Raw genomic sequence first — 41,384 nt, forward strand, 5'->3', positions numbered from 1 at the left:
AGCCAGTCCGAAATCAAACTCACTCTCTCGTCCATAGGTCTCACCTCTCTCCATGGCATCGCAATACCTCCTTGCTCTGCCATTATACTGTTACCCATGTCCGTAGGTTAATCTGTTACCTATGTTAGCAGGTTGCACCCTCCCCTAACCCTCTTTGCTAAAAGGGGGATTACTTCTAAAAATTCCTTGACAGAAAGGAGGCGGCTGCTTAATATAAAATGTAACCTGTCTGCGTGCATCGCACAGGCAGGCCAGAGCCCTTCTTACTTCAACGAAAGGAAGGGACAATATCACTATAAATGGAGAGTCGATGATACGCAAAGGAGTATTTTTAGCATTGAGCATATTGCTTTTCACATCTTGCTCCAGTGAAAAGTTTTCTGGCGGGGAATATAAGAACCGGGATATGGGCTTTTTGGTTCAGTTCCCGGATAGTTGGATTCAAGGGGAAAAATCATCGAGGTTACTCGGAACTGTAGTAACAATATTCAACTTTCATAATCGCAGTTTACCTGCAGATGCTACGGTAAGCATCACTGTCGTAAACCAGATACCAGATTTGCAGTCAGAGGTTGATTTTGAAGATTATTACCGTTCGGTCATTCTCATCGAAGAAACGGGTTTAACATCCGAAACGAAGCCTGAAGAAGTGCTTGAAAAGGTATTGCCATATATGGAGGCGAGAAAAGAAATAAGCTCGGGAAGAACAACGCTTGATACAACATCTGCCTGGTGGTTCAGCATCAATCACGAACGGAACAGGTCGCAATATAAGTCTACCGTATATTATGCGATTAACAATGGACGGTGGTACGCCGTCAGATGTGAGGCATCGGAAGACAATTACCATGCCTTCAAAGACACATTTGAGGAAATCATAAAAAGCTTCAAGTTTCTCGGTAATTAATAAATAAACCCTTTCTAAATTGGCTTGACACCTTCCATAGGTAGCATTGACAAAGGCACTAAAATAATGCTAAGTTTAAAGTCTTAGAGGTGATTTCATGTATGCGATAATACAAACAGGTGGAAAGCAATACAGGGTCTCGGAGGGAGACAGTATTAAAGTAGAGAAGCTCCCCGGGGAGACAGGCTCAGAGATAAGATTAGACAGGGTAGTTGCACTCATAAAAGACTCAGGGAGTGTTTTTGGAAACCCTTATGTCTCAGGTGCTTCTGTGGTTGCAGAGGTGATGGGCTCTGGTAAAAAGGAAAAGGTTATTGTATTCAAGCAGAGGCCAAGAAAGGGCTTTAGAAAATTAACAGGGCACAGACAGCCCTTCACGACCCTGAAGATAAAGGAGATACAGGGAGGCTGATATGGCACATAAAAAAGGCGTTGGCTCTACAAGAAATGGCAGGGATTCGGAATCAAAGCGTCTTGGAGTTAAAAGATTTGGAGGACAGTTTGTCAGAGGAGGCACTATATTAGTAAGACAAAGAGGGACGAGATTTCATCCTGGTCTTAATGTGCAGAAGGGCTCTGATGACACCTTGTTTTCGAGGATAGACGGGGTTGTCTCATTCGAAAGAAAAAATAGGGATAAAATGCAGATAAGCGTTTATCCTGTCGAGGCAACAGTTTAAATTGGCATTGCCCCTGAATGGGGTAAATCTATTTCATCGAGGCGGTTGAAACCGCCTTTTTTGTTTTAAAATAAGGCAAAACGATGCAATTTATAGATTATGTAAAAATATCCGTTAAGGCAGGTAATGGCGGAAGAGGCTGTGTGAGCTTTAGAAGGGAAAAGTATGTCCCCCGCGGAGGCCCTGATGGCGGAAATGGAGGAAGAGGCGGACATGTGCTTTTTATGGCAGACAGTGAGCTAAATACCCTTCTTGATTTAAGATACCAGCAAAGTTATAAGGCAAAAAACGGCATGCACGGAAAAGGCAAAAACATGACGGGTAAAGACGGAGACGACCTTATAATTCATGTGCCTGTTGGAACCATTATAAAAGATGCTGCAACAGATGATGTGCTATTGGACCTCGATGAGGAAGGCAAACAGGAACTTATTGCAAAAGGAGGTAGAGGCGGATTAGGAAATGCCCATTTCAAGGGCCCTGTAAGGCAGGCACCAAGGTTTGCCCAGCCAGGTGAGCAGGGTGAGGAAAAAGACCTTATAGTGGAGCTTAAACTCCTTGCCGATGTCGGGCTCATAGGACTGCCTAATTCAGGGAAATCCACATTAATCTCTGTAATCTCTTCTGCAAGACCAAAGATAGCTGATTATCCGTTTACAACCCTTACGCCAAACTTAGGTGTTGTAAAGCTCAAGGACATGAGGAGCTTCGTTGTTGCAGACATACCCGGTCTTATAAGTGGTGCTCATAAAGGAGCTGGGTTGGGTTTTCAGTTCCTAAGACATGTAGAGAGAACATCTGTATTGGTTCATCTCGTGGATGTCTCATCCATGTCGGAGGCTGACCCTGTGAGTAGCCTCGAGACAGTGGAAAAAGAGCTTTCCCTTTTTAGCCCTATGCTCGTGAAAAAACCACTTGTTGTTATAGGCACAAAGATAGATATCGTGGATAAGAAAAAACTTGACAGGCTTTCAAAATACTGTAAGACTAAAAGAATTGATTTCTTCCCTATATCGGCAGTTAAAGGAGAAGGCGTAAAAGAACTTATCTTATACCTTGCAGGAAAGGTCTTAAAATGACAATAGTCATAAAGATTGGCAGTAATATCATAGCAGACGAAAAAGGACTCGCTGAAAAAGAGATGCAGGCAATCGTAGCGGATATATCCTCTGTCTCTGATATGGGACATGATGTAGTAGTTGTCTCTTCAGGAGCAGTTGCCGCAGGCATGAGGAAATTAGGGCTTAAGAGAAAGCCAATGGACATAAAGCTCAAGCAGGCATCTGCGGCAATAGGACAGTCCTCGCTCATGTGGGCATATGAAAGATGCTTCAATGCTCATGGCAAAAAGGTTGCACAGGTTCTTCTTACCCGTGATGACATATCAGACAGAAAAAGATATATGAATTCGAGGAACACCCTTCTGACCCTGATTTCCTATGGAGTCATACCTGTGATTAACGAAAACGACACAGTTGCAATAGATGAGATTAGGTTTGGCGACAATGACCAGCTTGCGGCAATGGTAGCCTCGCTTGTTTCAGCAGAAAGGCTGATTATACTTTCCGATGTCGAGGGGCTTTACTCAGAAGACCCTAAGAAAAACCCAAGGGCAGAGCTTATAAAAACCGTGAATGAGATTACCGCTCACATGCTAAAGACTGCTAAGGGAGAGGGTGCACTCGGCACAGGCGGAATGCTCTCGAAACTCCTTGCCGCAGATAAGGCAGTTGGCTCAGGGATAACAGTAAACATCATAAACGGAAAAAAGCACGGGCTCCTTCAGAGCCTTCTTAATGGACATTCTCATGGAACGGAATTCTCCTCGAGAAAAGGAAGGCTTTCAGCTAAAAAAGGCTGGATAGCATTTGGCATAAAGCCAAAGGGCTCGATTGTCATAGATGAGGGTGCAAAGAAGGCACTCATCAGTCTCGGCAGAAGCCTTCTTCCATCTGGAATCATAAAGACCGAGGGAAGTTTTGAGGCAGGAGATGCTGTTTATTGTCTTGATTCAGGAGGAGTGCGAATTGCAAAGGGCTTGACTAATTACTCCTCAGAGGAAATCGAAAAGATAAAAGGTAAAAAGACCTCTGACATAGAGAAGGCTCTTGGGTTTAAATACTCCGATGAGATTATTCATAGAGACAATATGGTGATACTACTTAGGGCATCGGGTAATTAGCCCTCTATTTTTACACGAAGCTCTTTTAGCTGTTTTTCATCCACTACATTTGGTGCACCACTTAAGAGGCAGACCGACTTCTGTGTCTTTGGAAATGCAATCACATCCCTTATCGAGTCTGCACCAGCCATAATCATTAGAAGCCTGTCAAGACCTAATGCGATGCCTCCGTGCGGAGGCGCTCCAAAGTCAAGTGCATCTAACAAAAAGCCGAATTTCACCCGTGCCTCATCCTCTCCTATTCCCAAAAGCTCAAACATCTTTCTCTGTATGTCTCTTCTATGGATTCTTATACTTCCGCCTCCTATCTCATAGCCATTAAGAACAATGTCATATGACTTTGCAGAAAGTCTTAAAAGCCCATCCTTATCGTTTATATCCTCTTTCAGCATCATTTCCATGTCCTCATCGGTTGGCGATGTAAATGGATGATGCATTGCAGTGAGCCTTCCTTCTTCTTCATCCCACTCAAAAAGCGGATAATCCGTGACCCAGAGAAATTTGTAGCCTGTGCTAATGAGATTAAGTCTTTTGCCTAATTCGAGCCGAAGTCTGCTTAAGACATCATGGACAACCCTCTCTTTGTCAGCCACAAAGAGCATGAGGTCTCCGGGCTCAGCCTCAAGCCTCTGAGACATTTCTTTCAGCACTTCTTCTGGAAAGAATTTTACGATGGGAGAATCAAACTTCCCATTAGGCTCTATGACCTTTATCCATGCAATGCCCTTTGCACCAAAAGTCTTTGCCTCATCTATGAGGGTGTCTAAGTCTTTTCTCGACAATCCTGCCATACCTTTTCCATTTATAGCCTTAACCCTTTCTCCTTGACCGAGTGCATCTAAGAAGACCTTAAAAGAGCCCTTCCCTACAAGGTCTGCCATATCCTTAAGAGGCATGCCAAATCTTATATCAGGCTTATCGTTTCCAAACCTCTCCATGGAGTCCTTGTAAGTTAATCTCGGAAACGGAACCGAAAGCTCAGTATCGAGCACCTCCTTAAAGACATATTTCATCATGCCCTCTATTATGCCGATTATGTTTTCCCTGTCTATGAATGAGCTTTCTATGTCTACCTGTGTGAATTCAGGCTGTCTGTCTGCCCGTAGGTCTTCGTCCCTGAAGCACTTTACTATCTGGAAATATTTCTCAAATCCAGATACCATAAGAATCTGCTTAAAAAGCTGTGGGGACTGTGGAAGTGCATAGAAATGTCCGGGATTAAGCCTGCTTGGAACAAGATAGTCCCTTGCACCTTCAGGAGTGCTTTTTGTAAGCATTGGGGTCTCTATCTCTAAGAATCCGCATTTATCGAGATAATCCCTTATAGTTTTAACTGCACGATGTCTTAAAATCAGGTTTTTCTGCATCTCGGGTCTTCTAAGGTCAAGGTACCTGTATTTATACCTTAAGGCTTCTCCTACTTCTTCCTCAAGTCCAAATGGAAGAGGCAGGGACTCGTTAAGCACTTTGAGAGAGTCTGCATAAAGCTCAACCATGCCTGTTGGTAGCATGAGGTTCTCTGTGCCTTCGGGTCTTTTTTTGATGGTGCCCTTTACAGAGATGACATACTCTGCCCTTAAGCTGTGTGCAAGCTTATGTAGTTGTTCTGAGACCTCAGGGTTAAAAACAACCTGGATGATACCTGACCTGTCCCTTAAATCGATGAATATCAATCCGCCATGGTCACGCCTTCTGAATACCCAGCCAGAGACAGTAAGGCTCTGCCCTATATCGGATTGTCTTATTTCGCCACAGCCTTTATCTCTGAGCATCATACCTCCATAGAAATGTTATTTCTGAAAAAATCAGAAAGCCAATTATTTTACCATAATGCCTAATGGTTTAATGCCCTTGTTGTTTCTTTTCAAAATCGTTGCCATCTCCTTTTTTTATAGGTTCAAGTTGAATTCCCTAAGTGCTTGAATTATCTTCATTTTGATCGTTTGAGTGTTCAATCTTTTTCATTTTGTTCAAGTTGCAGTCTTTTTCATCAGACTCTATGAGCCTTGCCTTATCCATGAGAATTGCAGAGGCAATAACCTTATCTTTTAAAGAAGCATATATGAGGTTTAGCCATATATCAGGTTTAGCTCACTTATCCTGCTTAGGATATGGTCTGAAAGAAGCCAGTATTTCATGGCTGCCCTTTTTTTAATCTCATCTATAAAAGGGCTTAAATTTTCAGTTGGCTCTTTTACGATGTTATGCAAACTTCCTATACTTATCTCAAGCGTAGAGGCTATTTCCCTGTAGGGCTTACCCTCAGCCAGTAAAATCCTTGCACTTAGTCTTTTTTCCTCTGTGATTTTTTTATTCATAAGTCTTACCTCCAACTATGGTTTTATAAGCTATAATCTATTAAAACTATAGTTAGTAGTATAAGGCATGGTTTTTGATTTGTCAAGCCCTTTTTTGCCTTTCCCCTCTATTAAGAGGGGTCAGGGGTGTGTAATCCCCTCTCCCCTTGCGGGAGAGGGCGAGGGTGAGGGGTGATTGGACTTTTCTGTTCACCCTCCCCCAACCCCTCCCCTCAAGGGAGGGGATTTTTAGAGAGGTCATTCTGAATTCGTTTCAGAATCTCAGCTTCCTTATTTCTGTCTTACTAACCCTTGCAATAATCCTTATTTCTGTCTTACTAACCCTTGCAATAAGTCATTGAAAAGAAATATTATTTAGGGGAATAAATATGGCTATTTTGTTATAATTCGCAGGTATGAAAAACCACAGCTCAATCTTTATGAGAAACCTCCAAAGAGGTATAGAAAAAGGCTATATCTCTTTGTCTTCTGACAATTCCAAGATTACCTACCATTGCCATAGGGACTATACAACGAGTTTTAAGAAGCCAGAGGAAAAAGTAAGGGCATCATATTTTGCCGAGCTTATATTGGATTACGGTTATCCAAATAAAAGAATTGATATAGAGGTTATTGTTCCAAGAAGAAAACCAGAGGACAGAGCAGATATTGTTGTTTATGAAGATGACGAGCTAAAAAAACCTTACTTAGTTGTTGAGTGCAAGAAAGATGGCATTACCGATGCTGAATTTAAGCAGGCTATTGAGCAGGCTTTTGGAAATGCAAATAGTTTAAGGGCAAAATTTGCTTCTGTAATAGCCGGAATAACTAAGACAACCTTTGACATCGCAGGATTTAAGCCAAGTGAAAGAGAAAAGAATGTTATATCAGATATTCCTATAAAATATGGCAAAACCCCAAAATATAGAAATGAAGTAAATAGAGATTTTTTATTCTATGTTTTAAGGACAACCCTATGTTTAAACCAAATGCTTCAAAGAAGTAGTGGCGGTAATTATCCAGCCATAACTCCAGAAGATCTTAAAAAAATTAAAGTTCCTCTCCCTCCTCTTGAAATCCAAAACAAAATCGCAGAGGAAGTTAAAAGACGAATATCTGAGGCTGAAAAGCTAAAGGCAGAAGCAAATAAAATTATAGAGTCAGCCAAAAAGCAGGTTGAAGAAATGATACTAAGCAGTTAATTAAAAGGTAGGAGGTCTCTATGCCATTACCAGTCTTAATAAGAACACTTATTGAAAAGAAAGTTGGTGAATTCTGCAAAAAGGGAGTTCCGCCACATGTGCTTGATCAAGTAAATCTTTCTTATAAAATAAGAGGCAATAGTGTGACTATTTTTGAAAACAGGGCCCCGTGGCATAGGGACATGGAAAAGTGGACTTCTATGGCAATAGCTCAGCTTAGATATGATGAAAAGACACAAAAATGGGCTCTTTACTGTGCTGATAGGAATGATAGATGGCATGAATATTACGATATAAAACCAACAAAAGATATAGATAAAATTTTAACTGAAATAGATGAAGATCCTACAGGGATTTTCTGGGGATAAAAATAAGAGCAGGCAAACTTATCAGGGCAGCTGTATACTGCTATGCTATAATTACACAAAACAGGTAACCATGCCAAAAAACATTAAACACAGCAACCACCTTCTGCTAAAGATTGAGCTACTGAAAGCTCACGGCCTTGAGCTTTCCAAAGAAAAGATTGACGATATCATAAGATTTTCTGATAAAATAGAAAAAGGCCATAAGGGCAGGCTTATTGCCCAGAAAAGGCTTGATGATGAACATGTCCTAAGAGTTGTATACGAGGAACATGAAGATAAGATTTTGGTGATAACAGTTTATCCGGGAAGGAAAATAAGATATGAGAAAGATTAGATATAGCAGGGATGTGGATGCCCTTATGGTGGAGCTTTCGGATAAGCCTATTGATTACGCAGAAGAAGAAGGGCAGGTTATAGTGCATTTCTCACATGATGGCGAGCCTGTGCTTATTGAGATTCTTGATGCAAAGGAATTTATTCTCAGCACCCTTTCAAGTGTTATAATGGAGACAATTGAAAAATTCGTTGAAGGCAAAGAGTTTAAGGGCTGATTTATTTGCATCCCGTAACCCTTTTTATCTCTTCCTCACTAAGGTATCTTATCTCACCTGTCCTCATCCCCCCTAATCTCAGATTTCCAATGCTTATTCTTTTGAGCTTTAGCACAGGATGTCCTACCCTTTCGAGCATCCTTTTTATCTGTCTTTTCCTTCCCTCGTGGATTGTGACTTCGAGCCATGAGTTCTGCTCGGTTACACTGATTTTTCTTACCCTCGCAGGTGCTGTGAGTATGCCCTCAAGTTTGATGCCTGCTCTGAGTTTTTTGATATCTGCATCTTCTATTATGCCTTTTACCTTGACCATATATGTCTTTGGAATTTCCTTTGATGGGTGAAGAAGGCTGTGGCTAAAATCTCCATCGTTTGTAATGATAAGAAGCCCTTCTGAGTCATAGTCAAGCCTTCCAACAGGATAAACCCTTTCCTTTATAGCCTTTAAAAAGTCCTTTACAGTTGGTCTTCCTTCGGGATCATAAAGGGATGTAACAACACCCTTTGGCTTGTTCATCATGAGATACAGTTTTTTTTCAGGCCTTCCGAGGAGCTTTCCGTTAACCTTTATGTGGTCAAAGAAAGGGTCTGCCTTGGTGCCTAATGTGGCAGGCTTTCCATTGACAGTAACCCTGCCTTCGGCTATAAGCTCCTCTGCCTTTCTTCTTGAGGCAATCCCCCTTTCGGAAAGTATCTTCTGAAGCCTCATCTGCATAGTGATAAATGATAACATACAAAGGCAGGAAGTATTAAAGCAGGCTCGAGCCCATAAAGATTCCTGAATACATGCCTGAAGGGAGAGTCTCCTATTTCTTACCGGTCACCTTTTGCAATGCCGCACTTAGCTCTGCAATAGCATAAGGCTTGCTTAGGACGCCTTTAAAGCCAAATTCCCTAAATGAGCTGACAACCGGGTCTTCCGAGTAACCGCTTGACACAATGGCAGTGATATTCGGGTCTATTTCAATAAGCCTTTTTATTGCCTCCTTGCCTCCCATGCCACCTGTAATAATTAAATCTATAATAACTGCATCAAACGGCACTCCTGAGTCTTTGGCTGTAGTATATAAGGCGAGCATCTCATCGCCATCTCTTGCGCATTCTGCCTCAAAACCACACTGCTCAAGCATCTTGCTTACAACTGTCCTTATAATCTCCTCATCGTCCATGGGCATCCTTGAAATATATACAATCAGGAATTACCTGAATGAGGGCTTGAAATTGAGGAGAAAGAGAAACAGCATCTTTTAAGGGCTCAAGCTTATTGGAAGGCTTTTTGTCCATTTGTTAATGAAATTTAATATGAAGTTTCAGAATTAGTCAAGTCCCTATATCCTAATTTGGGATATTCTAAATTAGGATATATTATTTATTATCACAAACATATGGGCAAAAGCATTTATTCAAAAGAATACGAGTCGATTCTCAAGCAGTTGAAAAAGGCTCGCATTGAAGCGGGATTAACACAGAAAGCTGTTGCAGAAAAAATGAAGAGACCACAGTCCTACATATCCAAATGCGAATCAGGTGAAAGACGGCTGGACATTATTGAGCTGATTGAATTGGCAAAGCTTTATAAAAAGCCTCTATCTTTCTTTGTGGGGAATTAATTGTCATTCACTGTACAAAAACTCAAAAAGAGGCTTGAAGAAATAAAAGCCTTAGGGTATGTAAAAACCCACAGGGCACATGATACAGGAGTTGGTAAAACTTTAGAAGACCTTTTGGGCATAAAGGAGAATAATATCCGTTTGCCTGATATTGGGGAAGTCGAAATTAAGGCTAAGCGTATCGATTCAAATAGTATGCTGACATTGGCCACTAAAGCTCCTAAACCCCGCCGGGTAAATCGTTTAATATTTGAGCACTACAAATACTTAGATAAGGAAGGTTCTTCTAATCTTCATTCAACGGTATACGGTTCCAGATATAATTCCCAAGGATTTAGAGTTCGGGTTAAAGAGAATAAATTGTTTTTAGAAAACAGACCACATAATATAGAAGCCTACTGGGATGAAAATATATTTAGTGATGTCTTATTCTCTAAGTCAAATTATATCCTTTTGGTTTTCGCTCAGACAAAAGGAGAAAGAAAAACTATAAATGAGCATTTTCATTATACAGAGGCATATCTATTGCGAGACATGAACGCTGATAAATTTTATGCATCTATTGCAAATGATTTTCTAAAAGTTGACATCAGAATCGGTGTTTATAGAAGCGGTAAAAATAAAGGGAAATATCACGACCATGGCACAGGATTCAGAATGAGTAAGCAGAATTTTCTACAGTTATACGATTCCTATGAAAAAATCCTATAGCTAAATAACCTTTACTCTCCCATGGAGATGGAAATCTAAATCTTCTTAAGTAAAACTATACTTTCTTTCAGCATAGTAGAACAAGTTTTACCGGGCTCATTAGTCGGACTGTTTTTAAGCGGCATTCGTTTGTTGGGAATATTTCGATATAATATCCCCTGAGAAATAAACCCTATTTTTTCTGCAAGCTCACAGATTATTTCATCAGTTTTTAATTGCAATTCCTTAACAGTCCGATTTCCAACGATAAGACAGGAATATTTTTGGGGCTTAAGGATTTTATGTGCTTGCATAAGAGCTTTATACAAATCAATATAAAAGCTCAAAACATCCTTAGCCCGTTCTTTATCTCTTTCAGAAATAATTTTTATGCTCAACCTTAAAGTCTCAGATAAACCATGTATCGGGTCTTTAATATCAACATTGTTTTTGCCACCGAGCAATTCCTTATCTATATCCTTTATGTATGGAGGTAATATTTCTAACCACTGTGCGGGTAGTCTTGAAAATTGACCATATGCTACAGTAGTTCTGCTGTCACCATAAGGAGGCGAGGTAATAATGAAATCTACCGCACTTGCTGGTATGCCGTTATCTTTTGTTGAATCGCCAAGTATAATCTTTGCACTTATATTAGGGCTCACATCATTAAGATATTCCTTCATGCCAAGGATATTGTTTTCAGATATTTTGATGAATTCGCCAATTACATTAGGAGAAAAAGATTTATCTAATTTCTTTTTATCCCTATAGAGCTTGAATTCACCATGTCTTGTAAAAGAAACAATACGGGCAACCTCGCTAAAACATACGGAAAAGAAATTTCTTACATTTTCTTCGGAAATATTCCATATCGCATGTTTAAGCCTTGTCAAGTTTTCAATGACCGATTTACAAAACCAGAAGTCTATGTTTGTGAAAATAGGTGGTGCAATATTTCTTATGGATTTATAGTCAGATAAGATTGATTTAAGTCTATTCGTTAGAGTTTGCGGGTCAATCGGTGTTGTTTTTGCTTTGGCTATCAAAGCAGCTAAAGGATTAAGCTCTATACCAATAGAATTTCTATTGAGCAGACTGCTTTCAACGAGAGTGGTTCCTGAGCCGCAAAAGATGTCACAAACCAATTCGCCTTCAGATGAAAATGTATGAATCAGTTTCCGTGCAATCTGAGGGATAAACATTGCAGGGTAAGTATGAAAACCGTGGGTATAAGTTTTCGTTTGATATGTTTTGAAATCCCATTCATTTATCCATTTAAAGACATCGGTTTCTGCGTCATAGTATTGTTTATGGCTTTTTACATTTTTGGAGGAAATTAATTCTTGCAGCCGTGAAATATTTGCTGATAGCTCAAGTTCTTGTAATGGAAAAAGAGAGAATTCAGCGGCCTGTTCTTTAATAGATAGATGAGTAGGCGGTAAACTGTTTCTGTACCTGCTGGGGTTTTGAGGCGCAATAAATGCTACGCTTGCTTTTAAATATGCAAGGAGATCTTTTTTATTAAATCTGCGTTGTCCTCCAGGCGTCCTAATAGATTGAATAAGACCTTTTTCTTCCATCCTATAAATTGTTTTTGTGCTTACCCCAATTAGTTGAGCAGCTTGTTTTGTGTTGATCATTTCAATATTCTTGTCCATGGTCTTTCCTCGGTAAGAACTATACAACATTAGACAATATTAGTCAACAGGGCATTAGAAAGGGCTTTGTAGGATGTTATTTAAGAAGGGATTTTCTTATATCGCCTACCCTCAGAGTTATCTTATTGGAATCGAGGTATTCGAGGAAGGGCACTGCGTATTTCCTCGTTGTCCCCAGAAGGTCTCTGAATTCAGCCACTGTCATTTCGGGTTTTTCTCTAAAGAACTTTTTGAGGAGGTCAATCATCTTTTGATACGAAGATTGGCTGAGATAAAGGCTATCGTTTATCCGAACTATAACTCCTTGTCTTTCAAGGTGTTTTAGTATGTCGCCTACCTTTTTTTCATCCACTGAAAGCATGGATGCAAGGTCTGCCTTAAAAGGAGGCAGGAATTGTCCTTTATCGAGGGCATCGAGGACAATCTTTTTATCTTCAGGAGAGACCTCGATACTAAAGCCCTTGAGACTTATGGAGTCTTTTTCAGCCTGAATCTCATCGATGAGCGAGATAGATATGTTGAATATCTTTATGTCAAGCCTGAGGAATGCCCTTACCTCTTCTTTTGGCATTCCCTGTTTGAGCGGATTGCTTTTATGAAAATCGGTAAGCCTTTTGATAAGAGAGGTCTTATAAGAATTAAATGCATCCTTATGCATCAAGATGTCTTCGAACCGAATGAGTCGTCCTTGTTCCTTAAGGGAAGAGATGGAGTCGCTTATAGAGGGAATCTCTGCTTTTATCCAGCCTTCAATAGCTGTTTTTTTCATGCCTCCTCCACCTGCCTTTTTAATCTTCAGAGCTATTTTTTCGTGAAGACTGCCATGTTCGAAAACCCTGAGGTCTTCTATGCCTTCCTTTTTTTTCCGTTTCAAAGGAGATGTATCTAAAATCTCGCCACCACCGATTGTTATTTGAGGAGAAGATCTCCTTAAGATATATCTATCTCCTGACTGAACGACTACAGGGTCATCGAGCCTCATCTGGCAGTAGCAGGATTGTCCTGAAGACAGTTCTTCCCTGCCGTATAAAATACATCGGGCAATAGTCTCTGATGTGCCTGTGTGGAAGTGAAAAAGTGCCCTGTTTTTGACTAAAGGTGCATCCTTAAGAAGTTCAAGACTAACATCTATAAGAGTGGTTGGAATAAACCTATTTGGCTCTACGAGGGTATCTCCTCTTTTAAGCTCTGTCTTGTCTATGCCTTGAAGATTGATTGCTACCCTCTGACCTGCATAGGCAGTCTTAACAGGCTTTCCGTGACTTTGAATGCCTCTTGCCTTGGAGTTTAGACAGCTTGGCAGGAGCTCAACAGTATCCTCGATGGATATACTGCCTGAAAGAGCTGTGCCTGTAACAACTGTGCCAAAGCCTTTAAGCGTAAACACCCTGTCTATGGGCAGTCTGAAAAGCCCCTTGGTTGGTTTAGGCTTAACCTTAAGAGCGGATTCCTTTATCTTTTCCTTAAGAAGATTCAGGTTATATCCTGTTTTTGAAGACACAGGCAGAATCTCTGAGGATTCAAGAAATGTGCCCTTTACAAAATCTCTTACCTCGTCTTTGACGAGTTGCAGCCATTCAGGCTGAACGAGGTCTGTCTTCGTAATGGCAATAATACCTGCCTTGATATTAAGGAGGTCGCAGATGTAAAGATGCTCTTTTGTCTGAGGCATGATTCCTTCGTCAGCCGCTATGACAAGCAAAACCATGTCAATACCGCCTGCACCTGCAAGCATATTCCTTACAAGCCTTTCATGCCCGGGAACATCGACGATGCCAACTGTGAGGCTATGTTCCGGGTATTGGAGGTCTGCAAACCCTAAGTCTATGGTTATGCCACGCTCTTTTTCCTCTTTGAGTCTGTCAGGGTCTATTCCAGTGAGTGCCTTGACAAGGGCACTTTTTCCATGGTCTATATGCCCTGCTGTGCCTAAGATTACATAATGCATAGATTAATTATAACTCTATTAGCTTTGGATAGACTACTACAAAGAGATTCAGCTTTTATATAGATTTTACGGGATTTATTTGCTTAAGCAGGGGAGGCGTTTTTTCAGAGTGAAAATTATTATACTGCTATCTCTAAAGCTATACGGTCATAACTAATAACTGCTGTTGTTTTTTTGTCCGTCTCTTTTTTTTCTATCAGCCCCACTTGTTCTAAATATTTAACATCCTCTGCTACATTTTTTATATCCCTCTTAGCCATCTTCGCAAGCTCATTAATTGAAGATGGTTTGTTTGTCTTGATGATATGCAGTAGTTCGAGCCTTTTAGGTGTTAATGCCTTTCTAAAAGCCTCAAAACTGGTAAAGTAAAGCCCTGTCTCTTTTTTAACCTTTTCCCCTCGTTCAATGGCTTCTCCTGTCTTTACAAAATCATCAAGGACAGTCTTTAAATCCTTAATACCTATTTTAATCCTCTTTACCTTCACACCTCACCTCCTTTATATCTTTCAATATCCCTGTAAAAGTCCTGTGCTAATTTTTTAAGACTAATAAACTTATATGTTTCTATAGTCCCTTTTATATGCCTGTGGTCTCCTTTACTTTTTGCATTGTCATAACCAATTACCCTGATTTCATCAACGATGTAAACCAGTGAATATTTATAACCATGTGGTTTATCCTTTGTCGGTCCTGGTAACCTCCACATCTTAATTTCAATAATGTTGCCGAGCTCGTCTATAACTTTTTCATGCCTGACAAGCTCTGTTTTCACCTTATTGGTAGTTTAAACCAATAGAAAGAGCATGTCAATAAAAGATGGTGCCCTTTCCATGGTCTATATGTCCTGCTGTGCCTAAGATTACATAATGCATATCAGTCCTCCCCCCCATCGCAGGACTTTATTATAATATTCTTTTGGAACAAATACCGACATTTCTAAATTGGCAAGACATAATCCCCCATTTTATTGATTTTTCAAAGGTTTTTCGTTATCATTCAATCTATATGGACACAAAAAGGGCAATAGAGGATGCAAGCACTTATTTAATGAACACCTATAACAGGTACCCTATCCTTCTAAGGAAAGGCAGGGGTATGAAGGTGTGGTCTGCGGATGGAAATGAGTATCTGGATTTTGTAGGAGGAATCGCAGTAAATGTGCTTGGGCACTGTCATCCAAAAGTAGTTGTTGCAATACAGAAGCAGGCTCAGAGGCTTTTACATGTATCGAATTTTTATCACATCGAGCCACAGATTGAGCTTGCAAAGCTCCTTGTCGAGCATTCATTTGCAGACAAGGTGTTTTTTTGTAACTCAGGAGCAGAGGCAAACGAGGCAGGAATAAAGCTTGCCCGAAAGTATGCAAAGGAGGCGCTCGGGCCCGATAAATTCGAGTTCATCTCTGCACAGAATTCCTTTCATGGAAGGACACTGGCAACGCTTTCAGCAGGAGGTCAGGAGAAATTCCAGAAAGGCTTTGAGCCCATGATGCCTGGCTTCAGGCATGTCCCTTTCAATGACATCTCTCAGATTGAGAAAGCCATTACACCAAAGACCTGTGGAGTTTTGCTTGAGCCAATACAGGGCGAAGGAGGGGTAAATGTGCCTCACCCCGAGTATTTGAGTCAGGTGCGACAGCTCTGCAACGAGAGAAAATTACTTTTTATCCTCGATGAAGTCCAGACAGGCATGGGAAGGACAGGTAAACTCTTTGCATACGAGCACTATGGCATAACCCCTGACATCATGACACTTGCAAAGGGTCTTGGAGGTGGGGTTCCTATTGGCGCTATGCTGGCATCCAAAGAGGTCTCAGGTGCATTTAAGCCTGCTCTGCACGGAACAACATTTGGAGGAAACCCCCTTGTATGTGCCGCAGGTATTACAGTATTAAACACAATACTTGAGGATGGCTTTATACTTGAGCAGTGCGTAAGAATGGGCGAGTATCTCATCGAAAAGCTCAATTCGCTCAAAAAGGACTTTCCAAGCATTGTGGTGGATGTCAGGGGTAAGGGGCTTTTGGTAGGAATGGAAATCACAAAGGAGGGAGGTCCCATTGTAAATACATGCATGCAAAGAGGTGTTTTGATTAACTTCACGGCTGGGAATATCCTCAGGTTTATGCCTCCACTTATAGTGCAGAAAAAAGACATCGACCAGTTAGCAAATGTGCTCGAGGAGGTTTTTCATAGCCTTCAGCGCGAATAACAGAGGGGGTTTTTAAAAAAAGATGGCTAAAAGGGATTTTTTAACCATATGGGATTTATCCACTGAAGAGATACAGGCTCTTATAAACCGCGCTATGGAGCTAAAAGCAGGCAGGGACAGAAACAAATGCCCTCTTATTGGAAAAAGTATCGGGCTTATGTTCGAAAAGACCTCCACACGGACGAGGGTCTCCTTTGAGGTCGGTATCTACCAGCTTGGCGGCAATGCCATCTATTTGGATTCAAAAGACATACAGATTGGAAGAGGAGAAACTATAAGGGACACTGCAAAATCCCTTTCGAGATACCTCGATGCCCTCGTCATAAGGACATTCGAGCATCAGAGGCTTGTAGAGTTCAAAGAGCACTCAGATGTGCCAGTTATAAATGCCCTTACGAACCTACATCATCCCTGTCAGGCACTTGCAGACCTTATGACGATATTCGAGAAAAAAGGCAAACTAAGGGGCATTAAGTTAGCTTATGTAGGAGATGGAAACAATGTTTCCAATTCCCTTATAGAGGCATCTTCTAAAACAGGGATTAATCTGGTTATAGCCTGTCCAGAGGGTTACGAGCCTGACCCCGATGTGCTCGAAAGAGGAAGAGAAACTGCAAAAAGCGAGATAATCGTTCTGAGGGACCCTAAAGAGGCAGCAGGCAGGGCAGATGTGCTTTACACAGATGTCTGGGTTAGTATGGGCGAGGAGGCTCATGCTCAGGAGAAAATCAGAAGGCTCAGGGACTACCAGATAAACCCAATGCTTTTGTCCTGCGCCAGAAAAGATGTCATTGTCATGCACTGCCTTCCTGCACATAGGGGTGAGGAGATAACGGATGAGATAATCGATGGCCCTCAAAGCGTTGTCTTTGACCAGGCTGAAAACAGACTGCATACCGAGAAGGCACTGCTTGAAGTCTTGTTGAGGTAATAGGTGATATGCTAAAATTAGCAAAATTTCTCTTAAGGGAGACCCTATGAAAAGGAAATATTTTACGCTGATAGCTTCAGTCGTTGCTATATTAGTTTTTGTGACTTATGGCTTTTCGGAAATCTACAGATGGGTTGACGAAAAAGGGCAGGAGCATATAACAGACTATCCCGCCCCCACACAGAAGAAGGAAAAACTAAAGCCGATTGAGCCGCTCCCTGAGGTCAAAGTCAAAGACGAGCCAGTTGCAATAAAAGAACCAATAAAAGAGCCTGTAAAAGAGGCACTAAAGCCCAAACCTCAACCAAAGGTGGAAATTCAAAACAAGCCTCTACCCTCAAAGCAGTTAGTAATTCCTGTTAAAAATGTGCCTGAGACAAAGCCGGTTGAGCCAAAGGCAATCCAGCCTTCTTTAGTGGAAAAAGGAAAGATTTCCGAGGTTATTAATAAAATCGTTGCCGGTGCAAAAGATATTTTTTCTAAATATGGCTTGATTTTAGCCGTTTCCCTTTCTGTATATATATTGTGCTCTTTAGGTCTTTTCCTTATTGCAAGAAAGCTCGGTGTGGCTCTGGCATGGCTTTCATTGATTCCGATTGCCCAGATATGGATATTGGTAAGCTCGATTAAAGAGGCATTCTCAAGGAGAGGCATCACCAAACAGTCAAAAGAGGAGGAAACACTCGAAGGCAGTCCGTTCGATGAGAAATCAGAAGAGGAAGACCTCTTTGGCGAGAAATCGACCGAAAAAGACCTATTTGGCTCCGAGGATAAGCCTAAAGACAGTCCATTTGATGAGAAGTCTATGGAAGAAGACATCTTTGGTGAGGATAAGCCTGAAGATAAAATCTAACTAATGACCAGCCTGCTTTCTGTTATACCCTTAGGTGGCGTTGAGGAGATAGGGCTCAACATGACAGTCATCGAGTATCTCGATGACATGCTCGTCGTCGATGCCGGGCTTATGTTTCCAGAGGAGGATATGCTTGGAGTCGACTTTGTTATCCCGGACTTCTCCTATATCATAAAAAACAAGGAAAAGGTAAGGGCTATAATACTGACCCATGGACATGAAGACCATACAGGCGCACTTCCATTCCTTTTGAGAGAGATAGATGTGCCTGTCTATGGCACAGCCCTTACATTGGGATTAGTCTATGAAAAATTAAAAGAGCATGGATTGGAAAACAGAAGACTTATTCCCGTAAGACCCAGAGACACTGTAAACCTTGGCGTATTCTCGGTAGAATTCATAAGGGTCACCCATAGCATTGTGGATGGAGTTGCACTGGGGATTCAGACCCCGTTTGGAAGGATTGTTCATACAGGAGACTTCAAGATAGACCCAACACCTGTGGACGGAGAACTTCTTGACTTTCATAAATTTTCAGAATACGGAGAGACAGGAACGCTCCTTATGCTTTCAGACAGCACAAATGCAGAAAAGGGTGGATTCACATTCTCCGAAAAAGAAGTCAGGAGGGCTTTTGAGGATATATTCCAGAGTGCCGAGGGAAGGATAATAATCTCCACATTCGCATCGAACATACACAGAATTCAGCAGGCAATAGATGTTGCCCTGATGTTTTCGAAAAAGGTGATTCTTTGCGGGAAAAGCATTGTCTCTAATGCCCAGATTGCACTGGACTTGGGCTATCTTAAGATGCCTGAGGGCACATGGCTCAGGCTCGAGGACCTTAAAAAGCTCAAGGACAATGAGGTCGTGATAATAACGACAGGCTCACAGGGAGAGCCAATGAGCGTTCTTTCGAGGATTGCAACAGGCGAGCACAAACACATAAAAATAAAAGAAGGAGATACGGTTATTCTTTCGGCAAAGATGATACCCGGCAATGAGCGCTCCATTGGCAGGATTATAAATCATCTTTTCAGAAGAGGCGCAAATGTCATCTATGAGAAGGTCTCTGAAATCCATGTATCGGGCCATGCCTCGAAAGAAGAACTGAAGCTCATGCTTAACCTCGTAAAACCAAGATACTTTATGCCTGTTCATGGCGAATACCGTCATCTTGTTTATCACTGCCATCTTGCCCTTAAACAGGGGATTCCAAAAGAAAATATCTTTGTAGTTGAAAACGGAGATATACTTGAGATATCCAAAGAAGGTGCAGTAAAAAACGGAAAGGTGGACTCAGGCAGGGTCTACATAGATGGAAAAGGCTTAGGCGATGTAAGGGAGATGGTACTAAGGGATAGGCTAAGACTTGCTCATGACGGCATCGTCCTTATACTTATAGCAGTAGAGAAACTCACAGGCAGGATAGTCTCCGGGCCCGACATAATCTCAAGGGGCTTTATATTCGAGGATGTCTCTGAGGAGATAATAAACAATGTGAAAGAGGCAGTCTTAATTACGATTAAAGAGCTCGATAAAGAGGTAATATCGGATTCCACATTGCTAAAGGCAAAACTAAGAAGCATGCTAAAAAAATACATTCGCAACACCATGGAAAGAAGCCCCATGATTCTGCCGATTATATTTGAGGTGTAGTAGAGGAACTGCTTGAATGAAAGAAAAAAATAAAGAGCCTGAAAAACCATTATTTAAACAGCTCCTTAAGGCAAGCACAGTTGGGCTTACCCTTGTCATATCCACATTCGTTGGTCTTGCGATTGGCTGGTTACTGGACTATAAGCTCTTCAAGGGTAAGACAGCACCTTATCTTACGATAATATTTCTTATCTTAGGCATAATCACAGGCTTCAAAGACCTTATAAGAATGGCAAGGGAAGGAAATGGAGATAATAAAAAGAATCCATAAGCAGGTAGTCATTGTGGTTTTTTTCGTTGCAATAGGCTCTTTACTGATAGAGCCAAAGAAACTTCCTTTAAGCATAATCTTAGGAGGGCTTTTAGGGATTTTAAACCTCAAGGTGCTTTCGTGGGGTATAGAAAGCCTTCTACATACTCAAAAGGCAACAACAAAGCTCATATTCCTGACTATCATCAGGCTGAGTATCCTTGCCTCTGTTATCACTTCGCTTGCAATATTAAGGCTCATAAACCTTTTTGGAATACTTATCGGATTTAGCATCGTGTTTGCAATTCTTCTTAAAGAGGGACTTAGAATCTCAAAAGAGCAATAAAGCTTCCTGACCCACAAACCCCAGTTACTTTTCTTCATGCCCATTTCTGCCTCTAAAAGTTAGTGCCCTTAAAAATGTACCTGTCCCTATTGTTCTTTTATTTGTTCTTTCAATCTACAAGCATCTCTCTTATAATGTCTTTAATCTGAAGAATCGCCTTTCCGCTTAAAACTCCAAGTTTCTTAACCAGCCTCTGTTTGTCAACCGTTCTAATCTGGTCAAGCACTACCCAGCTTTCCTTGCCCTGAAATGTAGTTTTCACCCTTGAAGGGTATGTATGGGATTTTGTTGTCATTGGCGCTATGATGACTGTCTGGATATGTTTGTTCATCTCATCAGGAGATATCACAACGCAGGGACGGGTTTTCTTTATTTCATGTCCGATAGTTGGCTCAAGACAGATGAGATAAACCTCATACTGCCTTATTTCCACTCAAGGGCCTCCAGCTCCTCAACCCCTTCATCAAGCAAAAGGGCATCTTCCCTTTTTTTGTGCATCCTACTGAAAGCCTTCTCCCATCCCTGACGCGGATAGGACCTTACAGGCATTATTATAAGCCTTCTCCCCTCTCTTTCCATCTCCACTTTGTCTTCAATATTGCATTCCTTAAGCATTACCTTGGGTATCCTTATGCCCCTTGAATTTCCTACAGGCACGATATTTGTCTTCATGTTTAAACCTCCAAAAAGATATATGTAATTATAATGTAATTACTGAGATGAAAGCAATACAGACATTTCAAGGGGAAATATGGGAAGTAGGGATTACATCACTCCGTTAAAAAAGTTACCTAATTACTGAGCATGTACAACCGTCCCCTTTTTTTCTTTTTCTAAAATAGTATTTGAGATATTTTTCTAAATTGTCCATAGATTTTATTCCAAATTGCTTTTACCGATATTACATCTTGAACAAAGCGTTTCCAAATTTTCAAGTACTGTTTCGCCACCATTTGCCCAAGCTGTTTTATGGTCAACCTGAAGAACTATTTTCGGGTCGGTCGCCGGTGACCCTCCGCATTTCTTACATCTAAAATTATCCCGCCTCATCACAATAAAACGTAGACGCCAATTTATTTTTCGTTTAGTTTTGTGCTTTGTAGATGGTTCTATTTCTAATTTTTGAATTGCTTCTTCAGATGAAATATTTTCTTCGTTATTAATATAAGCGACGAACTTTTCTAATGCTTCTCGCCAGGTACCAAAGCGATATCCGTAAGTTCCGGCACTATATTTTGAGAGTGGTTTGTGAAATTCGTCATATCGTGGTTGTCGTCCCAGCTTTATCCAAACTTCCTCCAAATTTTGAAAAAGTTCTTCTTCGGGAATGTTAAGTTGACTTCTTGTTCTGCTCAAACCTGCATTTTCAAGGGCTTTAAACCAACTACCGCCGAACCGCCGCGATAATGTCGTGCTGTAATAAGTTCCACGCTCATTATATTCGTCAATTGTTGGACTTTTTTCCAAATCATTCGCTACACGTTTTAAATCGGCGATTAGTTCTTCGTCTGAAGTATTGCGATGATATTCTTCTAGTTCAAATTTCATAGTTTATCTTAAGCAGACCCCTTACTGTCTTATTTTATGCAAAGGTTAATCGCCCTTTTGGCTCAGGAACAGGGTCTCCAAACTCTCTGGCTGTATCAAGCCATAATTGAATTGCTTCTTTGGCATTTTTTAATGCATCTTCCGGAGTCTCTCCATGTGCCATACATCCCGGAAGCTCAGGCACCTCTGCTATAAAAGCCTCATCTTCTTTACTCCAATAAATTATAATCTCATACTTATACATTAATATCTCCTCTAACCCGCATTTCAAATCCAAGGTTTTTCAGCAAATCGCAGAGCTCATCAAAATGAATATTTGCATCGGCAGTTCCACGCAGAATTTTAAGCAGAAGCTTTTCATGTTTGCTCATTGCCATTATCTTAAGCAGGCGCAGGCTGAGGTTCAAGGCTGATGCTACGGATGACAAAACAGCTTATTTGAACAAAATGAAGATAATTCAAGCACTTAGGGAATTGAACTTGAACCTATAAAAAAAGGAGATGGCAACGATTTTTGAAAGGGTGGAATCAGAGAGGGTTAAGGCAGGAGATAAAGAGATTGCTACTACCTGTGATATAATCCCTTTATGCTAACACTGTCCGATATTAAATCCGCCAGTCAAGCCATAAAGCCTTATATATATAAGACCCCACTTATATACTCGGATTCCTTAAGCAAAAGGCTTGGCGCAGATGTTTATCTTAAATGTGAAAACCTCCAGAGAACAGGCTCTTTTAAGGTAAGGGGTGCATTCAATAAGATTATAGGAATTGCAAAGGGTGCAAAAAAAACACTGAAGGGTGTTATAACTGCCTCTATGGGAAACCATGCACAGGGTGTTGCTTATGCGGCATCTACAGTCGGAGTCAAAGCAAAGGTAGTTATGCCAAAAGGTGTATCCATCGTAAAGGAAGAGGCTGTAAGGTCATACGGTGCAGAGGTCGTTCTTTATGGAGAAAACCTTAAAGATGCCCTTAGTTATGCAAATGCACAAAAAGACTACACCTTCATTCATCCCTATGATGACGAAGATATAATCTCAGGTCAGGGAAGTATTGGCATAGAGATATCGGATGAGATGGATAACATAGATTTTGCGTTAGTGCCAGTAGGAGGAGGAGGACTCATCTCAGGGGTTGCAGTAGCCCTCAAGTCCATTTTGCCTCACACATTGGTTATAGGCATTCAAACAGAGTCCGCAACATCTGCACTAAGCTCATTCAGGAAAAAGAAACTCATAGAGAGTGTTCCTCTTCCAACATTGGCAGATGGAATAGCAGTAGGAAGGGTAGGAAAACTACCGCTTAAGATTATGCAGAGGTTTGTAGATGACATGGTCTTTGTCCATGAGGGCTCGATAGCAAAGGCAATACTTCTTTTCCTTGAAAGAAAAAAGCTCGTTGTCGAAGGAGCAGGTGCGGTGCCACTTGCCTACTGTCTCGAAGATGGCAACAGGTTTAAGGGGAAACGCATCGTCTTACTTATAAGCGGAGGTAATATAGATTTTACACTTATAGACAGGATAATCCATAGAGGGCTTATCGAAAGCAGAAGAATCGGGATTTTCGAGGTAGTTATCAGCGACACACCCGGCTCTCTTCATGCAGTTACAGGCATTATCTCAGCAGAAAGAGGCAATATCCTGAATGTCATTCATAACAGGCTTTCAGGAGATATCCCTATTGGAAAGACAAAGGTTCAGTTCACAGTAGAGCTTAAAAACAAAGAGCATCTCGATAAGATTATATCTGCCCTTAAATCAAAAGGGATAAGTGCAGTTGAAATTTGAGGCTGTCGAAAAACTCTATCTATGATTCCTCAACAGGCGTTACCACTGCCATGACAACAAGCCTCTCACCCTTGTCTGCCATAAAGCCATGATGCACCATTGGCTCACAGAGTATGCAGGTCTTCTCCTCAGCCTCAATTGTCTCATCTCCTACAATAAATGTCCCTTTTCCGCTAACGCAGTACATAAGCAGCCTTAAAGGTGCTTTATGAGGCTCAAGCCTCTGCCCTTTTTCCAAACACATAAGGGCAATCCGCATCTCAGGCTTATCTGAAAGCATCTCCCGAAAAATCCTGTCAGGATAAAACTTAATCAGTTTTTTGAGGTCAAGGACTTCCATAAAAACCTCCTTTTAAGAAAGGATAACAGAAAACAAGGGGCTTGACACTGTTTTAAATTATATTTTGAGACTGCTGAAAAATACCGCTAACTTCCCTTTTTTTCGTCATTCCTGCGAAACAGGGAACCCAGCGTAAGGCGCATAACACCTTGAAAATAGTTGTGTCATTTTGACACAACTATTGTTGAAATGATTCTAAAATCCGTGTTAGGCTAAAATATGCGTAAATACATACTTACTCGTCGCTTCGAGAAATCACTAACTGACCTGCCTGCTGATATTGCCCGACTCTTTGAAAAGAAATTAGGATTGTTCCTTGAAGACATATTTCATCCATCTTTCAGGGCAAAGAAAATAGCAGGTACCAAAAACCCTGATATATGGGAGGCATCGTTGACAATGGATTATCGTTTTACTTTTCAGATAGATAAGGACGGAGTGCTCATCTTTAGGAACATAGGCAAGCACTCTATTTTAGAGAGAAAGAAGGTTTAACCGCTTTTTCTTTTTGCCTTTTTAAGCTCTTTCCGTCGTTTTCTTAGATAAGCAATTCCTTCCTCTGCGGATGTAAAGACCTTTGAGAGCCTGCCTTTTTTGATGTCTTCTTCTGCTTCCCTTTCAGCCTCCTGCCATTCCTTTTCCCAGAACCATGCTTGGTCAGCATCTATGAGCTTTTTTGCCTTAACAACGACACTGCCTTCCACAAAATCAAAGTCCAGATAATCTCCTGCTGAGATTTTCAGTTTCTCCATGACCTTCTTTGGGACCCTTACCTGACCCCCAGGACTTATCTTTACTACAGTAGCCATATGTTTATATTACACTTTTAAACATATGATGTCAAGAAGATGAAATGCTTCACTTGAACTGTTTCATATAGACAATTTCCGAATACATATGATATAAGGTATAGGCTTGGTCAGAGACCGAGGAATGACAAGGGGAAAGGCAAATATGGGAAATACGAGATTGCTTGTATGATAAAAAGGAGGCATGATGATAACTCTTAATATTGGCAATATGATGTCTGAGATTATGGGTGAAAAAGGATTATCCGAAAGACAAATAGAGGATATAAAAGACAGAGCCCTTTCTGCTCATAAAGAGATAATCTCGAGGGAAAGGGCGGGTCTTGGATTTATCGACCTTATAGATGAGGACACATCTCGAAGTATCGGGATTAAAAAGCTTTCTACTAAGATTACAGAGTCCTCCGATGCCTTCCTCATTTTAGGTATAGGTGGCTCTGCATTAGGTCCAAAATGCATCCTCGAGGCATTAAGTCCAATGCATAACCTCAGGAAAACCCCAAGGGTTTTTATTTACGATAATGTAGACCCAATAACGCTTCATAACATCCTGTCGGTTATAGACCTTAAAAAAACCACAGTGAATGTCATAACCAAGTCTGGCTCGACCTCTGAGACAATGGCATCTTTCATGATTCTTTTTGAAAAACTAAAAGGCTATGAGAAAAACTTTATAGCAACCACAGACCCTGAGAAAGGAAGCCTGAAAAAGATAGCATCTAAGAAGGGGTTCGAGACCCTTCATATCCCTCATCAAGTTGGCGGAAGGTATTCTGTTTTAAGCCCTGTTGGTTTGCTCCTCACAGAGGTCATTTCAGCAGGCTCATCGGATGAGCTTCTAAGAGGTGCAAGGGAGATGAAGGACAGATGCTCCACCCATGAGTTATGGGAAAACCCTGCCTATTTATTTGGTGTTTTGCTTTATCTCATGGACAAGGTTAAAGGCAGAAGGATAAATGTCCTCATGCCTTATTCGGACAGGCTCAAGAATGTTTCCGAATGGTTTTCACAGCTCTGGGCAGAAAGCCTTGGAAAGCAGGGCATCGGACTTACCCCTTATCCATCTTTAGGTGTAACTGACCAGCACTCACAGCTTCAGCTATGGATGCAAGGACCAGAGGACAAGGTCATCATATTCATAAAGGTCTTAGAGCATGGTAAAGACATAAGGATTCCCAATATCTTCAAGGACACTGAAACAGGCTATCTCGGAGGTAAAAGCCTATCTCTGCTTATGAATGCAGAAGAGGAATCCACAGAGCTCTGCCTTCAAAAGGCAGGAAAGCCGAATATGACACTCACACTTCCTGCCATAAATGCCTATTACTTAGGACAGCTTTTTTATTTCTTTGAGATTGCCACTACATTTACAGGTCTCCTTTATGGCATAAACCCCTTTGACCAGCCTGCTGTCGAGGAGGGTAAAAACTTCACTTACGGCATGATGGGAAAAAAGGGGTTTGAAACAAAAAAGAAAGAGGTCGAGGCTCAAAGACAGAGAAAGTCTTGCTGGGAGGTCTAAAGGAGTTTCTTTTCATCTATTCCGCTTATGAGAATCTCTCTTTTTTCCTTTGAAAGAATCTTTATGGATACCTTTATTACATCCTCTACATGGGAGAGTTTCTCTGCCCACTCTATGACAGCTATACCGTTTCCTCCGATGAGTTCATAGATGCCTGTTTCTTCTATGTCTTTTGCGTTTTCAAGTCTGTAGAGGTCAATGTGATAAAAGGGCATATCCTTTGCTTTATGCTCTCCTACTATGATAAAGCTCGAGCTTGAAATCTCTCTTTCAGGTATTCCAATGGCAGTTCCTATGCCTTTTATGAATGTTGTTTTTCCAGAGCCTAACTCTCCGTAAAGGCATACGGTATCTCCTGATTTAAGAAGTTTTCCAAGCCTTCTACCGATGTTTTTCGTATCTCCTTCTTTATTACTTACGACCTTCAACTCCGAATCCCTATAAATCCGCCCTGTCTTCCCGTAGTGCCTTTGGTCTTTCTATAAGAGTAAAACCTTTCGGATGAGCAATATGTGCACTCATCGGACATCCAGATGTTTTCCTTAGAGATTCCCATAGACATTGCCTGATACATATTAGCATATGATAAATCAAGACGATTCGCACCATTTCTCTGAGTATAATAGTCTCCCTTACCTGTTTCCTTTATGACGGCTTGAAGGACATCCAATCCAACCTTATAACAGCACCCTCTTATGGCAGGGCCAATTGCCATGAGGATATTGTCGGATTTAGAGGAATTAAGCATCTTCCTCAGGGTTTTCTTTAGTATGCCCTTTACAGTTCCTCTCCAGCCTGCATGAACAGCTGCAATTAGATTACTGTCTCTACTATAGATGAGTATTGGCACACAGTCTGCGGTCTGAATGCCAATAAGCACATCTTTTCTTCCTGTTATTACTGCATCGGCTACCTGTGGTGTCATATCCATCTTTAGCTCAATTACTTTGCCTGTGTGGAGTTGTTTTGGAAAATAAATATTATCTTTGCTGACAGAGGCAATCTCGGCAATCCTTCCTATATGGGCACCCGGGGATTTGCCTGTAAAGAATGCCTTAACACCTTTACCAAATATCTCAGGATATATGATATAGTCAATCGGCATAAACTATTTTACCTTAAGAGTGTGTTTTCTGATGCACTTTTATATCATCAAAAAAATCGTTGCCATCTCCCTTTTTTATAGGTTCAAGTTCAATTCCCTAAGTGCTTGAATTATCTTCATTTTTATCGTTAGAGCGTTCAATCTTTTTCATTTTGTTCAAATTGCCGCCTTTTTCATCAGCCTCGATAAGCCTTGCCTTATCCATGAGTATTGCAGAGGCAATAGCCTTGCACTCAGCCTTTTTCATCAGAAATCTTTTTGCTCATATGTCGCCTGTCATAGCTTAAATCAAAAGGGGATGAAGCAGTCAAGATGAAGTATTTCACCTGAAATGTTTCACCTGAAATGTTTCACTATGTCCATTTCCACATCCCGTCATTCCTGCTTGTCAGGAATCCATCCGTTTTAAACTGTCATTCTGAACTCGTTTCAGAATCTCATTCTGTCTTTGCCTCTGAATTTATTTCAGGGTCTCAAAGGATTTCTGTTATAATCCTTTACTATGTCTAATCTCATAGAATCTCTGCCTGAGAAATTAAAATCAGGGCTGAGCTTCTACACTGGTTATGCACCAATCAAAATGCCAAAGCCTCTATCTCAAATAAAGGCATTCAAATCACAGGTGCAAAGATTGAAGGAATACTTGATTTTCAGTCACTCAACCTGCCTTTTATCTTTGGATTGTTTAGATGCTCTATGGAAGATGTCATATTGCGGTATGCAGAAACAAAGAGTCTGAATTTTAATGAAAGCCATATTGCCTCTTTCATTGCAGATGGGCTTACTGTTAAAGGAGGTATGTTTTTAAGAAAAGTAAAAGCAAAAGGAGAGGTTCGTCTTCTGGGTGCTAATATAGGTGGTAATCTTGAATGCATAGGAGCAGTCTTTGAAAACCCTAAAGGCACTGCTTTCACCGCAGAGAATCTAATAGTAAAAGGTGCGCTGTTTTTAAACTATAAAAGGCTTGATGGTGCAGGCTTAATCCGCAAGGACTGATCTAAATCTCACTCTCCTTAACCTTACAAAACGCACTCTGGTATAGCCTCTATAATATCACCTGCTAAAAGTGAGTGATAGCCTTTCTCTTTTGCAGATATATCACCTGCCAATCCATGTAAATAACCCCCCGGGTTTCCAGTTGTATTTATAAATGCGCCTTTTTGCTGTCAAGGGAATTTCTGCTACATAGAAATGCCGATAGAGGTTTTTTATTCGGTAGATGTGTTATTTTATATAGATATTGGGGCTGTAGCTCAGTTGGGAGAGCGCTTGAATGGCATTCAAGAGGTCGAGGGTTCGAAACCCTTCAGCTCCACTTTATGCCCTAACAATCATGTTATATTAGATCATGCCTGCTAATCTTCCGCCTGAGTATTTTGAGGCAGAAAAAGCCTTTAAAGAGGCTCAAAGCCCTTCTGAGAAGATTTCTGCTTTAGAGGCACTTATTGCCACGGTTCCAAAGCATAAGGGCACTGACAAGCTAAGAGCTGACTTGAGAAGAAGGCTTTCAAAGCTTAAAGATGAAGCAATCAAAAGAAAAAAAGGCGGAAAGGGCGACCTATACTCAGTTGAAAAAGAAGGTGCAGGACAGGCAGTGCTTGTAGGTTTCGCTAATTCAGGGAAATCATCTCTTCTACAGGCACTAACGAATGCAAGGCCTCAAATCGCAGATTATCCCATGACTACAGTCATGCCTCTTTCGGGAATGATGCCTTTTGAGGACATACAGTTTCAGGTTGTTGACCTTCCGCCAATAGGCAATCCTGCAACTGACGGCTGGGTATCAGCCATAATGAGAAATGCAGACATACTGCTCCTTGTAGTTGACCTTACCCATGATGACAAGGCAGAAGAGCTCATAGAGGAGCTTTTGAGGTGGAAGGTCATAAAGGGCCCTGAAAAGACCATACTTATTGGGAATAAAAAAGACATTGCAGAAAAACACTCGGAAGACTTACTCAGGAGTAAATACAATGGCATCTTTCCCCTTGCCTTTGTGTCAACAAAGACAAAGGAAGGGCTTGAGAAGCTAAAAGGCATGATATTTAAGGCATCTGGCATTATAAGGGTATATTCAAAAGAGCCGGGCAAGCCACCTGACCTTAATGTGCCCTTTACAGTGCCAGAGGGCACTACTGTCCTTGAGCTTGCAGAGGCAATACATAAGGACTTTGTGAATCTGAGGTATGCCTGTGTATGGGGCTCATCGAGGTTTCAGGGTCAGAGGGTCCTTAAGACATTCGTTCTTAAGGACAAGGATGTTGTGGAGTTTCATGTTTAGGATAAATATTTTATTAGGCACATTTCTTAGGGGGAGTCCTTGACATTAAGTCGGACTGCGGCAATTAGAACTAAATGGATAACTTTTGTGTTATTTGCTCTCGGTGCATTGGCAATATGGTCAGGCAGTGAGGCAGTGCTTCCAGCTAATATCGCAGGAATGATACTGGCAGGCTCTACTGCGAAGGATACATTCTTTATACACCGCTGCCCCGTGTGCCTAAAGCTGAAGAGGATATGAGCGAGGAATAAGGCAGTGTAAATACAAAATTGCTATGTTATAATTGACAAGGTATATGAAGGGGAAGAGACTGCGGAGGAAGATAGAAAGCCTGAAAAGACAAATTGAAGAGCATAAGGTGAAAATAAAAGAAGAAAGGCAAATATCCTTTCCCGATGAAGGCTGCATAGCCCACTGGGGAAAAGAAATTGCGGCTTTTGAAAACCAAATTAAAAAAGCCATGCAGAAGTTGGAGGGGTGAGATGTTAACGAAAAACAAGCTTTCGGAGACCTTACTGAAAGAACTCAAAGATGAGTGTCTTATCATATTAAGTCTTCTTAACCAGTTGGAAACTCCTGGAATCTCTGAGACACAGGAGGATGAAATCCTTGGTGAGCTTTCAGCACGGCTTAGTCATCTTGAGGTTCATGCAAGGGAAACACAAGAGCATATTGATTCGTAAAAACTGCGATTTCAACTTGTATTCTAAACTTGTTTTCCCCTATTCTTCTCAATTGCCTTTTTAATAATAAAATAGCTCAACACCGATGAGACAACTCCAACCACTATTGTGCCTATGACAAATGGCAAAAGAAGGAACTTAAGCTCACTGACAAGACTGCTTAGTGTTATGTGGCTCCAGTCTATGTTTGGAATTACCCTATCCGTTCCAATGAGCAATGCTCCGACCCATGTGCAGAATGTATATATGGGGATGATGCTCCATGGGTTTGTGATATAGACGCCTACGATTGTGGCAAGCCTGTTGAGCCTGAAAAGCCATGCTGAAATCAAGGCAAGTATCGTATGTAAGCCAATCAGGGGCGATATGCCAAAGAAAACACCAACTGCAAACGACATGGCAACCTTGTGAGGGCTGTCTTTAATGCTTAATAAGCCTCTTAGTTTATCCCTTAGTTTCATTAAAGTGCTTATAGCCCTCTGGTTTAATCGGCAATTCCTTACCTTTACTGTCTATGATTATGCGCTCCTTTCTTGTTATCTCTCCTATACACACTGCATTTATCTTTCTGCTAAAGGGTGCAGAAAAAAGAAGCTCGTAGTCCTCTCCTCCTTTAAGGGCAAGCTGAAGGGGATTAAGTCCGAGGTAGATGCAGGCTGATTTTAGCTCATTTGAAATAGGGATTTTATCTTCATATATCCTTGCACCTACCTTGCTTTCATCGCAAAGCCTTATAAGGTCTATAAGAAGGCCATCGCTGATGTCTATCATGGAAGTCGCATGGCTTTTAAGGAAACTCTTTGGGTCTCTAACAAAAGGCATGAGATGTCTTTCAAGAAGGGGTCTCATTATATCCCATCTAAGTGGTGTATTAAGTGGTCTATGAAGAACAATGGGTCTTTTAATCTTTTTAAGAAGATAAAGACCTCCTGCCGAATCCCCGAGCGTGCCTGTAACATAAATCTTGTTGCCCACCCTTGCGCCCTTTCTCATAAGGGGTTTTCTGACAGAGCCAATGAGGGTGGCTGAAACCGTCATGCCATTTGGAGACGATGATAAATCTCCTCCTACGAGGGAGACCTTGTAAAGTTTAAGGGCATTGTCTATGCCATCGAGAAAACTGTAAAGATTAGAGATGTCTGTGTCGGATTTTAGGCTTACATTAAGAAGGGCATAATGTGGTGTGGCTCCCATGGCATATATATCGCTTACATTGACTGAGATAAGCTTAAAGCCTATCTGAAACGGTGTGGCAAAGGAAAGGCTAAAATGCACACCCTCTACCATCATATCGGTTGTAGCAACGAGGGGGCACTGCCCCCTCAGAAATCTGCTCGGCTCAATGACTGCTCCGTCATCTCCAATGCCAACTATTATTGACTTTTCCCTTTTTGAAAACCTTTTTCTTATCTCGGCAAGAAGGGTGAGCTCTCCTATCTGAGAAAGCCTCATGAGGGGGTCACAGACCCTTTTTGGCTTTCAAGGCATGCTTAAGGACATCGTCCATTGTCTCGACTAACAGGAACTTCATATCCTTCTTCACATATTTTGGAAGGTCCTCGAGGTCTTTTTTGTTTTTGGCAGGTATGATTACTTTCTTGATACCCATCCTTTTTGCGGCAAGTGCCTTTTCCTTAAGACCTCCGATTGGAAGTATCCTTCCTCTTAATGTCACCTCTCCTGTCATGGCAATGCTTCTTTTGACTGCTTTACCAGTAAGGGCAGAGGCAATGGAGACTGCCATTGTAATGCCTGCTGATGGGCCATCCTTTGGAGTAGCACCTGCTGGCACATGTATATGTATGTCTGTCTTTGAGAATACCTCGTCTTTTATGCCGAGGCTTTTTGAACGCGACCTCACATAGCTTAATGCGGCATGTGCCGATTCCTTCATTATATCGCCAAGCTGTCCTGTAAGGGTGAGACTGCCTTTGCCTTTCATAGTCGTGGCTTCTACATAGATTATATCTCCGCCTGCTTCGGTCCATGCAAGGCCAGTTGAAACACCAACCTCGTCTTTAACCATCTCTTCTTCAGGCAGGTATTTTGGAACACCTAAGAATCTGCTCAGGTTTTTCTGGGTTATGACAAACTTTTTCTTTTTGCCCTCTGCAATCATCCTTGCTACTTTTCTACAGAGATTGGCTATTTCCCTTTCGAGGTTTCTCACGCCTGCCTCCCTTGTGTACTGTGAGATTATCAGTGAAAGGGCAGGGGCAGAGATAGTCAATATCTTTTTTGAGATTCCATGCTCTTCAAGCTGTTTTGGAATCAGGAAGTTCTTTGCAATACCTGTTTTCTCCTCTGCTGTATAGCCTGAAAGGTATATTATCTCCATCCTGTCCCTAAGGGGGCTGGGTATAGTGTCAATTAAATTTCCCGTTGTAATGAACATGACATTTGACAGGTCAAATGGCACTGTGAGGTAATGGTCTGCGAATGTGTTATTCTGCTCCGGGTCAAGTACCTCAAGGAGTGCCGATGATGGGTCTCCCCTGAAGTCCGTTCCAATCTTGTCTATCTCATCGAGCATAAAGATAGGGTTGTTTGTGCCTGCCTGCTTTATGCCCTGTATGATTCTTCCGGGAAGGGCTCCGACATAGGTTCTCCTATGGCCTCTGATTTCAGCCTCGTCCCTTACGCCTCCTAAGGACATCCTTACGAATTCCCTTCCCAATGCCCTCGCAATGGATTTCCCTAAGGATGTCTTTCCAACACCAGGTGGACCTATAAAACACAGGATTGGGCCTTTCATCTTCTCCTTAAGCTTCCTCACGCTTAAGTATTCAAGTATTCGCTCCTTTACCTTTTCGAGGTTATAGTGGTCTTTGTTGAGAACCTTTTCAGCGGACTTTATGTCAAGTATATCCTTTGTGAATTTAGACCACGGAAGCTCGACCATCCAGTCAAGGTATGTCCGAACGGTTGCGGCCTCTGCGCTGTCAGGGTGCATCTTCTGAAGCCTTTTTAGCTGTTTTTCGGCCTCCTTCATAACCTTCTCAGGCATTTTTGCATCGTCTATTTTTTTCTTAAGCTCCCTGATTTCCTCTGCCCTGTCGTCTATTTCGCCAAGCTCTTTCTGTATTGCCTTAAGCTGTTCCCGCAGGAAATACTCCCTTTGAGTTTTATCTATCTCTCCTCTTGCCTCGGACTGGATTTTCTGTTGTACTGTAAGAAGCTCTACCTCTCTTCCTAAGACATCGCTAATCTTTTTGAGCCTTTTGACCGGGTCTGTTATCTCTAAGACCTCCTGTGCAAGCTCTGTCTTAAGGCCTATGTTGGATGCCACGAGGTCTGCTAACTTGCCCGGCTCATCGAGGTTCTCTATGACTACCATTATGTCAGGCAGGATTTGTTTTCCTAAGGACACTGCCTTGTCAAGCAGTTCCTTTACATTCCTTATGAGTGCTTCAAGCTCTATAGTTACTGTAGGAGAGGGCTCTTCTGTTACTTTTTCTATAGAGGCGACATAGAACGGTTCTCTCTGGGAATAGTCAATGACCTTTGCCTTGGAAATGCCCTGAACAAGGATTTTTACCCTTCCATCGGGAAGCTTAAGCATCCTCATTACAAGACCAACCACGCCTGTGCCATAAAGGTCCTCAGGAGTTGGGGATTCCACTGTCATATCCCTCTGTGTAAGGAGCATCATCATTCTGTTGGTGCTCAGGGCACTGTCAATTGCCTTTATGGAGCCTTCTCTGCCTACAAAAAGAGGTAATATCATGTAGGGGAATACGACTATGTCCCTTATAGGAAGCACAGGCATAGTATCTGGTATCTCAGGCTCTTTTTCTTCCTTTTCTATCTCAGGCATATACTTCATTTTTTCAACCTCGATGCTGTCTTTATTATAAAATCCTTAAACCCGTTTGAGACCTCCAGGTTTTCAATAGCCATCTCAACGGTTGCCATGAGGAAGCCAAGCTTGTCGCCTGCATCATATCTTTTACCTTTGTAAAGGAACCCGTATATGGGCTTTTTCTTAAGTAGCATCCTCAGGGCATCGGTAAGCTGAATCTCGCCGCCTTTTCCTGGTCCCGACTTTTCGAGCATCTCGAATATATCCGGAGTAAGCACATATCTTCCGATAATTGCAAGTTCCGAGGGTGCTTCTTCAGGAGATGGTTTCTCCACAAGGTCGTTAATCCTGTATAAGCCACTGCTTTCTTTCAGAGCATCTACTATACCATATCTACTGACCTCTGACCTATGAACCTTCATAATGCATAAAATCGAGCATCTCACGCTCTCATAGAGCCTGAGCATCTCCGACAAAAGCCTCTCTTCAGCAGGAATAATATCATCGCTTAAAAGAACAGCAAAAGGCTCATCCTTTACAAATGGCTTTGCAGTAAGTATAGCATGTCCCAGTCCGAGTGTGGCTTTTTGCCTGATGTATGCGAAATTTATATGGCTCAGCTTGTTTATCTCTTCGAGGAGTTTTCTCTTGCCTAACTTCTTTAGGTTTTCCTCAAGCTCGAATGCAGAATCGAAGTGGTCCTCTATTGCCCTTTTATGCTTTCCTGTAATAATGAGGAACTCCTCTATACCGCAGGAAAGTGCCTCTTCCACTGCATACTGTATCATTGGCTTGTCGACAATAGGCAACATCTCTTTAGGAGATGCCTTTGTAGCAGGCAGAAACCTTGTGCCAAGACCTGCGGCTGGAAGTATTGCCTTTCTTATCGTAGTCCTCTCCATGATTTTTTTATTTTACCATAAGAGGGCTTAATCAGGCAGTTTTATCCTGAATGAAGCACCTTGTGGGCTGTCAATCACCTCTATAGAGCCACCATGCAAGGATATGATTCTATGCACTATGGCAAGCCCCAGTCCTGTGCCTTTTTCCTTAGTCGTATAGAAAGGAAGGAATATTTTATCCCTTATTGCAGGCGGAATGCCGTGTCCTGTATCAGAGACGGTTATGGCAACGCTGTCAGGCTCATGGATTGCGGAAAACCTGATTGTTTCTCCCTTTGCCTCGATGGAGTTCTGTATAAGGTTAGTGCATGCCTGCTTAAGAAGGATCTCGTCTCCTTTAATGGTTATGTCACTACTAACCTCATTAGAGAGCAAAATGTTTGGGTTTTTAAGTAGAATGCTTTCCGTGGAGGCAGATATAATATTTCTAAGATTTACCTCTGAAATATTAAGCTCCCCGGGCTTTGCAAAGGAGAGGAATTCATTTATGATAGTATCCATTAAAGAGACCTCTTTCGATATAGCATCCACTGTTTTTTTGAGGGAGCCTTCTACCTGCCTTTCGAGGAGCTTTGTATATCCTGCTATAACACCCATTGGGTTTCTGAGCTCATGTGCAATGCCTGCGGCCATCTCTCCTAAGCTCGATAATCTTTTCCTGAGCTCTGCCTGAGCCTCAAGTGCCTTAAGCTCGGTAAGGTCGGTGAATACAAAAAGTTTTCCAATAGGCTTTCCTTTTGCATTTAAAAGAGGTGTGAGGGAAAAACCAAGGTAGAGCCTTTTACCCCTTTCTGTAACATATTGTGTCTGCCCCCTTTCGATATCTCTGTCTAAGAGTCGGGATAGCTGACCCAATGTTGTCTCTTTTAGGTCCCTTCCAATGACATCCTCCCTGTTTATTGCAAGGATTCTCTGACCTGCCGAGTTTATCTTGGTTATCTTCATTGTCTCATCCAGACTTATAACTCCGCTTGGAACGCTCTCGAGGATGTTCTCGTTATAACCTTCAACTATCACTGCCCTTTCCTCAGCCAGCCTTCTTAATACCTCAAGCCCCTGTCCCTTATCTTTTAATGTAGAAACAAGCCCATGAAATGTATCGAGCACAAAGCCCATCTCTGATGTGCGCTGGGCTTTCAGGGCTTTCTTCTGTGCTCTGAAATACGCCCTGAGAACAAACAGGACTACAAGCAGTACGAATAAGATAAATAAAGAAAAAAGCAGTAGATATATTAAAAAGCCCTTAGAGCCATCCATACATATACAACCTGAGTAGTTCCTGACCCCAGAAAAGGGTTATTACTGCACCCAGAGCAAGAAATGGACCAAAGGGGATTTTGGTTTTTCTTCCTTTGCCTTTGAATATCATGAGGAACAATCCCACCAAAGAGCCAAATAGGCTTCCAATGAATGTCGTAGTAAGCACAGATTTCCAGCCCATGAGCGCACCTACCATAGCCATCATCTTTATATCGCCTCCGCCCATACCGCCTCTACTTAAGAAAGCAGTAAGATAAAAAAGCGAAAACCCACTGAATGCACCTATTATGGAGGTCTTAAAGCCTAACATCTCTGCCCTTATGAAAGGGTCAGGAAGGAGTAGACTGCCTGCAATAAGACCAATCGGGATGCCTGTAAGGGTAATGCCATTTGGTATTATCTGAAAATCCAAATCTATAAATGTGATTACTATTAAGGAAGACAGAAAGGCAAGATAAATTGGCGTGTGCCAGCCTATGCCAAAGCGATATACGAGGCTCATATAAAGGATACCATTAAGTGCCTCTATGAGCGGATACCTTAGAGAGATTTTGGCTCTACAGTGCCTGCACCTGCCTCCTAAGAGCACATAGCTTATAATCGGGATATTGTCCAACGGACTTATGGGCTGACCGCATGAGGGACATCTCGAGGATGGGCTTACTATTGAGAGCCTTCTTGGAATCCTGTAAACGCATACATTAAGGAAAGAGCCAACAACTAATCCAAACACACCTGCAATAATATAAATAGCCATTTATTTTTCGCTTTGAACCTCGGATACTCTATGCGTGAGTTCCTCCATGTCTTTATTGAGCTTTTCTATATCCTTCAGAGCATCCTTGATTTTTCCATCTTTCAGCATGTCTACTCCCTCCTGATTTCTCAGCTCAAAGACCCTCATACCCAGTGCTTTTAGGGCATCGTTCATTTTCGATTCTACTACGCGGTGCTCGTTCATAAGCCTTAAGACCGAGACCTCGACCCTTACCCTTTCTGAAAAAATGGTTGCAAACCATTTGAGCCTCTCAATGCCCGAAACGAAGTTATCCCTTATCTTTTCAAACATGGCATCCTCCTACAGCATAATATATTACCATTAAGGAGTCTATGCAGTCTTAAAAAGTTCGATCCTTCCTTCCCAGAATCTTTTAAGCCCTGACTTAAGAAGTAAGTGGCTTTGAAGAAGTGGCTCTTCCTCGATAATAGCGAAAGCCTCTTTTCTTGCAATCTCAAGGAGACTTGCATCCCTTAGGAGACTTGCGATTCTGAGGTCTGGGATGCCTGACTGCTTCGTGCCAAAGAGTTCTCCGGGGCCTCTTATCTCAAGGTCTTCCTCTGCAATCCTAAAGCCATCCGTTGTTTTGACCATAGCATCGAGCCTTCTTCTTGCCACCTCGCTTAAATCTCCATACGCCAGAAGAAGGCATCGGGATTGTTTGCCTCCTCTTCCCACTCTTCCTCTTAACTGATGAAGTTGGCTTAGACCGAATCTCTCGGAATGCACCACAACCATCAAGGAGGCATTTGGCACATCCACTCCAACCTCTATCACGGTTGTGCTTACGAGTATGTCGATTTTACCTTTTTTAAATTCGGTCATGATGGATTCCCTCTCAAAAGGCTTCATCTTTCCATGGATAAGCGAGACCCTCAAAGACGGAAATATCTTTTTCAGGGTTTCCTGTCCTATGATTGCCGATTTCAGGGCAGTTTTTTCGGATTCCTCTATGACAGGGTAAACCACATAGACCTGCCCTGCCTGCCTTACCTCTTTTAAGATTTCCTCATATACCTGTTTTTTATCTCCGGACATAACGAGTCGGGTTACCACTGGCTTTCTGCCTGGCGGAAGATCATCTATCCGAGAGTAATCGAGGTCTCCATAGAGGGTCATGGCTAATGTCCTTGGAATTGGGGTTGCAGTCATTACTAAGACATCAGGGGCTTCTTGAGACTTTCTCCTTAGACCTGCCCTCTGTCTTACGCCAAACCTGTGCTGTTCATCTATTACTATAAGTCCGAGTCTTTCGAACCTTAAGGTCTCCTCTATCAGGGCATGTGTGCCGATAACGATATTCACCCTGCCTTTGGCTATGTCATCGAGAGGCTTTTTCTTGACACTACTTGTAACAAGACAGACCCTCAAGCCCAGCGACTCAAGCATACCGTGGATGTTTATATAGTGCTGTTCGGCAAGAATCTCGGTTGGTGCCATTATTCCTGCCTGATACCCTGCCTCCACTGCAAAGAGCATTGCCATAACTGCCACAATGGTCTTTCCACATCCTACATCTCCCTGAAGGAGCCTGTTCATTTGATAAGGGCTTTTCATATCGTTAAGTATCTCACCGAGTGCCTTTCCCTGCTCCTCAGTGAGTCTAAAAGGCAATGTCTGCCTCAGCCTTTCCATAAGCGTCCCTTTTGAATCGAATGCAATCCCTTTGCCATGCAGTCGTCCTCTTCTTAAAATGGCAAGCCCTGACTGGAGCATAAACAGCTCATCAAAGATAAGCCTCTTTTGAGGCTCGCTCTGCCATTGGTTAAGCAGAGAGACATCAAGTTCGTCTTCTGGAAAATGACAGCCCATTATTGCACTTTTAAGCCCGATGAGTTTATTTCTTTTAAGAATCTCTTGAGGGATAGGGTCTTGGATGTCATTTAGATGGCTTTTGAGGACATTATATATTATACTTCTGAGCTGTCTTGAGCTCACCCCCTCGGTTACACTGTAGACAGGCACAAGCCTACCAGTATGAATCAGGGCATCCGTATCATCTCCTATTAGCTCATACTCAGGGTTTTCCATTTCAAAGCATCTGCCACGATATGGATATTTCACGGTGCCTGATAAGACAACATCAATTCCTAAGGTAAACTTTTTTTTAAGAAACCTCTGATTGAACCACTTACCCACGATAAATCCGCTTCCATCTGACACTGTAAGCTCTAATATCTCAAGTCTGCCTGAGATGCGCTTAATGTCAGCCCTTATGACCCTGCCTGAAACGGTCTGAATGCCAGATGAGAGGAATCCTACGGTTATGTCTCTGATGGGCTTGATATTTCTTCTGTCTTCGTATCTATATGGAAGGTAATAGAGCAGGTCATGGACTGTTTTCGTTCCGAGCCTGTTTAGAAGTTTTGCCCTTTGAGGGCCAACGCCTTTTATGTACTGGACATTCAGTTCGGATAAGTCTTTAACCATCTTTTTTGGATGGTGGTTTTCTCTTTGCCTTTTCTCTCAGGGCATCTTCAAGGGTTCTGTCTGCTTCCTCTACCTTCATCTTTGAGTATTCCGATTCGCTCAATATGTCTATGTCCCAGCCAGTGAGCTTCATTGCCAGCCTGACATTCTGTCCTTTCCTTCCAATGGCAATAGAAAGCTGTTGGTCTGAGACAACAACCATTGCGGATTTCTCCTCCTCGTTAACGCCAACCTTGTCAATAGTGGCTGGACTTAATGCCCTCGCAATAAGCATTCTCGTGTCATCTGTCCACGGGATAATATCTATTCTTTCGCCTTTCAGCTCCCTGACAATCGACTGAACCCTCGTGCCCTTCATCCCAACACAAGCACCCACAGGGTCTACCGAGGGGCTGTTTGAAGAAACAGCTATCTTTGTCCTTTCTCCTGGTTCTCTGACAACATCCTTGATGTTAACGAGTCCCTCGCTAATCTCAGGCACCTCCATCCTGAAAAGCCCCTTTATGAAATCAGGGTTTGTTCTCGTTATATGTATGAGCGGGCCTCTCGATGTGAGCTGTATATCCTCTATATATGCCCTTATGGTATCTCCTCTTTTAGGCAACTCTCCGGGCAGGGCGTCCTTTATAGGCAAAACAGCCTCTGCCTTGCCTATGCTTACAAAATAACAGCCCTTTTCTTTTCTAAGCACAGTCCCGCTTATAATTGTGCCTACCTTGCCCTTAAACTCGGTATATATTACTTCACGCTCTGCCTCCCTTACCCTCTGGAATATAACCTGTTTTGCAGTCTGTGCCGCAATTCTGCCAAAATCCTGAATACTTAACGGGATGTTTATCTCCTCTCCTATACCTTTATCAGGACTCAGTTTCTTTGCATCCTCGAGGGAAATCTCCTCATCTAAGTTAGATGCCTTCTCGACTATCTTTTTAGTCTCATACAGAGAGATGTTAGAGGTCGTCCTATCTATTTGAAGGCTAATATTCATTCTGCCTCCATATTTTTTCCTTGCCGCAGAAAGAAGTGCCGACTCTAAGGCAGAAAATAGCACCTCTTTACTGATGCCCTTTTCCTTTGCCATCTGCTCGATTAGATGTAAAAGCTCCTTTGTCATAGCTCTACCTCGAGTCTTGCACTCGATATATCATCGAAGGGTATGGTAACCTGTTTTTCAGCCACTATAAGACTAAGAGAGTCCTCGCCCACAGAGAGGATTCTTCCTATAAAAAAACTCTGGTTGTCAATCTTCTTAAGGGTCACGAGCCTTATAAGTTTTCCAATATGTTTTCTAAAGTCCTCGGGCTTTCTAATCGGCCTGTCAAGTCCCGGAGAGGAAACCTCTAATGTGTAGGTCCCCTTAATCGGGTCTTCGACATCCATGAGTGCCTCAAGCTCCCTGCTCATCCTTTCGCAGTCATCGAGTGTGACTCCACCGGGCTTGTCTATTGTGACCCTGAGAAGCATCTTTTTTCCTTTCCGCATAAGCCTGACCTCTTCCAGAGCAAGGCCCTGCGAAGTAGCAACCTCTTTTGCCATCTCATTTATCCTGTCTTCAATCCATGACATATCAAAATAAAAAAAAGTGGGAAAACCCCACTTCTGAAAAATCCACCTGAAAAACCTTATAAAGCTTAACAGTTCCAAAAGATAAATGCAAGCCTGTGTATGGGGGAGGTAGTGTCAATCATTTTGTGTAAATTCCTTTAAGGGGTGTTTTCCCCATTGCTCGTTCAATCGGCTCAGCACCGCATAAACAATCCTCTCAATGCTTTGAACATTATTAAAGCA

53 protein-coding genes and 1 tRNA gene are annotated in these 41,384 nt (G+C 41.9%); 26 read left to right on the plus strand and 28 right to left on the minus strand.

Annotated elements, in window-relative coordinates; translation table 11 throughout:
* Positions 1-310: 310 nt before the first annotated feature.
* From HY805_02470 to proB, 5 genes are all read left to right on the plus strand, one after another.
* Positions 311-907 (plus strand): hypothetical protein, encoded by a 597-nt coding sequence (locus HY805_02470; protein MBI4823080.1) that lies wholly within the window; start codon positions 311-313, stop codon positions 905-907.
* A 97-nt stretch (positions 908-1,004) separates the two neighbouring features.
* Positions 1,005-1,319 (plus strand): 50S ribosomal protein L21, encoded by a 315-nt coding sequence (rplU, locus tag HY805_02475; GenBank protein MBI4823081.1) that lies wholly within the window; start codon positions 1,005-1,007, stop codon positions 1,317-1,319.
* 1 nt (position 1,320) lies between these two features.
* On the plus strand, positions 1,321-1,587 hold the full coding sequence (rpmA, locus tag HY805_02480) for a 50S ribosomal protein L27 (GenBank protein MBI4823082.1): 267 nt from the start codon (positions 1,321-1,323) through the stop codon (positions 1,585-1,587).
* Positions 1,588-1,670: 83 nt separating this feature from the next.
* Positions 1,671-2,666 (plus strand): GTPase ObgE, encoded by a 996-nt coding sequence (gene obgE, locus HY805_02485; GenBank protein ID MBI4823083.1) that lies wholly within the window; start codon positions 1,671-1,673, stop codon positions 2,664-2,666.
* Positions 2,663-3,769, plus strand: a complete 1,107-nt coding sequence (gene proB, locus HY805_02490; GenBank protein MBI4823084.1) for a glutamate 5-kinase — start codon at positions 2,663-2,665, stop codon at positions 3,767-3,769. Before obgE ends, proB begins: the two co-directional genes overlap by 4 nt.
* Here proB and aspS read toward each other — a convergent pair.
* Positions 3,766-5,541 carry an aspartate--tRNA ligase gene (gene aspS / locus HY805_02495; protein MBI4823085.1) on the minus strand — a complete coding sequence of 592 codons (1,776 nt, stop codon included), beginning with the start codon at positions 5,539-5,541 and terminating at the stop codon, positions 3,766-3,768. The two genes, proB and aspS, sit on opposite strands and share 4 nt — an antisense overlap.
* Before the next feature lie 297 nt (positions 5,542-5,838).
* Positions 5,839-6,087 (minus strand): hypothetical protein, encoded by a 249-nt coding sequence (locus HY805_02500; protein ID MBI4823086.1) that lies wholly within the window; start codon positions 6,085-6,087, stop codon positions 5,839-5,841.
* A gap of 395 nt (positions 6,088-6,482) precedes the next feature.
* Here HY805_02500 and HY805_02505 point away from each other — a divergent pair, with 395 nt between their 5' ends.
* The 4 genes from HY805_02505 (at position 6,483) to HY805_02520 (ending at position 8,187) form a co-directional block, all read left to right on the plus strand.
* Positions 6,483-7,268, plus strand: a complete 786-nt coding sequence (locus HY805_02505; protein ID MBI4823087.1) for a type I restriction enzyme HsdR N-terminal domain-containing protein — start codon at positions 6,483-6,485, stop codon at positions 7,266-7,268.
* A 20-nt stretch (positions 7,269-7,288) separates the two neighbouring features.
* A complete protein-coding gene (locus tag HY805_02510) occupies positions 7,289-7,636 on the plus strand; it encodes a DUF3024 domain-containing protein (GenBank protein ID MBI4823088.1) in 348 nt (115 codons plus the stop codon).
* A 70-nt stretch (positions 7,637-7,706) separates the two neighbouring features.
* Positions 7,707-7,970 carry a DUF4258 domain-containing protein gene (locus HY805_02515; GenBank protein ID MBI4823089.1) on the plus strand — a complete coding sequence of 88 codons (264 nt, stop codon included), beginning with the start codon at positions 7,707-7,709 and terminating at the stop codon, positions 7,968-7,970.
* The gene (locus tag HY805_02520) at positions 7,957-8,187 is read left to right on the plus strand and encodes a DUF2283 domain-containing protein (protein ID MBI4823090.1); all 231 of its coding nucleotides are present in this window, start codon (positions 7,957-7,959) and stop codon (positions 8,185-8,187) included. The genes HY805_02515 and HY805_02520 overlap by 14 nt, the downstream gene beginning before the upstream one ends.
* 1 nt (position 8,188) lies before the next feature.
* Here the strand turns inward: HY805_02520 and HY805_02525 are convergent, their stop codons facing one another.
* Both HY805_02525 and HY805_02530 read right to left on the minus strand, forming a co-directional pair.
* A complete protein-coding gene (locus HY805_02525) occupies positions 8,189-8,902 on the minus strand; it encodes an rRNA pseudouridine synthase (GenBank protein ID MBI4823091.1) in 714 nt (237 codons plus the stop codon).
* Between the two features lie 91 nt (positions 8,903-8,993).
* Positions 8,994-9,362 (minus strand): response regulator, encoded by a 369-nt coding sequence (locus HY805_02530; GenBank protein MBI4823092.1) that lies wholly within the window; start codon positions 9,360-9,362, stop codon positions 8,994-8,996.
* A 210-nt stretch (positions 9,363-9,572) separates the two neighbouring features.
* Here HY805_02530 and HY805_02535 point away from each other — a divergent pair, with 210 nt between their 5' ends.
* Positions 9,573-9,797 carry a helix-turn-helix transcriptional regulator gene (locus HY805_02535; GenBank protein ID MBI4823093.1) on the plus strand — a complete coding sequence of 75 codons (225 nt, stop codon included), beginning with the start codon at positions 9,573-9,575 and terminating at the stop codon, positions 9,795-9,797.
* Positions 9,798-10,508: a glycosyl hydrolase gene (locus HY805_02540; protein ID MBI4823094.1), complete on the plus strand. Its 711-nt coding sequence runs from the start codon at positions 9,798-9,800 to the stop codon at positions 10,506-10,508.
* A 35-nt stretch (positions 10,509-10,543) separates the two neighbouring features.
* On the opposite strand, the gene HY805_02545 is transcribed toward HY805_02540, so the two are convergent.
* The 4 genes from HY805_02545 to HY805_02560 form a co-directional block, all read right to left on the minus strand.
* A complete protein-coding gene (locus HY805_02545; GenBank protein ID MBI4823095.1) occupies positions 10,544-12,148 on the minus strand; it encodes an excisionase family DNA-binding protein in 1,605 nt (534 codons plus the stop codon).
* A gap of 76 nt (positions 12,149-12,224) precedes the next feature.
* Complete coding sequence (selB, locus tag HY805_02550) at positions 12,225-14,096, minus strand: selenocysteine-specific translation elongation factor (protein ID MBI4823096.1); 1,872 nt, start codon at positions 14,094-14,096, stop codon at positions 12,225-12,227.
* A gap of 119 nt (positions 14,097-14,215) precedes the next feature.
* On the minus strand, positions 14,216-14,581 hold the full coding sequence (locus tag HY805_02555) for a MarR family transcriptional regulator (GenBank protein ID MBI4823097.1): 366 nt from the start codon (positions 14,579-14,581) through the stop codon (positions 14,216-14,218).
* Positions 14,578-14,868 carry a hypothetical protein gene (locus HY805_02560; GenBank protein MBI4823098.1) on the minus strand — a complete coding sequence of 97 codons (291 nt, stop codon included), beginning with the start codon at positions 14,866-14,868 and terminating at the stop codon, positions 14,578-14,580. The genes HY805_02555 and HY805_02560 overlap by 4 nt, the downstream gene beginning before the upstream one ends.
* Before the next feature lie 233 nt (positions 14,869-15,101).
* Between HY805_02560 and HY805_02565 the strand changes: the two genes are divergently transcribed.
* The 6 genes from HY805_02565 to HY805_02590 are packed head-to-tail and all read left to right on the plus strand — an operon-like array spanning position 15,102 to position 20,346.
* The gene (locus HY805_02565; protein MBI4823099.1) at positions 15,102-16,307 is read left to right on the plus strand and encodes an acetylornithine transaminase; all 1,206 of its coding nucleotides are present in this window, start codon (positions 15,102-15,104) and stop codon (positions 16,305-16,307) included.
* 22 nt (positions 16,308-16,329) lie between these two features.
* Positions 16,330-17,238, plus strand: coding sequence for an ornithine carbamoyltransferase (gene argF, locus HY805_02570; GenBank protein MBI4823100.1), 909 nt, complete (start codon positions 16,330-16,332; stop codon positions 17,236-17,238).
* A 46-nt stretch (positions 17,239-17,284) separates the two neighbouring features.
* On the plus strand, positions 17,285-18,091 hold the full coding sequence (locus HY805_02575; GenBank protein MBI4823101.1) for a DUF4124 domain-containing protein: 807 nt from the start codon (positions 17,285-17,287) through the stop codon (positions 18,089-18,091).
* 3 nt (positions 18,092-18,094) lie between these two features.
* Entirely contained in the window at positions 18,095-19,750 is a 1,656-nt protein-coding gene (locus tag HY805_02580; protein MBI4823102.1) for a ribonuclease J, read from the plus strand.
* 16 nt (positions 19,751-19,766) lie between these two features.
* Positions 19,767-20,021: an AtpZ/AtpI family protein gene (locus tag HY805_02585; GenBank protein ID MBI4823103.1), complete on the plus strand. Its 255-nt coding sequence runs from the start codon at positions 19,767-19,769 to the stop codon at positions 20,019-20,021.
* Entirely contained in the window at positions 19,996-20,346 is a 351-nt protein-coding gene (locus HY805_02590) for an ATP synthase subunit I (GenBank protein ID MBI4823104.1), read from the plus strand. The genes HY805_02585 and HY805_02590 overlap by 26 nt, the downstream gene beginning before the upstream one ends.
* Positions 20,347-20,455: 109 nt before the next feature.
* Here the strand turns inward: HY805_02590 and HY805_02595 are convergent, their stop codons facing one another.
* From HY805_02595 to HY805_02615, 5 genes are all read right to left on the minus strand, one after another.
* A complete protein-coding gene (locus HY805_02595; protein ID MBI4823105.1) occupies positions 20,456-20,779 on the minus strand; it encodes a type II toxin-antitoxin system PemK/MazF family toxin in 324 nt (107 codons plus the stop codon).
* A complete protein-coding gene (locus HY805_02600) occupies positions 20,770-21,018 on the minus strand; it encodes an AbrB/MazE/SpoVT family DNA-binding domain-containing protein (protein ID MBI4823106.1) in 249 nt (82 codons plus the stop codon). Before HY805_02600 ends, HY805_02595 begins: the two co-directional genes overlap by 10 nt.
* Before the next feature lie 204 nt (positions 21,019-21,222).
* Positions 21,223-21,894, minus strand: coding sequence for an HNH endonuclease (locus tag HY805_02605; protein ID MBI4823107.1), 672 nt, complete (start codon positions 21,892-21,894; stop codon positions 21,223-21,225).
* A gap of 34 nt (positions 21,895-21,928) precedes the next feature.
* Positions 21,929-22,138: a type II toxin-antitoxin system HicB family antitoxin gene (locus HY805_02610; GenBank protein ID MBI4823108.1), complete on the minus strand. Its 210-nt coding sequence runs from the start codon at positions 22,136-22,138 to the stop codon at positions 21,929-21,931.
* Positions 22,131-22,265 carry a type II toxin-antitoxin system HicA family toxin gene (locus HY805_02615; GenBank protein ID MBI4823109.1) on the minus strand — a complete coding sequence of 45 codons (135 nt, stop codon included), beginning with the start codon at positions 22,263-22,265 and terminating at the stop codon, positions 22,131-22,133. Before HY805_02615 ends, HY805_02610 begins: the two co-directional genes overlap by 8 nt.
* Before the next feature lie 216 nt (positions 22,266-22,481).
* Between HY805_02615 and HY805_02620 the strand changes: the two genes are divergently transcribed.
* Entirely contained in the window at positions 22,482-23,684 is a 1,203-nt protein-coding gene (locus HY805_02620; GenBank protein ID MBI4823110.1) for a threonine ammonia-lyase, read from the plus strand.
* A 19-nt stretch (positions 23,685-23,703) separates the two neighbouring features.
* On the opposite strand, the gene HY805_02625 is transcribed toward HY805_02620, so the two are convergent.
* Entirely contained in the window at positions 23,704-24,024 is a 321-nt protein-coding gene (locus tag HY805_02625; GenBank protein ID MBI4823111.1) for a cupin domain-containing protein, read from the minus strand.
* Between the two features lie 219 nt (positions 24,025-24,243).
* Here HY805_02625 and HY805_02630 point away from each other — a divergent pair, with 219 nt between their 5' ends.
* A complete protein-coding gene (locus HY805_02630) occupies positions 24,244-24,519 on the plus strand; it encodes a cytotoxin (GenBank protein MBI4823112.1) in 276 nt (91 codons plus the stop codon).
* Here HY805_02630 and HY805_02635 read toward each other — a convergent pair.
* Positions 24,516-24,833 carry an AbrB/MazE/SpoVT family DNA-binding domain-containing protein gene (locus HY805_02635; protein ID MBI4823113.1) on the minus strand — a complete coding sequence of 106 codons (318 nt, stop codon included), beginning with the start codon at positions 24,831-24,833 and terminating at the stop codon, positions 24,516-24,518. The genes HY805_02630 and HY805_02635 overlap by 4 nt on opposite strands.
* A gap of 184 nt (positions 24,834-25,017) precedes the next feature.
* On the opposite strand from HY805_02635, the gene HY805_02640 reads away from it, so the two are divergent.
* Positions 25,018-26,355, plus strand: coding sequence for a glucose-6-phosphate isomerase (locus HY805_02640; protein ID MBI4823114.1), 1,338 nt, complete (start codon positions 25,018-25,020; stop codon positions 26,353-26,355).
* On the opposite strand, the gene tsaE is transcribed toward HY805_02640, so the two are convergent.
* From tsaE to HY805_02655, 3 genes are all read right to left on the minus strand, one after another.
* Complete coding sequence (tsaE, locus tag HY805_02645; GenBank protein ID MBI4823115.1) at positions 26,352-26,783, minus strand: tRNA (adenosine(37)-N6)-threonylcarbamoyltransferase complex ATPase subunit type 1 TsaE; 432 nt, start codon at positions 26,781-26,783, stop codon at positions 26,352-26,354. The two genes, HY805_02640 and tsaE, sit on opposite strands and share 4 nt — an antisense overlap.
* Positions 26,780-27,460, minus strand: coding sequence for a peptidoglycan editing factor PgeF (gene pgeF, locus HY805_02650; protein MBI4823116.1), 681 nt, complete (start codon positions 27,458-27,460; stop codon positions 26,780-26,782). The genes tsaE and pgeF overlap by 4 nt, the downstream gene beginning before the upstream one ends.
* A 97-nt stretch (positions 27,461-27,557) precedes the next feature.
* Positions 27,558-27,707, minus strand: a complete 150-nt coding sequence (locus tag HY805_02655; protein MBI4823117.1) for a hypothetical protein — start codon at positions 27,705-27,707, stop codon at positions 27,558-27,560.
* Between the two features lie 449 nt (positions 27,708-28,156).
* On the opposite strand from HY805_02655, the gene HY805_02660 reads away from it, so the two are divergent.
* From HY805_02660 to HY805_02685, 6 genes are all read left to right on the plus strand, one after another.
* Entirely contained in the window at positions 28,157-28,456 is a 300-nt protein-coding gene (locus HY805_02660; protein MBI4823118.1) for a hypothetical protein, read from the plus strand.
* A gap of 246 nt (positions 28,457-28,702) precedes the next feature.
* Positions 28,703-28,775, plus strand: a tRNA-Ala gene (locus HY805_02665).
* Between the two features lie 33 nt (positions 28,776-28,808).
* Positions 28,809-29,741 carry a 50S ribosome-binding GTPase gene (locus HY805_02670; GenBank protein MBI4823119.1) on the plus strand — a complete coding sequence of 311 codons (933 nt, stop codon included), beginning with the start codon at positions 28,809-28,811 and terminating at the stop codon, positions 29,739-29,741.
* Positions 29,742-29,780: 39 nt separating this feature from the next.
* Positions 29,781-29,981 (plus strand): hypothetical protein, encoded by a 201-nt coding sequence (locus HY805_02675; protein MBI4823120.1) that lies wholly within the window; start codon positions 29,781-29,783, stop codon positions 29,979-29,981.
* Positions 29,982-30,036: 55 nt separating this feature from the next.
* The gene (locus HY805_02680) at positions 30,037-30,222 is read left to right on the plus strand and encodes a hypothetical protein (GenBank protein ID MBI4823121.1); all 186 of its coding nucleotides are present in this window, start codon (positions 30,037-30,039) and stop codon (positions 30,220-30,222) included.
* A gap of 1 nt (position 30,223) precedes the next feature.
* Positions 30,224-30,424, plus strand: coding sequence for a hypothetical protein (locus HY805_02685; GenBank protein MBI4823122.1), 201 nt, complete (start codon positions 30,224-30,226; stop codon positions 30,422-30,424).
* Between the two features lie 23 nt (positions 30,425-30,447).
* Here HY805_02685 and HY805_02690 read toward each other — a convergent pair whose 3' ends face one another.
* From HY805_02690 to HY805_02735, 10 genes are read right to left on the minus strand one after another with little or no spacing between them, the layout of a single operon-like run.
* A complete protein-coding gene (locus HY805_02690; protein MBI4823123.1) occupies positions 30,448-30,885 on the minus strand; it encodes a DUF2062 domain-containing protein in 438 nt (145 codons plus the stop codon).
* A complete protein-coding gene (gene thiL, locus HY805_02695) occupies positions 30,869-31,876 on the minus strand; it encodes a thiamine-phosphate kinase (protein MBI4823124.1) in 1,008 nt (335 codons plus the stop codon). Before thiL ends, HY805_02690 begins: the two co-directional genes overlap by 17 nt.
* 7 nt (positions 31,877-31,883) lie before the next feature.
* Positions 31,884-34,241, minus strand: a complete 2,358-nt coding sequence (gene lon / locus HY805_02700; GenBank protein MBI4823125.1) for an endopeptidase La — start codon at positions 34,239-34,241, stop codon at positions 31,884-31,886.
* Positions 34,242-34,246: 5 nt separating this feature from the next.
* Positions 34,247-35,128, minus strand: coding sequence for a UTP--glucose-1-phosphate uridylyltransferase GalU (gene galU, locus HY805_02705; protein ID MBI4823126.1), 882 nt, complete (start codon positions 35,126-35,128; stop codon positions 34,247-34,249).
* 27 nt (positions 35,129-35,155) lie between these two features.
* Positions 35,156-36,385: a PAS domain-containing protein gene (locus tag HY805_02710; GenBank protein MBI4823127.1), complete on the minus strand. Its 1,230-nt coding sequence runs from the start codon at positions 36,383-36,385 to the stop codon at positions 35,156-35,158.
* Positions 36,372-37,145: a prepilin peptidase gene (locus HY805_02715; GenBank protein ID MBI4823128.1), complete on the minus strand. Its 774-nt coding sequence runs from the start codon at positions 37,143-37,145 to the stop codon at positions 36,372-36,374. The genes HY805_02710 and HY805_02715 overlap by 14 nt, the downstream gene beginning before the upstream one ends.
* The gene (locus HY805_02720) at positions 37,146-37,457 is read right to left on the minus strand and encodes a hypothetical protein (protein MBI4823129.1); all 312 of its coding nucleotides are present in this window, start codon (positions 37,455-37,457) and stop codon (positions 37,146-37,148) included.
* 39 nt (positions 37,458-37,496) lie between these two features.
* A complete protein-coding gene (recG, locus tag HY805_02725) occupies positions 37,497-39,596 on the minus strand; it encodes an ATP-dependent DNA helicase RecG (GenBank protein MBI4823130.1) in 2,100 nt (699 codons plus the stop codon).
* Positions 39,589-40,710 (minus strand): transcription termination/antitermination protein NusA, encoded by a 1,122-nt coding sequence (gene nusA, locus HY805_02730; GenBank protein ID MBI4823131.1) that lies wholly within the window; start codon positions 40,708-40,710, stop codon positions 39,589-39,591. Before nusA ends, recG begins: the two co-directional genes overlap by 8 nt.
* On the minus strand, positions 40,707-41,162 hold the full coding sequence (locus HY805_02735; protein ID MBI4823132.1) for a ribosome maturation factor RimP: 456 nt from the start codon (positions 41,160-41,162) through the stop codon (positions 40,707-40,709). The genes nusA and HY805_02735 overlap by 4 nt, the downstream gene beginning before the upstream one ends.
* Positions 41,163-41,384: the final 222 nt, after the last annotated feature.

This window comes from Nitrospirota bacterium, from assembly GCA_016207905.1.
Lineage (GTDB): Bacteria > Nitrospirota > Thermodesulfovibrionia > Thermodesulfovibrionales > JdFR-86 > JACQZC01.

Coding starts and splice junctions, on each gene's coding strand:
- HY805_02470 (MBI4823080.1), top strand. CDS start 311: ATGATACGCAAAGGAGTATTTTTAGCATTGAGCATATTGCTTTTCACA.
- rplU (MBI4823081.1), top strand. CDS start 1,005: ATGTATGCGATAATACAAACAGGTGGAAAGCAATACAGGGTCTCGGAG.
- rpmA (MBI4823082.1), top strand. CDS start 1,321: ATGGCACATAAAAAAGGCGTTGGCTCTACAAGAAATGGCAGGGATTCG.
- obgE (MBI4823083.1), top strand. CDS start 1,671: ATGCAATTTATAGATTATGTAAAAATATCCGTTAAGGCAGGTAATGGC.
- proB (MBI4823084.1), top strand. CDS start 2,663: ATGACAATAGTCATAAAGATTGGCAGTAATATCATAGCAGACGAAAAA.
- aspS (MBI4823085.1), bottom strand. CDS start 5,541: ATGCTCAGAGATAAAGGCTGTGGCGAAATAAGACAATCCGATATAGGG.
- HY805_02500 (MBI4823086.1), bottom strand. CDS start 6,087: ATGAATAAAAAAATCACAGAGGAAAAAAGACTAAGTGCAAGGATTTTA.
- HY805_02505 (MBI4823087.1), top strand. CDS start 6,483: ATGAAAAACCACAGCTCAATCTTTATGAGAAACCTCCAAAGAGGTATA.
- HY805_02510 (MBI4823088.1), top strand. CDS start 7,289: ATGCCATTACCAGTCTTAATAAGAACACTTATTGAAAAGAAAGTTGGT.
- HY805_02515 (MBI4823089.1), top strand. CDS start 7,707: ATGCCAAAAAACATTAAACACAGCAACCACCTTCTGCTAAAGATTGAG.
- HY805_02520 (MBI4823090.1), top strand. CDS start 7,957: ATGAGAAAGATTAGATATAGCAGGGATGTGGATGCCCTTATGGTGGAG.
- HY805_02525 (MBI4823091.1), bottom strand. CDS start 8,902: ATGCAGATGAGGCTTCAGAAGATACTTTCCGAAAGGGGGATTGCCTCA.
- HY805_02530 (MBI4823092.1), bottom strand. CDS start 9,362: ATGCCCATGGACGATGAGGAGATTATAAGGACAGTTGTAAGCAAGATG.
- HY805_02535 (MBI4823093.1), top strand. CDS start 9,573: ATGGGCAAAAGCATTTATTCAAAAGAATACGAGTCGATTCTCAAGCAG.
- HY805_02545 (MBI4823095.1), bottom strand. CDS start 12,148: ATGGACAAGAATATTGAAATGATCAACACAAAACAAGCTGCTCAACTA.
- selB (MBI4823096.1), bottom strand. CDS start 14,096: ATGCATTATGTAATCTTAGGCACAGCAGGGCATATAGACCATGGAAAA.
- HY805_02565 (MBI4823099.1), top strand. CDS start 15,102: ATGGACACAAAAAGGGCAATAGAGGATGCAAGCACTTATTTAATGAAC.
- argF (MBI4823100.1), top strand. CDS start 16,330: ATGGCTAAAAGGGATTTTTTAACCATATGGGATTTATCCACTGAAGAG.
- HY805_02575 (MBI4823101.1), top strand. CDS start 17,285: ATGAAAAGGAAATATTTTACGCTGATAGCTTCAGTCGTTGCTATATTA.
- HY805_02580 (MBI4823102.1), top strand. CDS start 18,095: ATGACCAGCCTGCTTTCTGTTATACCCTTAGGTGGCGTTGAGGAGATA.
- HY805_02585 (MBI4823103.1), top strand. CDS start 19,767: ATGAAAGAAAAAAATAAAGAGCCTGAAAAACCATTATTTAAACAGCTC.
- HY805_02590 (MBI4823104.1), top strand. CDS start 19,996: ATGGAGATAATAAAAAGAATCCATAAGCAGGTAGTCATTGTGGTTTTT.
- HY805_02600 (MBI4823106.1), bottom strand. CDS start 21,018: ATGAAGACAAATATCGTGCCTGTAGGAAATTCAAGGGGCATAAGGATA.
- HY805_02605 (MBI4823107.1), bottom strand. CDS start 21,894: ATGAAATTTGAACTAGAAGAATATCATCGCAATACTTCAGACGAAGAA.
- HY805_02610 (MBI4823108.1), bottom strand. CDS start 22,138: ATGTATAAGTATGAGATTATAATTTATTGGAGTAAAGAAGATGAGGCT.
- HY805_02615 (MBI4823109.1), bottom strand. CDS start 22,265: ATGAGCAAACATGAAAAGCTTCTGCTTAAAATTCTGCGTGGAACTGCC.
- HY805_02620 (MBI4823110.1), top strand. CDS start 22,482: ATGCTAACACTGTCCGATATTAAATCCGCCAGTCAAGCCATAAAGCCT.
- HY805_02625 (MBI4823111.1), bottom strand. CDS start 24,024: ATGGAAGTCCTTGACCTCAAAAAACTGATTAAGTTTTATCCTGACAGG.
- HY805_02630 (MBI4823112.1), top strand. CDS start 24,244: ATGCGTAAATACATACTTACTCGTCGCTTCGAGAAATCACTAACTGAC.
- HY805_02635 (MBI4823113.1), bottom strand. CDS start 24,833: ATGGCTACTGTAGTAAAGATAAGTCCTGGGGGTCAGGTAAGGGTCCCA.
- HY805_02640 (MBI4823114.1), top strand. CDS start 25,018: ATGATGATAACTCTTAATATTGGCAATATGATGTCTGAGATTATGGGT.
- pgeF (MBI4823116.1), bottom strand. CDS start 27,460: ATGCCGATTGACTATATCATATATCCTGAGATATTTGGTAAAGGTGTT.
- HY805_02655 (MBI4823117.1), bottom strand. CDS start 27,707: ATGAAAAAGGCTGAGTGCAAGGCTATTGCCTCTGCAATACTCATGGAT.
- HY805_02660 (MBI4823118.1), top strand. CDS start 28,157: ATGGAAGATGTCATATTGCGGTATGCAGAAACAAAGAGTCTGAATTTT.
- HY805_02670 (MBI4823119.1), top strand. CDS start 28,809: ATGCCTGCTAATCTTCCGCCTGAGTATTTTGAGGCAGAAAAAGCCTTT.
- HY805_02680 (MBI4823121.1), top strand. CDS start 30,037: ATGAAGGGGAAGAGACTGCGGAGGAAGATAGAAAGCCTGAAAAGACAA.
- HY805_02685 (MBI4823122.1), top strand. CDS start 30,224: ATGTTAACGAAAAACAAGCTTTCGGAGACCTTACTGAAAGAACTCAAA.
- HY805_02690 (MBI4823123.1), bottom strand. CDS start 30,885: ATGAAACTAAGGGATAAACTAAGAGGCTTATTAAGCATTAAAGACAGC.
- thiL (MBI4823124.1), bottom strand. CDS start 31,876: ATGAGGCTTTCTCAGATAGGAGAGCTCACCCTTCTTGCCGAGATAAGA.
- lon (MBI4823125.1), bottom strand. CDS start 34,241: ATGCCTGAGATAGAAAAGGAAGAAAAAGAGCCTGAGATACCAGATACT.
- galU (MBI4823126.1), bottom strand. CDS start 35,128: ATGGAGAGGACTACGATAAGAAAGGCAATACTTCCAGCCGCAGGTCTT.
- HY805_02710 (MBI4823127.1), bottom strand. CDS start 36,385: ATGGATGGCTCTAAGGGCTTTTTAATATATCTACTGCTTTTTTCTTTA.
- HY805_02715 (MBI4823128.1), bottom strand. CDS start 37,145: ATGGCTATTTATATTATTGCAGGTGTGTTTGGATTAGTTGTTGGCTCT.
- HY805_02720 (MBI4823129.1), bottom strand. CDS start 37,457: ATGTTTGAAAAGATAAGGGATAACTTCGTTTCGGGCATTGAGAGGCTC.
- recG (MBI4823130.1), bottom strand. CDS start 39,596: ATGGTTAAAGACTTATCCGAACTGAATGTCCAGTACATAAAAGGCGTT.
- nusA (MBI4823131.1), bottom strand. CDS start 40,710: ATGACAAAGGAGCTTTTACATCTAATCGAGCAGATGGCAAAGGAAAAG.
- HY805_02735 (MBI4823132.1), bottom strand. CDS start 41,162: ATGTCATGGATTGAAGACAGGATAAATGAGATGGCAAAAGAGGTTGCT.